The 57671-nt window shown below is 44.4% G+C and carries 38 protein-coding genes (2 of these 38 only partly in view); 17 read left to right on the top strand and 21 right to left on the bottom strand.

The annotated features are described in order from the left end of the window. A protein-coding gene (locus BLR32_RS21300) for a helix-turn-helix domain-containing protein (protein ID WP_089834874.1) crosses the window boundary here: on the bottom strand, nucleotides 1–540 show its 5' portion. 303 nt of this gene lie to the left of the window's left edge; 540 of the gene's 843 nt are visible here — the first part of the coding sequence; the start codon lies at nucleotides 538–540; its stop codon lies beyond the left edge, outside the window. Nucleotides 541–916: 376 nt separating this feature from the next. Between BLR32_RS21300 and BLR32_RS21295 the strand changes: the two genes are divergently transcribed. The 4 genes from BLR32_RS21295 (at nucleotide 917) to BLR32_RS21280 (ending at nucleotide 5429) form a co-directional block, all read left to right on the top strand. Beyond that, entirely contained in the window at nucleotides 917–1939 is a 1023-nt protein-coding gene (locus BLR32_RS21295) for an LLM class flavin-dependent oxidoreductase (RefSeq protein ID WP_089834873.1), read from the top strand. A 40-nt stretch (nucleotides 1940–1979) separates the two neighbouring features. Beyond that, nucleotides 1980–2798, top strand: coding sequence for a helix-turn-helix domain-containing protein (locus BLR32_RS21290; protein WP_089834872.1), 819 nt, complete (start codon nucleotides 1980–1982; stop codon nucleotides 2796–2798). Nucleotides 2799–2843: 45 nt separating this feature from the next. Further along, nucleotides 2844–3965 (top strand): FAD-dependent monooxygenase, encoded by a 1122-nt coding sequence (locus BLR32_RS21285; RefSeq protein WP_089834871.1) that lies wholly within the window; start codon nucleotides 2844–2846, stop codon nucleotides 3963–3965. 363 nt (nucleotides 3966–4328) lie between these two features. Beyond that, a complete protein-coding gene (locus BLR32_RS21280; protein ID WP_176842374.1) occupies nucleotides 4329–5429 on the top strand; it encodes a S41 family peptidase in 1101 nt (366 codons plus the stop codon). Nucleotides 5430–5474: 45 nt separating this feature from the next. On the opposite strand, the gene BLR32_RS21275 is transcribed toward BLR32_RS21280, so the two are convergent. Then, nucleotides 5475–8642: an RICIN domain-containing protein gene (locus BLR32_RS21275; RefSeq protein WP_089834869.1), complete on the bottom strand. Its 3168-nt coding sequence runs from the start codon at nucleotides 8640–8642 to the stop codon at nucleotides 5475–5477. Between the two features lie 356 nt (nucleotides 8643–8998). On the opposite strand from BLR32_RS21275, the gene BLR32_RS21270 reads away from it, so the two are divergent. After that, nucleotides 8999–11290, top strand: a complete 2292-nt coding sequence (locus BLR32_RS21270; RefSeq protein ID WP_089834868.1) for a tetratricopeptide repeat-containing sensor histidine kinase — start codon at nucleotides 8999–9001, stop codon at nucleotides 11288–11290. Nucleotides 11291–11345: 55 nt separating this feature from the next. Here BLR32_RS21270 and BLR32_RS21265 read toward each other — a convergent pair whose 3' ends face one another. From BLR32_RS21265 to BLR32_RS21255, 3 genes are all read right to left on the bottom strand, one after another. Then, nucleotides 11346–12182: a HipA domain-containing protein gene (locus BLR32_RS21265; protein ID WP_245705488.1), complete on the bottom strand. Its 837-nt coding sequence runs from the start codon at nucleotides 12180–12182 to the stop codon at nucleotides 11346–11348. 88 nt (nucleotides 12183–12270) lie between these two features. Continuing rightward, a complete protein-coding gene (locus BLR32_RS21260) occupies nucleotides 12271–12600 on the bottom strand; it encodes a HipA N-terminal domain-containing protein (protein ID WP_089834867.1) in 330 nt (109 codons plus the stop codon). Then, on the bottom strand, nucleotides 12593–12802 hold the full coding sequence (locus tag BLR32_RS21255) for a helix-turn-helix transcriptional regulator (RefSeq protein ID WP_089835081.1): 210 nt from the start codon (nucleotides 12800–12802) through the stop codon (nucleotides 12593–12595). Before BLR32_RS21255 ends, BLR32_RS21260 begins: the two co-directional genes overlap by 8 nt. A 274-nt stretch (nucleotides 12803–13076) precedes the next feature. Between BLR32_RS21255 and BLR32_RS21250 the strand changes: the two genes are divergently transcribed. The 3 genes from BLR32_RS21250 to BLR32_RS21240 all read left to right on the top strand — a co-directional run bounded on the left by BLR32_RS21250 (nucleotide 13077) and on the right by BLR32_RS21240 (nucleotide 16004). Continuing rightward, on the top strand, nucleotides 13077–14168 hold the full coding sequence (locus BLR32_RS21250; protein WP_089834866.1) for a hypothetical protein: 1092 nt from the start codon (nucleotides 13077–13079) through the stop codon (nucleotides 14166–14168). Between the two features lie 112 nt (nucleotides 14169–14280). Continuing rightward, entirely contained in the window at nucleotides 14281–15093 is an 813-nt protein-coding gene (locus tag BLR32_RS21245) for an oxidoreductase (RefSeq protein WP_089834865.1), read from the top strand. A gap of 2 nt (nucleotides 15094–15095) precedes the next feature. Next, the gene (locus BLR32_RS21240) at nucleotides 15096–16004 is read left to right on the top strand and encodes a helix-turn-helix domain-containing protein (RefSeq protein WP_089834864.1); all 909 of its coding nucleotides are present in this window, start codon (nucleotides 15096–15098) and stop codon (nucleotides 16002–16004) included. Between the two features lie 73 nt (nucleotides 16005–16077). Here the strand turns inward: BLR32_RS21240 and BLR32_RS21235 are convergent, their stop codons facing one another. The 6 genes from BLR32_RS21235 to BLR32_RS21205 all read right to left on the bottom strand — a co-directional run bounded on the left by BLR32_RS21235 (nucleotide 16078) and on the right by BLR32_RS21205 (nucleotide 25138). Then, a complete protein-coding gene (locus BLR32_RS21235; protein ID WP_089834863.1) occupies nucleotides 16078–19029 on the bottom strand; it encodes a glycoside hydrolase family 9 protein in 2952 nt (983 codons plus the stop codon). A 380-nt stretch (nucleotides 19030–19409) separates the two neighbouring features. Continuing rightward, complete coding sequence (locus tag BLR32_RS21230; RefSeq protein ID WP_143011537.1) at nucleotides 19410–20441, bottom strand: hypothetical protein; 1032 nt, start codon at nucleotides 20439–20441, stop codon at nucleotides 19410–19412. Nucleotides 20442–20586: 145 nt separating this feature from the next. After that, nucleotides 20587–20904 carry a hypothetical protein gene (locus BLR32_RS21225; protein WP_089834861.1) on the bottom strand — a complete coding sequence of 106 codons (318 nt, stop codon included), beginning with the start codon at nucleotides 20902–20904 and terminating at the stop codon, nucleotides 20587–20589. A gap of 95 nt (nucleotides 20905–20999) precedes the next feature. Then, on the bottom strand, nucleotides 21000–21449 hold the full coding sequence (locus tag BLR32_RS21220) for a MauE/DoxX family redox-associated membrane protein (RefSeq protein WP_089834860.1): 450 nt from the start codon (nucleotides 21447–21449) through the stop codon (nucleotides 21000–21002). A 344-nt stretch (nucleotides 21450–21793) separates the two neighbouring features. After that, nucleotides 21794–23935 carry an outer membrane beta-barrel family protein gene (locus tag BLR32_RS21210; protein ID WP_089834858.1) on the bottom strand — a complete coding sequence of 714 codons (2142 nt, stop codon included), beginning with the start codon at nucleotides 23933–23935 and terminating at the stop codon, nucleotides 21794–21796. Nucleotides 23936–24064: 129 nt separating this feature from the next. After that, a complete protein-coding gene (locus BLR32_RS21205; RefSeq protein WP_089834857.1) occupies nucleotides 24065–25138 on the bottom strand; it encodes a helix-turn-helix domain-containing protein in 1074 nt (357 codons plus the stop codon). 176 nt (nucleotides 25139–25314) lie between these two features. Between BLR32_RS21205 and BLR32_RS21200 the strand changes: the two genes are divergently transcribed. The 5 genes from BLR32_RS21200 to BLR32_RS21180 all read left to right on the top strand — a co-directional run bounded on the left by BLR32_RS21200 (nucleotide 25315) and on the right by BLR32_RS21180 (nucleotide 34550). Further along, nucleotides 25315–27741, top strand: a complete 2427-nt coding sequence (locus BLR32_RS21200) for a TonB-dependent receptor (protein ID WP_089834856.1) — start codon at nucleotides 25315–25317, stop codon at nucleotides 27739–27741. 303 nt (nucleotides 27742–28044) lie between these two features. Next, nucleotides 28045–31041 (top strand): SusC/RagA family TonB-linked outer membrane protein, encoded by a 2997-nt coding sequence (locus BLR32_RS21195; RefSeq protein WP_218124233.1) that lies wholly within the window; start codon nucleotides 28045–28047, stop codon nucleotides 31039–31041. 48 nt (nucleotides 31042–31089) lie between these two features. Beyond that, complete coding sequence (locus BLR32_RS21190; RefSeq protein ID WP_089834854.1) at nucleotides 31090–32688, top strand: RagB/SusD family nutrient uptake outer membrane protein; 1599 nt, start codon at nucleotides 31090–31092, stop codon at nucleotides 32686–32688. Nucleotides 32689–32798: 110 nt separating this feature from the next. Then, entirely contained in the window at nucleotides 32799–33881 is a 1083-nt protein-coding gene (locus BLR32_RS21185) for a phosphatidylinositol-specific phospholipase C1-like protein (protein ID WP_245705487.1), read from the top strand. Between the two features lie 243 nt (nucleotides 33882–34124). After that, entirely contained in the window at nucleotides 34125–34550 is a 426-nt protein-coding gene (locus BLR32_RS21180) for an SRPBCC family protein (RefSeq protein ID WP_089834853.1), read from the top strand. Nucleotides 34551–34661: 111 nt separating this feature from the next. Here BLR32_RS21180 and BLR32_RS21175 read toward each other — a convergent pair whose 3' ends face one another. The 8 genes from BLR32_RS21175 to BLR32_RS21140 form a co-directional block, all read right to left on the bottom strand. Beyond that, on the bottom strand, nucleotides 34662–35435 hold the full coding sequence (locus BLR32_RS21175) for a hypothetical protein (protein WP_089834852.1): 774 nt from the start codon (nucleotides 35433–35435) through the stop codon (nucleotides 34662–34664). Nucleotides 35436–35602: 167 nt separating this feature from the next. Continuing rightward, complete coding sequence (locus BLR32_RS21170; RefSeq protein WP_089834851.1) at nucleotides 35603–36184, bottom strand: HPP family protein; 582 nt, start codon at nucleotides 36182–36184, stop codon at nucleotides 35603–35605. A gap of 260 nt (nucleotides 36185–36444) precedes the next feature. Continuing rightward, nucleotides 36445–37023 (bottom strand): GDP-mannose pyrophosphatase NudK, encoded by a 579-nt coding sequence (gene nudK, locus BLR32_RS21165; RefSeq protein ID WP_089834850.1) that lies wholly within the window; start codon nucleotides 37021–37023, stop codon nucleotides 36445–36447. A gap of 46 nt (nucleotides 37024–37069) precedes the next feature. Beyond that, nucleotides 37070–38401 (bottom strand): vanadium-dependent haloperoxidase, encoded by a 1332-nt coding sequence (locus BLR32_RS21160; RefSeq protein WP_089834849.1) that lies wholly within the window; start codon nucleotides 38399–38401, stop codon nucleotides 37070–37072. 3 nt (nucleotides 38402–38404) lie between these two features. Beyond that, nucleotides 38405–41695, bottom strand: a complete 3291-nt coding sequence (locus tag BLR32_RS21155; protein WP_089835079.1) for a VCBS repeat-containing protein — start codon at nucleotides 41693–41695, stop codon at nucleotides 38405–38407. A gap of 131 nt (nucleotides 41696–41826) precedes the next feature. Then, nucleotides 41827–43419, bottom strand: a complete 1593-nt coding sequence (locus BLR32_RS21150; protein ID WP_089835078.1) for a SusD/RagB family nutrient-binding outer membrane lipoprotein — start codon at nucleotides 43417–43419, stop codon at nucleotides 41827–41829. A 5-nt stretch (nucleotides 43420–43424) separates the two neighbouring features. After that, nucleotides 43425–46535 (bottom strand): SusC/RagA family TonB-linked outer membrane protein, encoded by a 3111-nt coding sequence (locus BLR32_RS21145; RefSeq protein ID WP_089834848.1) that lies wholly within the window; start codon nucleotides 46533–46535, stop codon nucleotides 43425–43427. Nucleotides 46536–47426: 891 nt separating this feature from the next. Next, a complete protein-coding gene (locus tag BLR32_RS21140) occupies nucleotides 47427–48398 on the bottom strand; it encodes a glycoside hydrolase family 43 protein (protein WP_089834847.1) in 972 nt (323 codons plus the stop codon). A gap of 117 nt (nucleotides 48399–48515) precedes the next feature. Here BLR32_RS21140 and BLR32_RS21135 point away from each other — a divergent pair, with 117 nt between their 5' ends. From BLR32_RS21135 to BLR32_RS21120, 4 genes are all read left to right on the top strand, one after another. Next, nucleotides 48516–49073 carry an RNA polymerase sigma factor gene (locus BLR32_RS21135; protein WP_176842373.1) on the top strand — a complete coding sequence of 186 codons (558 nt, stop codon included), beginning with the start codon at nucleotides 48516–48518 and terminating at the stop codon, nucleotides 49071–49073. 132 nt (nucleotides 49074–49205) lie between these two features. After that, nucleotides 49206–50390: a FecR family protein gene (locus tag BLR32_RS21130; protein ID WP_089834845.1), complete on the top strand. Its 1185-nt coding sequence runs from the start codon at nucleotides 49206–49208 to the stop codon at nucleotides 50388–50390. Between the two features lie 260 nt (nucleotides 50391–50650). After that, a complete protein-coding gene (locus tag BLR32_RS21125; RefSeq protein WP_089834844.1) occupies nucleotides 50651–53941 on the top strand; it encodes a SusC/RagA family TonB-linked outer membrane protein in 3291 nt (1096 codons plus the stop codon). 26 nt (nucleotides 53942–53967) lie between these two features. After that, the gene (locus BLR32_RS21120; RefSeq protein WP_089834843.1) at nucleotides 53968–55599 is read left to right on the top strand and encodes a RagB/SusD family nutrient uptake outer membrane protein; all 1632 of its coding nucleotides are present in this window, start codon (nucleotides 53968–53970) and stop codon (nucleotides 55597–55599) included. Nucleotides 55600–55802: 203 nt separating this feature from the next. Here BLR32_RS21120 and BLR32_RS21115 read toward each other — a convergent pair whose 3' ends face one another. Further along, nucleotides 55803–57260, bottom strand: a complete 1458-nt coding sequence (locus tag BLR32_RS21115) for a glycoside hydrolase family 30 protein (RefSeq protein ID WP_089834842.1) — start codon at nucleotides 57258–57260, stop codon at nucleotides 55803–55805. Between the two features lie 21 nt (nucleotides 57261–57281). Beyond that, nucleotides 57282–57671 carry the final stretch of a glycoside hydrolase family 30 protein gene (locus BLR32_RS21110; RefSeq protein ID WP_089834841.1) on the bottom strand. It continues 1068 nt past the right edge of the window, so 390 of the gene's 1458 nt are visible here — the last part of the coding sequence; the start codon falls outside the window, past its right edge; the stop codon is at nucleotides 57282–57284.

Raw genomic sequence — 57671 nt, 5'->3', positions numbered from 1 at the left:
TTTCTGTACCAGCCAGTCTATGGGTTTGTCAATGTTTTTATCAATAAATTTTGCCAGAGAATCTTTAAAACGCTGGTCGCCGAGGTATTGCAGGAAATAGCTTTCGATCAATCCGAATAGTTGACGGACATCATTTGTATTGATGAGTTTTTGATATAAATGCTTAAAGGAATTGCCTAAAAGCAATTCGGCCTCGACACAAACCGGCTGTATTGCCGTTATAGGTATCTTTGTCAATGCATAGAAGCCTCCGACTGTAAAGCGTATACTAATAATAGTTGATGCTGTTTGATTCTGATATAAGATAGCCTGTTTTTGGGTTCCTGATATCCACGCATTTTTCATGATCATCTTTTCCTTCCGGTCAGTATCGAGAAATGCAATATTGATAGTTTTTTCCTGTAGCTCAATGACAAGATTTACACCCTTATCCGGCAGTTCCTTAATATATGGGATGTTTGCTGTTGAACCACTAACATACACGATATGTTGAATGTAGTCAGACAAAGGAAGGCATGGTATATGTTTATGGAATAGCATAGCAACTATGGATGATCTCTGCCAATTAAATACCTGGTTGCCTAAATATAGCTGATTTATCCCTTAAGACAAGGTTTGATAATAGCTTGATAACAATATCAAAAAAATATTGTTAATGTCCAGCCACTGGTTACATCACCATTTGCATCGGTTACAGCGAAATTTCGCAGGTTAATTACATAACCGCAATTTTTGAGTTTATAGTTTTCGTTCTCAAGATTAAAATACTTCAGATCAATTTTTTACTGTTTTTGTTTTTACAATTTTCATAAAGATGGCTCCTGAGGCGCCGGAAAGAGTAAGGAAGAAAATTGATACTTGACAACATTATGATATCTACCTTTGTAAGGGTATTTTACAATTGAAAAAGGGACTTATGAAGAAAATAGGATTTTTATCGTTCGGACATTGGTCCAATCATCCAGCCTACAAAACCCGTACGGCGAGTGATACATTGCTTCAGTCCATTGATCTAGCCGTTGCCGCCGAAGAAATCGGTTTAGATGGCGCATATTTCCGGGTACATCATTTTGCTGCTCAGTTAGCATCTCCGTTTCCTTTGCTTTCGGCTATAGGCGCCAAAACAAGCATGATCGAGATTGGAACAGGCGTGATTGACATGCGTTATGAAAATCCCCTCTATATGGTGGAAGATGCGGGTGCCGCTGATTTAATTTCGGGTGGGCGATTGCAGTTGGGAATCAGCAGAGGTTCGCCGGAACAGGTAATCGATGGGTGGCGTTATTTTGGATATGAACCTGCTGCCGGAGAAACAGACGCAGATATGGGGCGCAATAAAGCGCTGCAATTTTTGGAAAAGCTCAAAGGAGTCGGGTTTGCCCAGCCTAATCCATTCCCGATGTTTCCTAATCCACCAGGTTTATTACGACTGGAACCTCACTCTGAGGGATTACGGGAACGCATCTGGTGGGGCGCTTCTTCTAATGCGACAGCCATCTGGGCAGCAGAAAATGGAATGCACCTGCAGAGCTCTACTTTGAAACTGGACGAAAGCGGTAAGCCTTTTCACATCCAACAAGCGGAACAGATCAGGTTGTACAAAGAAGCATGGAAAAAAGCCGGGCATCAACGCGAGCCAAGGGTTTCGGTGAGCCGGTCTATTTTTGCGCTGATGAATGATCAGGACAGATATTACTTCGGGCAGGAAAGCAATAGAGTCGATAAAGTCGGTAATATTGAAAAAGACCAACGCGCCATTTTTGGCAGAAGCTATGCCGGTGAACCAGATCAGCTTATCAGGGAGTTGGCGCAGGACGAAGCTATCAGGGAGGCAGACACGCTGCTGCTGACGATACCCAATACATTAGGAGTCGAGTACAATGTACACGTACTATCTTCTATCCTGAAACATGTTGCACCCGGATTGGGTTGGCGTTAATTTTTTAAACTATCCGAAGCTAATTATTGAAGTATCAGGAATGCAACATCAAGACAAAGAACCAGCCGAAGAGCTACGTGAGGTCATAAAAGGCTTTTGGTATGGCAGCATTGACTTCACCGCACTACCATCAGGCTTTGAGATACTGCCTGACGGCTATACTGAGATAATTTTCTGTTTCGGAAGTGCCTTCAGTCTTTCAACCAGAGAAGGTTTGCAATTATTGCCATCACCTTTTCTGGTTGGGCTGCTTGGCCAGCCTATTCTTTTACATGCAGCAAACCGGTTAGAAGTCATTGGTATAAAGTGTTTCCCCTGGACCGTATTTGATCTTCTCGGACTACCGTCAAATAAAGACGGTGTCCGCATATTCGAACATCCTATTGCCGGCCTTCAACCTAAACTGGAAAACTTGATTGAGGCTGGCAACATAGAAAAAGCGTTGGCAGAGGTAGAGCAGTATTTCCTCAATGTACGTGCCCAACTTGCTACCAATAGTATGCTATTCAAAGCGGGAGACGTCATGAGGGAGGCAGGTGGCAACATTCCGGTAAGCCAGATAGCTGCAGTAGCTCACGCCACGGTCCGTACCCTGGAAAGAAATTTTAAGCAGGCCAGCGGGCATACCGTCAAAGACGTTTCCGCGCTGATCCGCTTTGAGCAGGCCCGGGATAAGTTATGGTGCTATCCGGATACCAACCTTGCCGATCTGGCTGAAGAACTGGGCTATACAGATCGCCCTCATCTCAACCGGGAATTCAAACGCTATAGTAACACTACACCTGCAGCATTTGCCCGGGAAATTAAAAAAAAGAAACAGACTATCACCAGCGATTTTGTCGCGTTTATACAAAAGTAGTTCCAGTGGCATTCCGGAATTTTGTGCATCAAAATCGCATAAAAAATGGAATCATTAAGAGTACTTGTTTCAGGTGCAAGTATAGCCGGGCTTTCAACTGCCTATTGGATGAACAGATTAGGTTACAAAGTAACTGTTGTTGAAATGGCCAACCAACTACGAACCGGGGGCGTAGCTGTTGATGTCCGTGATAAAGCCGTGGACGTCGCTAAGCGTATGGGAATTTTTGAGCAGTTGAAAGAAAACAGACTGACTACGGAAGTCTGGGAATTTAAGAATGCCGACGATATAACAGAAGGATCGATGATGCTCAGTGGTCAGGATACGCAACCTCCCGACGATGAAGACGGCGTCGAAATTGATCGCGAAAAACTAGTGAACATTCTATTCGATACGATTAAACATGATGTTGAATTTATCTTCAATGATAGTATCGCAGAGTTAAAGGAAACAGAAACTGAGATAATAGCTATTTCTAAGAATGGATTGCAACGTTCATTTGACCTGGTATTTGGGTGCGATGGCTTACATTCCGGCGTAAGAAAAATCTGGTTTGGCGATGAAGCTGAATACTCCCGCTTTCTACAAATATACTTCTCCGTTTCGACCGTAAACAAACTGCTAACTAAACCCAACACCAGTCAAATGTATAATGTGCCGGATAAGGCGATTATGCTTAACACTTACAGCGACAAGACGGCTATCGTTTTTTCTTTCTTTTCAGAAAATGAAATCCCTTATAATTATCGCGACGAAGAACAACAAAGAAAAATTATCCGGGAGCAATTCGCCGGACAAAGCTGGAGAACGACAGAATTACTGGAAGAAATAAACAATGAAGAATCTTTTTACTTCGACAAGATCTGTCAGATCATCATGCCTTCATGGACGAAAGGTAGAGTAGCCCTCGTTGGCGATGCAGCCTATTGCGCTTCACCGGCTTCAGGATCCGGTGCATCACTGGCAATGATTGGAGCTGCGACATTGGCTGATACTATAGAAAAGCACAATGGAAACTTTGAGTTGGCGTTCCAGGAATACAACAACATTCTACGGCCCTATATTGAAGAGATTCAAACCACCGCCCGGATAAATATAGTAGAGTCTTTCGTACCCCGAACAGAAGAGGCTATCCGGAAGAGAAATGCGCAAACTACTCCTTTCTAACATTTAATGAGTAGAGGACGATCCTCTTCTCTTCGCTAAAGGGGCGGATCATCATAAAGATGTTTTGTCCCTTTTCCATTTCATCCATATTACTTAACTTTCCCATATTACCATTTTTCAAGTATGCCACGACTTTACCTCATTTGCCATTTGCTTTTGTTACTGTTGTCTGTTCCCATCTCTGGTTTTGGACAAATACAATCATCCGGCATAAATCGGATATACAATGAGAATGAATTAAAAACCGATCTACGGTTTCTGAGAGCAAAAATGGAGAAACTACATCCTAACCTTTATCGTTATACACCTAAACCAGCATTGGACGCCTTTTTCGACAGTCTTTACAATTCCATTGACAAGCCTATGCGTGAGCAGGAATTCTTAAGTCTGATTACCTTGCTGCACTCTAAAATTGACGATGGACACACTATGTTTCTGCCTAGTGAGGCGACTACTGATGCCAATAACAGCACAGGCAGATTTCTTCCGTTCTCATTGACATATACAGATGGAAGGCTTTATATCATTGAAAACTGCTCATCCGACACCAGTATTGGAACAGGAGAAGAAATTATAAGTATCAACGGAGAAGATATAGCTGCTGTCATGTCACGGCTCATGGCAAGACAAATCAGGGACGGGTACAATCAAACTTATCCGGTCTGGATACTGAATCATTATTTTGCAGCGTACTATAGTTTCGCCTACGGCCACCCTCCTCAATTCAACCTGGAGCTAAAGGACAATAAAGACAGGCGTTATAAAAAGCAGATAGAAGCCCTGACAAAAGACAGCATACAATTCTTCCGCCAAATCCGGTATCCCACTGTTGAAAACAGAGGAATTACCCTGGAGGAAAATAAGGACAATGCAACTGCCATCCTGACTATCAGCAGCTTTGATGCGGACTTGCTTGGAGCCATTTACAAACAAGGCTATAAATACGCGATAGACAGCATTTTTGCCAGGTTAAAACGTGATCGGATCTCAAATCTTATTCTCGATCTACGTGATAACCAGGGAGGGGATTTTGAGCCCGGTCGCTACCTTCTGTCTTATTTACTGGCCCACCAAAGCCGTTACTTATTGCAAGGGGAAGAAGCGAGATTGCTTCAACCCAAAAACAATCATTTTACAGGAAAGTTATTTGTGCTCATTAATGGCGGTAGCTTTTCCAACACTGCAATTGTCAGCGCCTGCCTTGAACAGGCCCAAAGAGCTATTTTTATAGGGGAAGAAACTGGTGGCAACAGGTCTGTCATCAGTGGGAACCCAACAGAAATATCATTGCCTAAAACGCAGATAAGAGGTTTTATTTCCACTACTACGTTTCAGATTACAACTGGTATTGGTGATGGCCACGGCGTCTTACCTACCTACCAGGTTCTTCCTACTATAACGGAAATCTTAACAGGAAAAGATATGGCAAAGGCACTTGCACTAAAGCTCATATCAAAGCAATAAGATTATAGCGACTTCCTGCATCCAGGTCCTGCATATTCAACAATACTATTGTTTGATGAATTTCAGCACCTTATCTGTTCCCTTTGATTTCAGATGTACGAAATACACACCAGCCTTCAGTCTGTCAACTGCGACAGATGTTCCAAAGGATGACACCAGCAATTGACCTGAGCTACTATATATTTTAATACCTATAGGATGTGTAATCCCTCCTATATAAAGTGTGGTCACAGCCGGGTTAGGATACACTGAAATATCCTTTATATTGTCTTTCCTCATGGAGCTATCCGTCGTGGCCAACATCGTTGCCCCTGGACGAACTAATTTCCACTGTCCACTGATTTGATTGGCATCCGTCCATTGCTGAACATTCCCTCCATTACTGGTACTGAAATTGGAAACCTCCACCAGTTTACCACTATGTTTTGCTACTATCTTATAATAATCGTTATCGACAGGCACCATAAAAAATTGTTGATTTGCTCCGCCAACATAGCCCCATTGTTGTACATTGGCGCCGTCTGCAGTGCTAACTTCGGATACATCAACCGACTTTCCGGATTTGACACAAATAATCTTATAGACATCATTGCCTAAATGAGTAAAGGTAAATTGCTGATTAGTTGTACCCATAAAGGCCCATTGCTGGATATTACAACCATCCTGCGTAATCTGATTATCATCAACATCCATATACAAATTACTGAAACGGTTCTGGAGGTAATATGTACCTGATATAAGATTTACTTTCCTCACCTTATTTGTGCTCTGTGCCAGGTTTACGATAGGATCTGCACTGAATACATTAGCACCATCAAGCGGTGAATAAATTTCGAGGCTCGATTTCAGCAAATTACCATCCACCATTGCGTTTATTTCTTCAGCAGCCATACCGGAACGATGGAAGAGTAAGGTGCTGTAATTTGCCGCCGGGGCATTTGATCCATTCAGGTCGAAAGAAGTCGTAACAATTTTTTCAGCTATCGATCCTTGTAATACCTTATCGACATAAAGCAAGGTTTTACCCATGGCATAATAGTGTGTCAGCGTTACTTTATGCCATTGGTTGTCGTTAAGCACAGTAAGTCCCGGAATACCGGCCGATGAAGCCGAAGAATAATCCATTTTACCCGAAGCATTGATCACTAACTTATTCTGGCCTGCAACTGTACTCATCTCTACCACCTGACCTGTTGATGAAGTTTGTATGTTATAAGAAAGGGTAAACGAATGAAGAATTTCTTCCGGCTTAATCTGCAGCTTATAACCGCTGGCCGGACTCAAACCCAGCGACGTACCATCTATCATATAGGGCTGGGATTTCCCTGCTTTTAAGGCATCGAACAAGGAAGGTACAATTGCGTATTCGAACTCAAGATGCCCGGCATCGTTGGGATGTAAATCGTCACTTTTGTAACCCGTAGCCCATCTACCTGCTCCATTGTCCAGCGCTCCTAACAAATTTACACTGGCCACATTCCAGGAATGAATCAGTAGATTCATTCTCTTAATATAATTGTATTCTGTAGCGGTGTAATCTTCACGGCTGTAACAATTGGTTATAATGGGTTCGATACCTTGTTGCCTTGCTTTATTGATAAGCAACTTCAAATTATCCCTGAATTGATCGAATGTTGCCTGTCCGCCTGTCGTAATGCCTTCATTCCCCAAGGAAAGTGCATAAATAACATATTTGCTGCAGAGGGGTATTAAATCTTTATCCCAACGGTTTATAACATTAATGGTATTGTTGCCGGGGACTGAAATATTCGACACATTCCATGGTTGCCCTACCCCACTATTGGCCCGGGCAGTCAGCAACTGGGCATATAGCTGGGCGTATCCCTGATTGTTAGTGGCGCCGGTTCCTGAGGGGACAGAAGATCCCATAATGGCCACGCGGGTAATATCTTTTGCAGGACAACCGGGCTCAAATACAACCGGATCGACCTGATTCATTTTCATAAGGCCTAAATAGCCAAACGATCCTTCAGCTCTGGTTACTGTAAGGTTTATGTGCCCATTATCATCAGGCATTATTATGTCTGTGGTCAGGACAGTTTTTGTATTCCCATTGTAACCTGCTCCTCCTAAATCGGTCCCTGAAGTCTGCAGATTTCCGTTGTAGAATGTAGCACCCGTCAGTGAATATGTGGTGACTCTTTTTTCAGGATCATTCCGGCTTCCAAACAAATTAAAAACGTAACCTTTTGTTTTATCCAAGCCCCTGATAGAAAGACTGGAAGATGCTGTTGTGTGAAAATAATCCTGCGTAGCTGTAGGAATAGCAAAATCACCTAATAAACCGGCATCTGGTGATAATAAACCTCCGTTTTGAATGCCATTGGAAGAAAATCCGGAAGTAATTTTTATATATGCCCCGATGGGTACACTTGCTTTATCTGCCAGATTTACCTGAGCAGCTGTGGTATTGGTGTTGGTTACGTTGTTCCAGTAATTGCCATTGATATCCGGACTGGTGGTGATGTTGCCATTAGTAACATCATTCGGTCCGAAATCGACATACACTGTTTTCAACGCCGTAACGGGTAGTCTGACTTCTTCCATTTTCAACGCACCGATATAGCCGAAACTACCAAGTTCTCTTTTTACCGTAATGGCTATCTGGCCTTTTGCATCGGGGGCAATAGTACCGGTAGCTACAATGGTGCTATTGTTACCATTGTATCCTGTTCCACCTAAATTCGGTCCGGAGGTTTGCAGTGTAGCGGTATAGGTCGTTTTACCAGTAAGTGTATAGTTTGACTTGCGCACCTCGGGATCATTCCGGGTAGCAAAAAAATAAAACACATACCCTTTGCTAACGTCCAAGCCCTTAATTATAAAAGCCGCGGTATTATCCGTATGAAAATAATCCTGCGTAGCAGTATTAATCGCAAAGTCCTTTAATAGTGCCGCATTAGGCGCTAATAAACCGCCATTATTAATACCATTCGAACTAAATCCGGAGGTAATGTTTATAAACGCACCGGATGAGGCGTTCCTGCTTGTTAGCAGATATACCGAAGGGGCTGTCGTACTGGTATTGGTTACATTGTTCCAGTAATTGCCATTGACGTCAGGACTAATGGTAATGTTACCATTAGTAACATCATTGGGTCCGAAATCAATATAAAAGGTTCTGAGAGTCTGGGCATACGTATTAATCGTGCCAAGACAAAGCATCAATAAATAAAAGAATAGTTTTTTCATAGAGGATTCTGATTTTGAGGGAGTCTTAATATAAGAATTATTTCATTTCATGGTTTGGGATATCAGGGAAATTATTAAAGCTGATACAAAGTGGAAGCCTGTATGGGAACTAATTGGACGGATGTCGTTGGCTTCCAGATAAGTGTCATAATGAGCCCTTCTGGTATAGAAAGCGGCTAATATAGAACCAGATTGCTTGATCATGAAAAATGTTGTACTTTTCTCTCCTTATCCTTCAGGTAACCAGCCTAAAAGTTCCCATGCTAACCAATTACCACAATACGTCGGGAGAAGTACTTAAATAAATAACACAAAACCAGTCGGACTGGAGAATGCATATATAAAATAACTAAGTTATGAACAGGCTATTGTTGCTTTCCTGTTGTATGATCGGGTGTTTACTGCAATGCCTGGCACAAAAGCAGCTGCCCTCATCTGTGGTCTTACAACAGTTGATAAAAAAAGAGCGTCCTGATACCGCCGAAATGCGTGTGTTGCTGGACGCGGGATACATATATGTTATGAGGCCGGGTACAGCCCCTGCTGATATGGACAGCGCTGCCTTATACGCGGAAAAGGTGCTGACATCTTCCATAAAAGAAGGAGACAAAATATGGGAAGGCCAGGGCTGTTTGCTCTATTCAAATATCCTGCGTGAACAGCACATTACCGGGAAAGGGAAAGAGTATGCCCTGAAAGCGAAAGATATCTTCGAAAAATATCAGCAAAAGGATTATCTGGCAGATACATATATTGAACTGGCAAACTACTACGGAGTGGAAGCCCGTGGAGATATTGATATAAGGATCAGTTATTATAAGGAGGCCATCAAACTTTACAAAGAGGCAGGCCAAAAGGAAAAACAGGCGCATACCCTTTATATGCAGGGCGACCTCTATAATGTTATAGATGACTTTAAATCATTGACAGAGACATTGGCTCAATCAGTAGCCCTTTATGATGAAATTAAAGTAGAACCCGGCGCAGATGTATACTCACTGCTGGGAACAGGCTATAACCGCTTGGGGGATTTTGGTAATGCACTGAAGTACAACCTGCTTGCTGTAAAAGTGATCGAGTCCCTGAAAGATACTATTGATACACACGCTACTGTTTACAACAGGCTTGGACTTCTTTATTACTATATAGGAGAATATAAGGAAGCATTAAAGTATTATCAGAAAGCCTGGCCAATAGCGCTTAAATTCAAAGATACGCCTACATTGCGCACCCTGTCCATCAATATATCGGCCGGTTATGCAGCAATGAAGATGGCTGACAAGGCCCTGGCAGTGATGAAAGAAGCAGAACGCAGCTATCCCGCCACAGACTTTGCGGAGAAAACATGGATGTCGGTATTCATCGCCGGCTGTTACATGGATCTTAAACAACCTGACGCTGCCCTCCCTTATATACGCCTGGCACATAAAAACAGAGACCAGTTGCCTGAAATGTTACAGGCAAGTGTGGACGATATTGACGCCAGATATTATCTTGTAAATGGGGACTATACGAAGAGCCATCAACTGTCTTTAAATGTGATGACTGTCGGCCTGAAATCGAAGAGTCTGAGCCTGCAGTCAATCGCCCATATGGATCTATTCAGAGCCGATTCCGCTATGGGTGATTACAAAGAAGCTCTTGAACACTATCGCAAGTATACAATTGTTAAAGATTCTTTATTTAACATCGCTAAGACAAGACAGATAAGTACTTTACAGGTACAGTTTGAAACAAAACAAAAGCAACAAAGCATTGAACTACTCACCCGTACATCACAACTACAACGCGCTGAACTAAGCAAAGCCCTCATTATCAGGAATGCGATCATCGCAGGGGCAAGCACACTTGCCATCATGCTGATCATCATGCTGGCGCTTGTATATAATCGTTATCAGCTTAAACTGCGCAGCAACCGGCAGATGGCACAAAAACAGGATGAGATCAATGAGAAAAACGAATCTCTTCAACATCTCATCTCCTCCCAGAATAAACTGCTGGGAGAAAAAGAATGGCTGGTAAAAGAGATACATCACCGCGTAAAAAATAACCTGCAGATAGTTATGAGTCTTCTGAACACACAGGCCGCATTCCTGGACGATAAAGACGCCCTCAATGCTATCAGGGAAAGCAGGTATCGCATGCAGGCAATCTCTCTCATTCATCAGAAGTTATACCAGTCGGAGAATATAGCGATGATAGACATGAACGCCTACATCAAAGACCTTGTTGAATACCTGAAAGATGGTTTTTCTGGTGTCAATAAAATCCGGTTCGATCTTCAGGTAGCCCCGGTAAAACTGGATGTATCACAATCTGTTCCTATTGGGCTGATCCTTAATGAAGCGATCACCAATGCTATTAAATATGCATTTACGGGTAATGGAGTTATAACGATTTCTCTACAGGAGACAATCCCCGGCCAGCTGACACTTATGATAGCAGATGATGGTATCGGGCTGCCTGTCGAGAGCAATAAGCAGTCTATGGGAATGATGCTGATGAATACCCTCGCTGAGCAATTGGAAGGAACGTTGGATATACAGAGCAGGAATGGAGTGGTTATTACAGTCAATTTTAAATACCAGGAGAAACAAGGTCTTACTGAGTCCCTGGAACTTAAAGAGGAAATGGAAGATTATGTTTGAAATTGTGGTTGTATCCAGGCGGACTAAAAGGCCTGTTAATCCCTACGGAATACGTTTATTCAAATATCTGTTGCTTCTTATTCCATATCTCCCAATAAGTGTCTTTTGCTTCAGCGTTCAAAAAAGAAGCCTGAATCAACTCATACACTGCAGTATTCTGAGACTTAAACTTTTTGTAAATATTATGTCTTACTTTTTCCGGAATATTTAATACAATGCCAAGCGCTTCGAAATCTCTTAATTTGATATTCTTCTTTTTTCCATTGAGTAATAATGCCAGTTCTTCCTGATCCTTTGGAAATACGAGATTGACGTTCAACAAATCGTAGGCTGGGCTCAAAGCGATACTATTTTCAAGGTGCAGTAATGAGAAGTTTTTGAGGTGCATATCATTGTTTCCCGTCAGATAACAGAAAAGTAGCAGCTCAAAATATTTTAGCACATCAAGTCCGGAATTAGTACAATATGCCAGTATTAATTTCCCAGCTCTTTCATAAGATCCTTTGTACTTATTCTCTGTTGGAAACTCAGCCAGTTGACAGAAGTCCTCCACATGCACCTTTTTTCCATTTGCTCTGTCAAAACGCTTTGCAATATAAACAAGGGTTCCATCAGTAGCTCGCAGTAATGTGTGATTACAAACAGCAATGTTAAATATTTCTGCAAGATGCATTGTAAGATCTTCCGTTTCCGGCATAGCGGGCAATTCTTCATGCCGAGGTTTCAATATATATTCTCCCCATATCTCCACAATGATAAGCCTACCGTTGCCTGTATTTTTTTCCAGCGTAACAGATAATTTAGGCTGCACGCCAGTTACCGCTATATGTTTACTAATGGTCTTTTCTGCCAGATCTTTTAATAGCTGCTTGTCCATTTTTAATTCGGGCATAATTTCCGTATTAAAAAACCGTTTTGAACATCTGCTATGGTATTCTTCATTTCCGGCGTCCTTATAACAGAATAAACAATTGGGCATATTATTCAGTTTCATTTACAGGTACAACACTCACTGCACCGATCGTATCTTTGCAGGTAAGTAATAATAATTCAAAGCGATCATTCCCTTTAACTTTCCAGTGCTCTTTGGCAATATTTAATAACCAGCCTTCAGGAATTAACCCATCAAAAAAAGCAAACAGAGTAGTACTGTAGTAGGCTTCTTTTCTTAAAGGCATCGTCAGACTTATTGGCTTTGCCGATTTATCAGCTAAATAATCTTCATGGTAGACAAACTTATAGCCAGTATCAGATTCTATAACAAAACCAGCCAATGAACTGCCATAATATACTTTCCCTGTTTTACTCATGATCTCTTGATTTAGGTGCTGGTACGAGTTCCATCCCAAATAGGGACAACAACTGATTAACTTTGTCCATACGCATAGATGTTTTTCCCTGCTCAATTTCACGAATCAGGCGTAATCCCAGCCCTGACTTTAAGGAAAGGTCTTCCTGGGTTAAACCATTTTCTTTTCGTTTCGCCTTAATAACTTTTGATAAGGTCTCCATTTTATACCCTTTAGGGTATAAAAATAGCATTTCTTTTTATAATTATACCCTTTAGGGTATAAAATAAGAACAGGTGGTTAAACTATACCCTAAAGGGTATAGTTTAGATAGAATAGCCTACACTGGAAACGTCAATCCATTGGGAAAATTGAACGATTCCTTCTAGCTTTATGGCAAAAAAAAGTTCAATACCTGGCCCTCCAACTCGCCAACTTTAAAGCCTCTAAGTCGAAAAACCCGGAGGCTTCCCTAATGGAGAACAACTTATAAAACTATGGAACAGGATTTCCCCATATCTTCCTTTCTGGAGATAAAAAAACACCTCGGCACAGAACGAAAGAATTTTGAAAAAGACAAAGCCATCTGGACAACCGTCAGAGCCTCCCTTACTGATGCTGAAGCCAACCAGCTGGACGAACAGTTTAAGACCATCTTTGAAACCACCACAGACCCGCAGCTCTTAGAGCAGCTAGTGCAAAAAGGCGCCTCTGCCAGATTGCTGGAAAACTATGAACTGGGTTCATACAACCTGGCTATGGTTGTCCAGGAGCTTGCCGATGCCAAAAACAACGAAGAGCTGGAAATTGCCGCCGGCATTATCAGAACAACGATTATTGCAGGCGCAGACATCAACAGGCAAAAAGCATATTGGGGAAATGGAGGCAGGATTGCTATCGACTGGCTCTCTATATATCTGGCACGTGCCTCAGACCGATATGGCTTTCTTAGCACTATGGATCAATACCATTATTGCTACAGGATCTTTACATGGATAGCAGTAAATACCGCGATCACTGAAGATATGCATGGTGACATCCATCCACTTTATGGATTCCTGATTTGCCTGAAAAACGCTCCTGAAGTAGAAGATCTTCAGGAGAAATTAATATTGCAGATGATGGCGCTTGATTGGCACATCTTTGCTATGTCGCATGAAGACCTGACCACCTCCTTTTTCAGCCGCATTGTTAACTTCAATCCCAGATTCCTGACGCTGATCGTTCCATATGAACATGAACAGCTTAAATCCTACCTGGACATTGTACAGAAAAACATCGGTCCTATGGTCATTAAGAACTTCTTAAATGGCTTTACCAGCAATAATAAGGCAAGAAAATATTTCAGGGCATTCTTTTCTCTCAGACCTCACTGGTTGTTAAAACTGATCCTCTCCGGCGCGCCGGAAACGGTCTTCAACCTTGTCAAAAGGAATGAACAGGACCTGCTGATCCCATTCCTGAAACATTATAAGCGGGAGATAGCTGAACTAAAGGATGAAAACAACCATACCTTATTACAACATGCTATGACATCCAGAAAGGTGGTGGAGAATACTATTCAGCTTTTACGTCAGTATGGCCAATAGGCGTAAGCAGCTCCTTTAACCAATAAAGTGAATTTGTATACAACTATCCTGAATTAGTATACTTCGCCGCGGATAATCCGGAGGACCTTTGCCTAAGATTTAAAAGAATAAAATGCAAAAGGTAATCTTAATTATAGGCGCAAGCGCAGGAATGGGCAAAGAATCTGCTAAAAAACTCATTCAGCAAGGTCATACAGTTTATGCTGTTTCAAGGAGATTGGAACTGATGCAGGACCTGAAAGCCTTGGGCGGTATTCCCATACAAATGGACGTAACTAACGAAGCGGATATCGATAAAGTAGTTGCTACCATTATTAAAAAAGAAGGGAAGATAGATGTGCTCTGGAACAACGCCGGATATGGTCTCTATGGTGCTGTTGAAGATATCCCGATTGATGAGGCAAGGCAACAGTTTGAAGTGAATATGTTCGGGCTATCATCCGTGACACAAAAAGTAATACCCTATATGCGGCATGCAAAATCAGGCACTATCATTAACACTTCTTCCATGGGAGGTAAAATGTATACGCCAATGGGCGCCTGGTACCATGCATCTAAACATGCGCTTGAGGGCTGGAGCGATTGTTTGCGCCTGGAATTGAAGTCCTTCGGAATTAATGTGGTAATTTTGGAACCGGGAGCAATCATTACAGAATGGGCCGGCATTATGGCAGACAATGTGAAAAAGTTCTCGGGCAATGGTGCTTACAAAGGACCTGTTAACAACCTGATGGCTGCCTTAAAAAAGAATGAGGGTACAGGCTCCGCACCAGCTGTCATTGCAGATGCCATCCACAAAATAGTGAACGCCAGGCGCCCAAAAACACGCTACAGAGTGGGAAAATGGGCTAAACCAATGGTTTGGATGCGTATTTATCTAGGAGACAGGCTATTTGATAAAATCGTAATGAACATGGTGAAATAATTATGAGCAATGTCATTCACTTAGAAACAATAGCCGACCTGAACAAGGTGCTTCAGCAGTCTAAAGGAAGACACCCTTTGGTATCGGTCGTTGATCTTACTAAAGTTGAAGAGTCATTTGAACCTGGTGTAAAAGTAAGCACTGGGTTTTATGCTGTCATGTTTAAAAACTATTGTATCAACAAAATAAGGTACGGTAGAAATTATTATGATTTCCAGGAAGGAAGCCTGGTCTGTATACCACCCAAACGGGTGCTTACTTTAGATGAAGGAACGGAAAAAAAGGATGATGCTGTTGGCTGGGGTATATTCTTTCATCCTGATCTGATCAGCGGAACCTCCCTTGGCAGGAAGATAAAAGAGTACACATTCTTCTCCTATGAAACCAGCGAAGCCCTGCACTTATCTGAGAAAGAAAAAAAGGTCCTCGTTGACTGTGTACAGAAGTTAGATGCCGAATTATCCGAAAACATCGACAAACACAGCCAGACTTTAATTGTCTCCAATATTGAATTGTTGCTTAACTATTGCGACAGGTATTACGACAGGCAATTCATCACTAGGAAGAATGTAAACAAGGATATATTGAGTGAAGTTGAAAGAATACTTGGTTCCTATTTTCAGTCGCCGGGCCAGACCGGACAAGGCCTGCCGACGGTTAAGTACCTGGCAGAACAGGTACATTTGTCCGCTAATTATCTGAGCGACCTGCTGAAAAAAGAAACTAATATGAACGCGCAGGATCTGATACATTACCACTTAATTGAAGAAGCGAAAGCCTTATTGCTTAGTTCTGATAAATCAGTGAGTGAGCTGGCGTATTCGCTGGGATTTGAATATCCGCAGTATTTCTCCCGGTTGTTTAAAAGCAAGACGGGTATGACACCGGGGGAATTCAGGAATAAAAACTAACTGACAAAGCGCCTTCAAATCTTACGACTTGAAGGCGCTTCACTTTCAGTTGACTGTTCTATATAAAACCCGATTATTGAATCATCAGCTTTGTACTTATCACTTTTTTCTTCTTACTGCTAACATCAACATGATAGATACCAGCTGGTATAGATGAATCGACAGTAAAAGTAGTATTCGCTTTTGCTGATTTCTTCATTACTACCTTGCCAGACATATCAGTAATTGTTACTATCAAATCCGTAACAGCGGGATCAGCTACACGGATAGCAAAACTATGCTGCGTTACAGGATTAGGATACACAGCATTAGTATATTGGGGCGCAACTGTACTGGTTGCAACTGTATTTCTTCCGGCAGATTCAGTACCGTTAGCCTCAAAATGTGACCATCCATATGGGCCAACATAATGAACATAATAATTACCATTCACTCTTGCAGGAAGGCTATTAGACCAGGTATTGGTGTAGTTAACCCCATTGATCTCCAGGAGCGTCAGATTCCATGAATTGATGTAAGAAATATTACCCGAGATAACAAAGCAATACTCTCCCGTACCATCCTGTTTGAATGGAAGCGTTACAGGAGAAGGATTACTACAATTCCCCTGGTTGGCAGTTGGAGTAAAGTTGGCAGTGATCGATACATTAGCATTTACTGTAATTATGACAGGGTTGATTGTGTCTGATACAGCACCACTCCAGTTACTGAACTTATATCCACTTGCAGGTGTGGCAGTAATGGTAACCTGGGTTCCTTCCGCATACATACCTCCTGTAGGATTCAGTGCAACAGATCCGGAACCGGTTACTGCTGTGGTGACGGTATACTGTTTGGGCACAACCACATTGGTAACAGTGATGCTGGAGCTGGAAGTGAAGCCACCATCGGTAGTAGTGGCTGTAATCGTAGCCTTGCCTGCCGCCAGGGCGGTTACAAGACCACTGCTATTTACGGTAGCAATAGCAGGCGCACTGGAAGTCCAGCTCACCGTTTTATTGGTAGCATTGGAAGGCGCTACAGTAGCCGCGAGCTGCTGTGTCTTATTGATGTCCAGAGAGGCAGTTGCAGGACTTACACTTACCCCTGTAACACGTACTACCTGTGCAGGTGTAGGCGTGCTACCATATACCAGTACATTATCCACATAAAGAGGAATGCTGGAAACTTCCTTCAGCGTACCGTCAAGATCCTTTGACGACCAGTCGTTTCCGGGATTCCAGGCCGTAGCATTCGCTTCATAAGGCAGTCGTATACGTATCTGTGACTCTTTCCTTGACTCTCCCTGTCCGCCGGGCCAGATCTTAATACTGGTATTGAATGTTACTTCAGTATAGTAGATGTGCTGAATAGAATCCCAGGGCTTCAACTGGGTAAAGGTAACGTCTGCATTGTTGGATGAAACAACATAGCTTGCCGGCGTGTAACCGGCTGTCAGGCCTTCTGAAATATCAATAAACAAACGGAAGGCATGTTTGGAAGCAATACGTGAAGGCCAGGCGGTATGATTGTTTACCCATACGGACCATTCGGTATAAGTATTACCGCTGCCATTCAGTCTTGCTTCGATCAGGAATTCTCCGGAGGGTGTTTCAGCAACCGGGAAATTTGCCAGCGGGGTTCCGCCATAATCTTCGACAAGCTTTGAAAGCAAGCCTGAGAAGCCGGCGTTATAATCACAGGCAACTTCATTGTTTACATAGTTGGAGCGAACATCTGTGTAGGCATCGTCATTTCCCGGACCGCCTACCAATGCACCATACAAGGTATGTCTTGTTGCTGTAGGAGGACCATTCAGGTTATTTGACCAGCATCCATGAGCTGTGCGATGATGTGGCTTAGTAGGCGGATTATTACCGAAGCCACATACAAAGCTGCGATTACCCGGATTGCTACCCAATGCATAGTTCATTTGCCGCAGGGCGAAATTATAGTACTTTGTTCCCTTTGCTGTTGTTGTAGCAACATCCTTGTAATAGGTTGCCAGAAAACTGGTATTGATAGCATATCTCAAAGCACCCCATACATCCAGAAAGGCCAGGCCACCGGGTGTATAGGTGATACGTTGTCCGTTATAACCATCCGTCCAGTAGTCGAGGTGCCGTTCTATATCTTCTTTGTATTGCGCTTTACCTGTGAGCTTTGCCAGCAGAGCATAACAGCCGTATGACTTATCATCCCAGGCGAGGCCCCATTTATAAGATTTAATGGTACTCTGTGGTTCTGAAGACAGGTTAGCATAATAGCTTTCTGCCTTGGCCAACCATGCAGCATCACCGGTAGCACGATATAGCCATATAGCGCCCCATACCAGCTCGTCATTATAACCGCTGAAAGACTGATAATATCCGGCAGCATCGGTAATAGAACTGGAATATTTCCCACGGTAGTTGTCCGCGAAATTATATAACTGTATGGCATGGCTAAGCAATGTGGCACTGTAGGTCGGATCGTCTGTTTTGAATACAATGCTGGCGGCCGCCATTGCTGCAGCTGTTTCGCCGGCAAGGTCTGAACCAGGATGCGTCTGATCAATCTTGTATGCCGGACGGGACATGGCCATTACTTCTGCCGATCCCCACCAGGCATGATCAGTACCACCATTACCTACCTGTCCGTACAACTCATTGGGAGCAGTATGACAGCGTATAAAATAATCATTTACAAAACGAAGGTTGCTCTTCAGGTATTTCATTTGTCCTGAGGCATTATATCCTCCCGCAAAATCTATTGCTCCCCATGCCAGCATAGTTGCAGAGAAGGCCATCGGGAAATTGAATTTAACATGATCTCCTGCATCATACCAGCCGCCTGTTAAATCATGGCCTACATCACTGCCGTCAGTCAATGCTGAATTGGCACGCCAGGTTACGCGGTTGTCTGCAGGAAGCTGGCCGGAGCGCTGACATTCATAGAAGAACATCGACTTCTGCAAGGCTTCTGCGTAGTTAAAACTCTGTGCATAGGTTAGTTTGAGGGACACCATTAGTAGAATGGCAGCAATCAGACTACATCTTTTTTTCATGGTCTTTTAATTTTGAAGGTACTTGTTGGATCAACTGAAAATAAAAATGTAATGCTTCCGCCGCAGGATGCAGCAGATCTGGAGAGGGAACGGTCTGTAAACAGATACTATGCGGACACTATGTACCAATGCCTACTACATTGGATCCTATCTGATGCCAGCAGGTGTTGTCAGTTGAATAGTTGTTATTAATCCGATATGGTTTGTAATTATAGGTTAAAAGGGTTTTAATATTTATACCAACGAACAAAAAGAAAGCAGCATCTTTTTCCCATTGGTAAGGTGAACAAATATGATTGCACAAGTTTACGGGAATTATATGCGATAAACAAGCACTTATTAAAAAAAATGTACATTAGACACTTATATATAGTTTAATATTAAAGAAGGGCTATCGCATATAGTATTAGCTCGCCTTTGAGAAGAACATACAATTTTTCACCATTGACATAATAGGACAACACCTTTCGTTTATCTGCCGGAAGATAAAAACTACCAGCATAGCTGCCGTCTTCAAGATGATAAGTATCAATTACAGGATGCTGCCTGAATGCATCTTCTGTTTCATTATCAGCCCGCAGATCAGATTCGATGAACAGTAAGCGGTCATTCGCAAAGGCGCGCTTATTGACCTTCACACGGGGCGCAGATGCATACAGCTTCTGCATTTCACCGGCGCCTCTGCCTGTAACCTGGATCCCGCTATTTAAAACGGTGTCAATAGTATGTTGTTTATAACGTAATTGCATATCACTATCCATACAATAAATACCATTTTCAAAATAAGGTATATAAAACAAGCGGTCCTTTTTGGCATTACTACATAAGATTCCGTCAGTAGAGAAACCTGCATCTGCCTTTTCAGATAAAAGAGCAGAGCTATATTGCTCACCATTGTGAATATTAATACGCATAAACATGGGCTGAGAACTGCCTGCTGAAAACCCTCTGATCACTACCAATGAATCAGATAACTGTAATGACTTTACAAATGGGCCGGCCGATAATTTTACAGAGTAGAACTGCGCTGCCTGCAAGTCCTGACTGAATAACTTTCCGCTGTTATACTCATGCACATAAATGTGCCCGGCATCAGCAAAGAAACTCACCGGAGGTTTGAATTGCTTATTCACGTTAAGGTATACCGTGTCTCTGATACGTAGGTTATCATCAAGACGATACACCTGCCGATGCAAAGGTTCGGATAAATAAAGACTATCGCCCCAGCCAAACAACCGCTCCACCGTAAGTGGCAATTGATATGAAAGTTGCTGACGAACATTCATTTTAAGCCATTGCCTGTCAAAACCATTCTTCTTATCATTCGGCATACCTGATACAGCGACCAGCACAAACAAACAAGCCAGTGCCGCCATCATCGTACAAGTGATGAATATTAAAGTTCGTTTCATAATTGTAAAGCAAAGAGGGAACAGAGACTACCCCGGAAGTAGTCTCTGTTGAGTGAATATGGGACCAGGCAGCTCATCGCTACCCGGCATCGTTGCGTCGCATTTCCTTCAACGACACTGCTACTATGAGCAGATCACCGAAGGCTTACAGATCTGTCAGGAATACTTCCCAAACGTAGGTCTTCCCTTGCGACTGAAATGTAGTGGCACAACAGAAATATGAATCGCCACTACAGTTGGCAGCACTGTTAGGATCTGCAACACTCTTTACAGAATTGCCGAATGACAGGATGAGGTTACCACCATAAGTGGCAGTACGATCTGAGGGAAGTCCCGGAATAGTAACTGTGCGGTAGCAGGCATCCTGTGTCTTTTTAACGATAATACCGGCGTTAGTAGAAACGGTTAGTCCAACGGCAGCAACAGCTACCAATGCAGCAAAACTGATTTTAAGCTTTTTCATGTGTTCTCGTTTATGATTAGGAAATAATAACAGCCAAAACGGCTGCCTCCGCTTATGCAGGAGAAGAGGGTCCTGTTTTATTGATCAATAAAGAGTTAAGACAATAAAATATGTTGCCTGCGGAGCACCGTTAGCCGGTTTTGCAGCAATATGGCGATTGCTGTAAGCAGGGTAAGAATCAGGTTCACCAGCAGGTGCTGCTCCCAGGTTAACAATTCAATGATACCACCACAGCTACAGGGCAGATCATAAGCGTAATGCAACATGACATACACATAACCGGTAAACAGTGTCATCAGAAATAACGACGCGTACAGGCCTGCTACACGCGTTCGTTTAAAGATGAGCAGTGCAGCAATTACCAGCTCCACCGCAGGTACCATGGCGGCTACCCAGGGAGCTACATGTTGCAGAAAAGGAGAACGGCCTGCTTCAAATCTGAATTTATCATATTGAATCAGCTTACTGAGGCCAGTGTAAATCCAAAGTAAAAGCAATACGGCAGTAATTGCTTCAATGGCTAAATTGAGCGCTCTGGTTTTCATATGGAAATGTTCAATGCAGAATGAAAGAAAGCTGGCGGGGCTTAGTGTTTCATTGGATTTTGTAATGGAATTATCTTTTTGGTCAACAGGTCAACTTCACGTGGTTGTCTACTTGATAAAAATAGTAAAAGCAGATGAGAATTACAATACTTTTTCGGTTAACTGGTATGTAAGTGTAAAGAGGAAGACTCAAAAGTAAAATCGGGCATTGAGAGTTGTCTAAATGACTATCTGGCCCCATCAGGTATACGAATGAAAACAGGGTGTATCATACTTTTGATACGCCCTGTTTGAAAATAAGGAAAAATAGAACTTTCACAGATGTTTTAAATGGTTATGTTCTCTTATAATCCTGCCCTGTTCTCCTCTTCATTTTTATTCACCTGCTTCGCTTTGTAAGTGGATTTTCCAAAACTATAGTTCAGCGATAGCACTAGCCGCTGCTGGCCATACCAATGAGATAGCTGGTTATTGATGATCTGTTTTTGGCGGAAAACAATTGTAAAAGTAGTGCTGTTGAACATGTCATAATAATTGATACGCGTATTCAGCTTCCCTTTCAGCCAGGTACGCTGCAACCCCATATCAACATTCCACAAAGGCTTCGCGATATAGAGGCTGATACCGCTGAGTGAGCGATACGCATAAGACACATCAAACGTGAATTGCTTAGGTAAAGTAAATACCTGGCTTCCCCTGATGGAGTAGTCTGTTACTCCCACGGCATAGGTAACTCCATGGTAGGGAATCTGTTCTTTTCTGTAATCGCTGCCAATATTATGTTGCATCCGCCACCATTTTGTAACAGTAAGGGGAAAACTAACCGTTATGTTGGCAAAATCTTTATGGGGCATGTTTTTTCCCAGATATTCCAGCACATTGGTAACGGTATCATACTCAGGGTACCTGAGCATGGCATCTGTTTCCCGCCCTGCATTCAAAGTAAACGTAAACGACCTGATAGTGTAAGTTAAGGCCAGCGTATTGGTTTTGGATGGCAGGAGGTATGGATTGCCCACTACATAGTTCAGGGGGCTGTTGTAGAACCGGAATGGATTCAGCTGGGGAAAAGTAGGGCGGGTAATACGGCGGGCAAAAGAGAGGCTTATTTGTTGATTTTCATTAATCGTATAGGTGCCGCTTATACTGGGCAACCAGGTAAGGTAGTTCCGTCTGGTGACCTGGCGCTGTGTAATTGAATTGGCTACGCTATGAGTGTACTCAGTGCGCAGGCCCGCTGCGAGATCTAATTTACCCAGCTTCCTTTCGTAGGAGAGGTAACCAGCGGAAATGTATTCATCGTAGTGAAAGTTATTAGACCGCCCGCTGTCCGGTACGAAAAGATGTTCCGTATTCAGCGTATCATAATGAATGGCATTCCGGGTGGAGGTGTATACAAACTTGCCTCCGAGGCGGAAGATACCGTAGCCGGTTTCCCGCGAAAGATCTGCCTGCATGGTACGGATACGGATGTCCTGCTGTAAGGCTGTTTTCCAATAATCCTCCAACGCTTTACTGATGATATCACTCGTCTGAATATCCTCCCGCTGCCGGGTATTAGCCTGTACGAATGAACCTAATAACTGCAACTGGGTCTTCCCCCATTGGCCGGAATAATTCAGGTTAACAAGATAATTACGCTGGGTGGGATCATACCGGTTCTCGCTTTGGGTGTTAAAAACCAGGTGTTGTTCCGTTGCATCTGTTGTATGAAGCGTATTGTATGCAAAGGCGTCCCGGTTTATCAGGAAGCCGCGGAACTGCAGTTCAATATGCTGGTTCTTCTTAAAATTGTAATCTGCTCCCAGCTGGTAGCTAAAGTTATTATTACTCGTAGGCACCTTATTATTGGTAGCCATAATATCGGAACTCGCCAGGTGCTGCAGGGCCGAATACCGGTAGATGGTGGTCCCTTTCGTATAACCCAGGCGGGCCGTATAGGTAAGTTTAGGAGTTTTGTAGCTGAGTTGCAACTGATTATCATTATAAGTATAGGCATTCCGCTGTAAACTGGCGTTTATATTTCCACGCCAGCCCAGGGTCATATCCTGCTTCAGTCGGATGTCAATGATTGCTTTGTACTCCGCGTCGTATTGGGAGGAAGGGTTATTGATCAGCGCGACAGACGCGATCATATCGGATGAAAGACCCGCCAGGTAAGTTTGTAATGCCTCGGGGGTCATCAACACCGGCTTCCCGTCAATAAAAACCGCCGGTGTGATCCTGCCGTACAGTAAAAGGGCACCATCCCCTCCTACTTCCAGACCTGGCACCTTTTTCAAAACGTCAAAACCATTGGCCGCTGTTCTGAACAAACGGTTACCGGCTACGGTCATTACCAGCTTATCGGCTTGTTGCCGAACGGCCGGAGGGGCTGCATTCACTTCTATCGCCTGTAATTGCCGGGTGCTCATTGTTGAATCCTGCGCCCTGACATACAGGCTAATCATCACAAGAAAAGAGAAAAAGAAAAGGACTTTCGTCATCGATTATAGGTTTCCTCAAACGTAATAAGGGTTCCAACATCGATGGTCTGGCTTTGCAAATCAGGAGTCCGGAATTATAAATCCGGACCGAAGTAAAATCGTAGCAGTTAGATTTTCAATGAGTTATTACTAATTCGTTTTCATAGCGGTCTCCTTAAAAAGTGCCGGAGTGGTATCCGTTACCTTCTTAAAGGCAGCATAAAAAGTAGACTTGGAATTGTACCCTACCTCGTATCCAATGGCCTCAAAGGTAAGATGTTCCATGGTCATGATTAGTTTACAGGCTTCGTTGATGCGATATTCATTGATATAGGTGGAAAAGCTTTTACCCAGATTATCGTTCAGCAGCTGGGACAACTGGTGAGCCGGGATATTGATGGCGCGGGCCAGGTCGCTGAGTTTAAGATTGGGATCTTTATACAGCGCCTTATTCATGATCACCTGGCCAAGTTTTTCAGCCCAGGCCTGGGCATCGTTATCGGCTATCTTCTTCTTTTCAGGTTTGTTAGAAGATGCTGCCTCAGGGGCAGTGAGCAGTTGATCCATCCTGGAGCCTTGCACAAAGTAGAAAATAGTAAGATACAGGATGGAAGTGAACGTAATCCCCCCAGCTATATATATGCCATATATCACCCGCAACAAGGCCAGCAGGTAAACCAGGAAAAGCAGGCAATTGGAACCATATACCCATAACCAGAACTTTTCCGAAGCATTCAAACCGGAAGGGGTCACAAAAAAGCGCTTTAAAGTATGCCGGAGCAAAAAGCCTGTAGCGACTATGTAAATGCTCCATACCACATAAATGGACTGGGCTACAAAATGATTCCATAAGTCAGGATAAGCCTGATAAGGGAAAATAGCACCTCCCAGCACTATTGCTCCCAACAAAACACCCCATTCCCGTTTCCAGTTGGCCGGTATAACGGTCACCTTTCCCATTGCAGCCCTGAAAAAATAATACAGGGAAGGGCCAATCAGGAAACATGCAGAAAGGCCTATCTGCAAATACCCCTTGGGTAACTGAGGATTGAAATAGATCAGTACTGATTTGGCTACACGGACGCTAATCACCAGCAACAGGATACCTAAAAGAAGAAATGGAATAGTTCTTCCCTTTTTACCCAGGATATAAAGTCCAAGTACGAGGCCGTTGAAAGCTCCCAGGGCACTCAGGAAAAACAATATTTGCTGGCCGATATTCATGTGGATGGGTGTTAATGGGCGTAAGACAAATATATATAAATAAAGAAGACCTGCTCCATCTTGAATATTTCCGCATTGCGAAAACCATTTTCCCAATTTGATAAATCATCCGCTGTTTCCTCCTTTAGATTTGCGCCGCGTTACAATATTCTATTCATCAGCTAATCAGCCTATATATGCATACTAAATTTAACCAACTGTTTAAACTTCTGTGCCTGCTATGTACCGTACTCACAAGCACACCAGCCTTTTCTATTGACGAACCTCTTTCTGCCATTAAAGGAACGGTAGTGACCGGAGATGGTAGCCCGGCCGTTTTTGTACCGGTACAGATCAAGGAAAAGAACAGAGGTACCATGACAAATGAAAAAGGAGAATTCTTATTTAAAAGAATGCACGCCGGACATTACACGCTGCAGGTAATGCTGATCGGTTATAAAGTAGTGACAAAAGAAGTAGATGTTGCACAGGATGAAATCGTGAATGTTACTATCCAGCTGGAAGCTACTAATCAGCAACTACAGGAAGTGATCATCAACAGTGCGAGGAATAAATATAAAGTGGATGCTGTATCTGGCTCCCTGCGCCTTAAAACACCATTGCTGGAAATACCACAGAATATCCAGGTGATCTCTGCCAGCCTGCTGGCCGACCAGCAGACCTTCGATATTGTGGATGGCATCACCCGCAACGTGAGCGGTGTTACCCGTGTAGGACATTGGGATAACCAGTATGCACAGATCCGCATGAGAGGCTCCAAGATCCCTGCTTTCCGTAATGGTATGAATATCGAAGCCAGCTGGGGACCTACCGCAGAAGATGCGGCCATGATAGAACGTATTGAATTCGTAAAAGGCCCTGCAGGTTTTATGCTGGCTAATGGCGAACCCGGAGGATTCTATAATGTAGTGACCAAGAAGCCTACCGGCGTCACTAAAGGATCTGCCAATATCAGTATGGGGAGCTTCAGTACTTACCGTGCAGCGCTCGACTTTGATGGTAAACTGAGTAAAGATGGTAAACTGTTGTATAGATTAAATGTTGCTGGTCAGCAGAAAGATTTTTATACCAAATACAACTACAGCAACCGTTATCTTTTTGCTCCGGTGCTGAAATATATAGTAGACGACAGAACATCCATCACAGTTGAATATACCTTCCAGGGTTCCAAATATCTCGGCAATGGCAACTATCAGTTCTCCAAAAAGAAGCTGCTGGATGAAGGTATCTCCAATGATTTCTTCTATGGTGATCCATCCCTGGAACCTGGTAAACTAAGAGATCATAGCGCTTATGTTTACCTGGATCATCAGCTGAATGATAAATGGCAGGCGCATGCACAGGTAGCTTATTTTAATTTCAGCATGGTGGCCAACAGTGTATGGGCAACCAGCGTAGCTGAAAATGGTAACATGGTGCGTTATTTTAGTATCGGTGACGAAGCTGGTGAAAACAGGTTTGCACAGATGTCCCTCTCCGGAGAAGAATACACAGGCAGTATTCGCCACAGGATACTGGCAGGTGTAGATATGGGTAATAAGAAATTCTGGGGCGATTTCCGTACACTGACGCCATCTCTGAACCTGGCAGGTGGAAAAGTGTTTAACGTATACAATCCGGAGTACGGTATTCCATTCGACTCCATTCCAACCATAGATCGTTCAAAGAGTGTAAGAACCAGGGCAGGACAAAGCAATTATATTTCATCAGTGAATTATACCTCTGTATATGCGCAGGATGAACTGGGATTCTTTGATAACAAGCTCCGTCTTTCCCTCGCACTGCGGTTCACACATGCTGAAACAACAGGTAAGACAAAAACGGCAGATATGAAAGATGATATCGTTACGCCCCGCGTAGGTCTCAGCTACTCCATTGATAAATCAACTGCCGTATACGCACTATATGACCAGTCTTTTGTACCGCAGTCAGGACTGGATTCAAACCTGGTACCGTTCAAACCTGTTAAGGGTAATGACATTGAAGCAGGTATCAAGAAAGACTGGTTTAATGGCCGCTGGTCTGCAGCAGTGAGCGCTTACCGCATTGCACGTCAGAACTCCAAAGTAGCATTGGGTATTAAAGACAGTCGTGGCGCTGATGTATCTATTGCATTGGGAGAAACTGTTACAAAAGGTATTGAAGTAGATGTCAATGGTGAAATCGTACCAGGTCTGAATGTGAACGTCAACTATGCTTATACCAATTCCAAGATCACAAAGGAAGCACCTAATACAGAAGCCAGCAAAACAACAGTAGGTAACATCACACCAAACACTGCTGCACATGTTACTAATGGCTGGCTTTCTTATCGTATTAATCATGGAGCATTCACAGGGTTTGGAGCTTCCGGCGGTATCCAATGGCAGGCAGAACGCGCCGTAGGTACTACCAAAGTGTCCAATATTCCAAACTACTTCCGCACAGATGCAGGCCTGAACTACGCCAGAGGGAAATATACCGTTTCCTTCCTGGTGAATAATCTGCTGGACGACCGCAAACTGCTTACAGCCGCATCACTGCCTGCAAATGCATCCGGCTATTATAGTTACATTGTGGAAGCACGTCGTAATTTCCGAATGACGATAGGTTACCGTTTCTAAAAAGATAGCTACTATGTAATAAAATAGTGCCCGCATCTAAAAACGCGATTGTTGTTTAAGCAACACTCGCGTTTTTTTTATAACATACTAACTCAAGTACTCCGCCCCTTCATTTCATACAACATATTGACCACTCATCCCAGCTTTCAATGGTCAATTTAAAGGAATTGTTATCCTATTGTAAAGTGCTTTGATCGATGGATTCCTTGTGAATACTTTTGCATCTCCATAGCTATGGTTCTTTGACATATCAGCATCTCTACTCCTCCAGCAATCCTTAACAAATTAAACTACATGAAGCGAATGTATTTACTAAAATTAAGGTCATTCTGTAGTGTTGCAGGTAAGGCATTTTCTGCTTTACTCATCGCAATGCTGCTGAGTTTTTCTGTCTTTGCTCAGACGAATGGCACTATTAAAGGTATAGTAACAGACGAGAACAATGCACCACTTCCCGGAGTGACTGTGTCTGTAAAAGGAACCACTACCGGAACTATTACAAATGCAAACGGAGCCTACACAATTGTCAGTAAAGGACCAGCAGATGTGATCCTCTTTACACTAATGGGATCCCTTCCAAAGGAAGTTACTGCAGGAGACAAAAAAGTGATCAACGTAACACTGGTTACGGATACAAAACAATTGAAAGATGTAGTCGTAATCGGTTATGGTACAGTTAGTAAAAAAGATGTAACAGGTTCAATTACTACTATCAAATCGGAAGAATTTAATCAGGGTGTACTGACTACTCCCGCTGAATTATTACAGGGTAAAGTTGCAGGTCTGAACGTAACTAAAAGTGGTGACCCTAACGCAGCTCCTGCAGTGGTATTAAGGGGACCTTCCACCATCCGTACTACCGGTGGTGCGATGGAGCCATTCTATGTAATTGATGGTGTGCCAGGTGCGTCTATCGACCTGCTGGCGCCGGCAGATATTGAAAGCATTGACGTATTAAAAGATGCTGCTGCTACTGCTATTTATGGTGCGCGTGCTGCCAATGGTGTAATCATCGTTACTACGAAAAGAGCAAAAACAGGGCAGACAAGACTTTCCTACAACGCGTATGTTGCGATGGAAGAAGTGTCTAAACAACTGGACATGCTGACTGGTGATGAGCTGCGTGCCTATCTCAAAAAGAATGGTCAGACCTTAATTCCAGACCTGAACGATGACGGTTCCAATACAAACTGGCAGAAACTGGTGGAAAGAAAAGGTTATTCTCATAATCATAACGTTTCTTTTGGTGGTTCCAATGCTACTACCGACTATGGTGGCAGCTTCAACTACCTGAAGAATGATGGTATCCTGCGGAATACTTCCCTGGAACGCACAACTGTAAGAGGTTACGTTACTCAGCGCTTCTTTGACAATCGGTTGCGTTTAGGTCTGACGGTGACTAATGCTCACACTAAGAGCAATGATATTGTTCAGGCACAGGTACTGTCTAATATGTTATTCTACTTACCAACTGTAAGTCCTTACAATCCCGATGGTACTTATAAAGAATATTATGCAAGAACTGGTAGTGGTACACTGAACCCGCTGTCACTGATCAATAATAACTTCATCAAAACTGATGACAGCAAAACGTTGATTACAGGTCTGGTACAGGCAGATATTTTCAAAGGACTAAAATACACTTTGTCTCTGTCTTCCCAGAGAAATCAGAACAACTATAACAGCTACTACAACCATGCTTCAGGCCTGGCTGTTAATCTGAATGGTGTGGCTACAAGAAAGGCTTATCAGAATACAAGTACTGTAGTGGAATCTTATTTCAATTACGACAAAACATTTGGGGCACATAGCCTCAAATTGCTGGCTGGTTATACTTATCAGCAGGACCGTACCAACGATGGTTTCGGCATCACCACACAGAACTTCTCCAATGATGCTTTGACTTATAACAACTTATTCCTGTCCAATCCGGCGAATACATCACAGATAGCGTTCGACAATAATCCGATCTCTACCCTCAGACTGATCTCCTACTATGGTCGTGTACAATATTCTTATGCAGACAAATACCTGTTCATGGCCTCTTTGAGGAATGATGGTTCATCAGCATTTGGTATCAACAACCGTTGGGGATACTTCCCTGCAGTTTCTGCGGGCTGGAATATCAGCAGTGAGCCTTTCATGAAGAATGTTGATCTGATCAGCGTACTGAAACTGAGAGCAGGTTATGGTGTATCCGGTAACAGTGCAGGCTTTAACGCATTCTCTTCCCTGTTGATCTATGGTACGCCTGCAGGCAACTCCAAGTTCCTGTACAATGGTAACGTGACCAACGCTATCGGTCCTGTGCGTAACGACAACCCTGATCTGAAATGGGAAGCTACCGCTACTACCAACATCGGTCTGGACTTCGGTATCCTGAAAGACAGGATCAGCGGTTCCGTTGACTACTATATCAAGAAGACTTCTGACCTGATCTACGATCAGTATCCGGTATCTACTACACAGTATTTCGTACCCACTTATACGGCCAACGTAGGTAGTATCAGGAACAGTGGTATTGAGCTGGCATTGAGCGCTACAGTGGTGAAATCTCATGGCTTTACCTGGAGAACAAACCTCAACCTGGCGCACAACAAGAACGAGATCACCAATCTGTCTAACGAGAAATTCGCCATCAACTATATCCAGACCGCACAGCTGGGTGGTAAGGGACAATCCGGTAACTACAGCCAGATCATCCTGCCTGGTTATGCTTTAGGTACATTCAACCTGTGGCATTACATGGGTAAGAACGACAATGGTGTGAGTACATACCAGAAAGCTGATGGTACTATTACTGCTACGCAGCCGCTTACCACAGATGCGAAACTGGCAGGTAATGCACAGCCTAAGCTGATGTACGGATGGAGCAACAATTTCTACTATAAGAGCTTCGACCTGAATTTCCTGGTGCGTGGTGTGTTAGGCAATAAGATCCTGAATGCGACACTCGCAGGTCTGAATAACCCAGTGGATTCAAAAATTCAGAACATCCCTCATTTCACTACGAATGAGTCTTACAATGACATCAACGGCTACCTGATCTCTGACCGTTTCTTAGAAAGCGGCTCTTATCTGCGCCTGGATAACCTCTCACTCGGTTATACCCTCAAACCACATACACAGGCAGTAAAGAGCATCCGTTTCTATGCTACCGCCAATAACCTTTTTGTGATCACCAAGTATCGTGGTATAGATCCTGAAATCAATATCGGTGGTGTTACGCCTGGTATTGACAACAACAACTTCTATCCTAAAACACGTACTTATATCGTTGGTCTGAGTGCTTCATTTTAATTAAGGAAATGAGTGTTCCATAGGGAACAACAAAAAAATATTAAACGGATGAAAAAGAGAAATATATTCATCACTGCGCTTGCAGCACTTGTTACGGTTAGTGCCTGCAGGAAATTAGATGTGGATGTTGAATCACAATATGTAAACGGCAACTTCCCGTCCACCTCACAGGACTATGCCGCTTTGCTTGGTACTATGTACACCAACCTGGCTTCCAACTATGCTATTGCCTACTGGCGCATGCAGGAGCTGTCAACAGACGAAGCGATCATCCCTGCGCGTGATGGTAACTTCGACGATGGTGGTCAGTACAGACAATTACACTACCATACCTGGACATACGATCATCCCAACGTGACAGGTATCTGGCAGTGGGGTTTCGGCGGAATCAACAACTGTAACCGTCTGATCAACCTGACTGTTGCTTCCAACGTGGATACTACCACAAAGGCTGCAAACATTGCAGAAGTAAGAGCTGTACGTGCGTTGTATTACTTCTTCATGATGGATACTTATGGCAACGTGCCGCTGATCACTGACTTCCCGGTAGCTACTTTACCAGCTACACAGGATAGAGCGAAGATCTTTGCATTCATCGAGTCAGAACTGAAAGCTATTGCACAACAGCTGCCATCTAAATCAACCAATGCTGCTACCAATGTATTGCAGTATGGCCGTCCTACAAAAGCAATGGCATTCGCCCTGCTGGCAAAGATGTACCTGAATGCGTCTGTTTATTTAGGTACAGACCGTAACCAGGATGCTGTTGCTATGGCAGACAGTGTACAGAACAACACCAATTACTTCCTGGACGGCAGGTTCCGTGATATCTTCTTACCGAATAACGGTCCGCAGGTAAACGAAACCATCTTCGCTATTCCTTACGATCAGCAGATTCCTGGCAACCAGTTCACACGTTTTGGTTTCTATTATTACCTGGCGCAGGCATACGGATTTAACGTTGGTTTAAGTATCGCGATGAGCACTACTCCTGAGTTCTACAACCGTTTTAACCTGAAAGGCGATGTAAGGAACAATACCTGGCTGGTAGGTCCGCAGTTTTACCCCGATGGTAACGGCGGCTTCACTAATCAGCCTGTATATTATCCAAACAGCACTACCCAGATCGTCATCACGCCAGACCTGATACTGGTTCCACCGAAACCAATGGATGTTGGTAACACCATTGCCAGCCAGGCAGAAGGTGTCCGTTCGATCAAGTACTATCCTGATCCTACCATCATCCAGGCTACCCGTTTGAATGGTAATGACGTACCGGTATTCCGTCTCGCAGACGTTTACCTGATGAAAGCAGAGGCTATTTTACGCGGAGCAACTGCCACTACCGTGAATGGCGTATTGCAAACACCTGACTATTTGGTTAACTTGCTGCGCACCCGTGCAGGTGCACCTCCCGTTGCCGGCATTGACCTGCCAGGAATACTGGATGAACGTGCCCGTGAACTATCCTGGGAAGGATGGCGTCGTAATGACCTGATCCGCTTTGGCCAGTTTGAAAAAGAATATCCTTTGCCAAACGATAATCTGAGCATGAATAAGGATACCAGAAGAAGGCTCTATCCTATTCCTATCACAGAGATCAGGCTGAATGGTAATCTGAAACAGAATCCAGGTTACGATCAGTAAGCGAATATCCACCGAACAGTTGCCTGAAACGTTGCAGGTGCTGTACAAACGACAGATCATACAAACCCAGCAGCCGGCTTTTTAAGACCGGCTGTTTTTAACAAACATATATGATGAAGGCACTTTCAGCATTGGTATTGGTAGCAGCTATGGTCCTGCTGCACAACGAAGTACCGGACAACGTGAAGATCAACAGGATGCAGGTGATCGGTTCACACAACAGTTATAAGAAGGCGATCGATCCGGCATTATTCAAAATGTTCCAGAAGCGGGATTCGGTATCTGCCAGTAAGATTGATTATGAGCACATTTCCATTGCAGAACAGCTGGATATGGGGTTATTAAACCTGGAGGTAGATGTTTATGCTGATGCAAAAGGTGGTAAATATGCGCATCCTAAAGGACTGGATTGGGCAAAAGGACAGGCGCCTTACGATGAGAAAAGTGTGATGAACGAGCCAGGATTCAAAGTACTGCACATCCCTGATCTGGATTTCCGCAATGACTATCTGACGCTGAAGAATCTTTTGGCGGAATTAAAATCATGGTCAGAGAAGCACCCTCACCATTACCCGGTCTTTATTACACTGGAGCCCAAGGACGGCGCTTCAAAAAGCAAAGAAATTACTGAACCGGAGCCATTTACTACTGCAGTATTTGATCAGCTGGATCAGGCATTAATAGATGGATTGGGTAAGGAACATCTCATCACGCCTGATATGGTGAGAGGGAAATACAAGACCGTGGAAGAAGCGGTACTCCACGACAACTGGCCTACCGTAAAAGCTGCAGAAGGTAAATTCGCTTTCATCCTTGACGCCAAAGACGCGAAGAGAGATCTTTATATTGCCGGTCACCCGGGACTGAAGGGCCGCGTTGTATTCTCCAACTCTGAGCCAGGTACTCCGGAAGCAGCGATGATGATCAAGAATGATCCTACCGATCCGGAAATCAAAGACCTGGTGGCGAAGGGATATATCATCCGTACGAGGGCCGATTCGGATACCAAACAGGCACGCGAGAACGATAAATCTCATTTTGTTGCAGCCTGCAATTCGGGTGCACAGATCATTACAACTGATTATTACCTGAAGAGCACTCATTTCAAGTCTGATTATGAGGTCAGCTTTGAAGGAAAGAAATATTGCAGATTGAATCCTTTGTTTAATAACACAGCTGCGGTGAGAAAGTAATTGCTCCTGGGCTATCTATTCGGAAGGCGTCTTGTGGAACGATGACACGTTTTGCAAGGCGCTTTTAGTTTTACAGGTATCTAATATAAGCGAAAGAGAAATACTCACAATATTCCACACCCTTTACTCACGAGGTCGTAAATCGCCTCTTCTTTGTCTTTTTCACCCCTCCTGCTTGTAGCGGGACCGCCGTAAGTTTGTATCGTTCACAACAACAAATAAGTCAAATAAAAACTCTCTGATATGACAACAACAACTAAAACCGCAATTACCGTAGAAACCACCATTCAGGCCCCAGTAGCGAAAGTATGGGAATACTGGAACCAGCCTGAACATATTAAGCAGTGGGCCTTTGCTTCAGATGACTGGCATGTACCTGCTTCCGAAAACGACTTGCGTACAGGTGGTAAATTCAGCACTACTATGGCAGCTAAAGATGGTAGTTTCAGCTTTGATTTTGGCGGCGTGTATACACAGGTGAAAGAGCACAAACTGATAGAATATACCCTGGGTGATGAAAGAAAGGTGAGCATCCTTTTCAGCAGCATTGGTGATGCTACCAAAATAGTGGAGACTTTCGAGGCGGAGGACACTCATTCCGTTGAAATGCAGCAGAGTGGCTGGCAGGCTATCCTGGATAACTTTAAAAAGTATACAGAAGCCAATTAATAAGACCTTATTCAGTATCACTATCTTGATACTAAATACCATAAAAAGGGGAGTTGCCTCAAAATTAATTGAGACAACTCCCTTGTCTTTGCTATACGAATTGACTGACCACTAATTTTGAAAAAAGCCTGCAGCGGTAGTGGTGTTTTCCACCCAGCAGCCTGAATTGGCTTTCAGTACATACTCACTCAAACCCACTCTATTCGCTCCCGGCGCCCAGTCGTAGGTATACCCCAGCCTTGTCCACGGATAATAGTAATCTGTGGCAGCATTCAGCGGGCGGTAGTAAGAGTAAATGATATTGTTATTAAACCATGCCCGGTAGTCATCGGAAACCGTGCTTACCAACGTGGAACCTGTTGTTGTAGTGTTAATGGACGGGTCTCCCGCCGGACGGAATAAACGTTCCGCATGCACCCATATCTGGGCGATATGTGTATTGCTCTTGCTATTGACAGGGGGCAATCCCAGCAGCTGGCTGATACGTTGAATGGTATCTGAAGTCGGAGTAAAACCCGGCCCCAGTTTGCCTAACATCTGAGACGGGATAAAAAACCAGCTATCTCCCCAGGTGGTAGTAATAGAATCTCCAACAGGATAACTTTCAGGATACCGCATAAAGGTAGCCATCAGTACGTAGTTTTGTCCGTTGATAGTTTTCCACTGCAGATTAGGATTGCCTGCAGTAATGGGCCAGAGAGAATCTATCGCTTCAGAACCGTTATCCACCATAGCGTCTTTAATGGATTGCGCATATAATGCACTTATATCCGGAGTAGGCGTTATGTTGTCGTCATCTTTTGAGCAACTTACTACAGTGAAGCCAAGCAGAACAATAATGAAGATGTACAAGCTGTTGTGGAAACGGAAGAAGGCGTTTTTCATTGGATTTTTGTATGGTCATTGAGAATGAGATAAAATTAACAGCTATTTCCATTCATTCCAAGGTCATTCCTTGTCATTATTACGGAGTCTGTTCATTTTGTTCATTTTCCCGATCATACTAAGCCGCTTCCATAAACTATGTAGCCAGCGTTCATCGACCTCTCATCTTAATGCGCCCTCCTTCTGCGTGTAGTATGCCAGATCCGGTGATGCGGATATTTTCTGTGTGAGGTGATGTTATTGAAGATAAGCGCTACCAACAGGAGGATCAGTACGCCAGACAGAACAGGGCTCAATACGTACATGTATCCCATAGCTTTGATCTTCTCAGATCCGATGTTGGCGATGAGGGCTGTAGCGCCACCGGGAGGATGCAGCGTTTTGGTGATCTGCATCAATACAATGCATAGGGCAACGGAGAGTGCTGCGGCCAGCCATAATTGATCAGGTATCAATTTATGAACGGTGACACCCACCAGTGCACAGATCACATGCCCGCCCACCAGGTTCCTTGGCTGGGCCAAAGGGCTGTTTATAATCCCATAAATGAGTACGGAAGATGCTCCGAATGAGCCAATGAGGAATAAATTATCTGTGGGAGACAAAAAGTTACTTTGCAGCAGGCCGATCAGCCCAATACCGGTAAATGCGCCCAGGAAGGTCCACAAATGCTCCCTGAAGTCAAGCAATGTTTCCTTGTACAAGACATACCTCACCCTGCGGAGATGCCGCTTTGTCTTTTTTCCCATTATTTCCCTTTATTCCCTTTTTTGAGCCGCAAAGCTAAGGCAAGGAAATGGCATCATCAATACCAGAAATGTGCCTTTTGCCCGAAGCTGACATGAAGCTACCATGCCTTTGAGGTGGAGCTAAGGTGGACTTGAGGTGGACTTGATACTCACAACTAGCTTATTATCAATAAATTAGAATACACGAAAAACACCCTCAGAATAGGTGAATGAGTAGTAACACAAAAATACAACAATTTGATTTACAAATATTTAAATCATTAGAGTATTCCTTTCAGTCGCAGGTGCTGCAGCAGCATAATGGTCTTGGCATCCCTGATCTCACCATCATCTATCATGGCAAGCGCCTTTTCAAAAGGAAGCTCCAGTACCTCGATCTCCTCCTGCTCATGCTCCACTCCTCCCCCTTCATGTACTTTCATATTGGCGGCATATTCAGCGATAAAGAAGTAGAGTATCTCGGTAACTGAACCGGGCGACATATAAGCCTCGAAGATCTTGCGGACATGAGACACCTTATACCCTGTTTCTTCTTCTACCTCTCTGCGGATACAGTCCTCAGGACTATCCTTATCCAGCAAACCGGCACAGGCTTCGATCAGCATACCTGAAGGGTTGCCGTTTACGAAAGAGGGCAGACGGAACTGACGGGTCAGGATAACCGACTTTTGTTCCAGGTTATACAGCAGGATCGTCGCCCCATTTCCACGGTCATAAGCTTCCCGGCTCTGGGTTTGCCAGCTGCCGTTCTTCAGTTTGAAATCATAAGTGAATTTGCGGAGTATATACCAGTTGTCTGACAGGATCTCTTCCTTCTGAATTTTTATTTCGGGCAACATAACTGTTTATTGATAACGGTTAGCCCCAAATATACCTCAAAAGACTTTACATACCGTTACCATATACAGGTTTAACACCGGCAGCTTTAATCTTTTCCAGTACCTTCTCCCCTATTTTATACCCCTGCGTTACGCCATTATCAATGGCATCACGGTAGTGGATACCACCGTACAAACGGGAAATGGCAGCTTCCTGTGAGGCGGCCAGGAAAGAAGTGAATTTACGGGCAGGGATCTCAAACATTTCCTCAGAGTTATCCTCATAGGTAAAATGATCGCCCAGCATATAAGTCAGTACAGTAGCCACTGCTGAAGACACTACACTATGTCCGCTGGTATACTCAGGGAATGGAGGCGTTTGTAATAAAGGCTTCCATTTTACATCCATGTAACGGTTGATATAAGTCTCCGGACGGATACGGTTGCTCAGATATTTAGCGTCCCAGCAGCTGATAAAGGCATCCATCATCGTAACGGCTGCCACTGCATGCACCTGGACGGTTTTATCAAAGTCCAGCTGTGCTTTCCTGGAAGCAATGCCGGCAATGTTCATCCAGTGACCACCCGGCGTGATCTTCTTAAAGCCAATGGCCATATGTCCGTAAGTACTTACAGCAAACGGATTACAATCCCAGAATGAGGCAATGACGCGCTGTTCCATATTGAGATTTACACCGGCATTATACACTTCCTTATTCAATGCATAAAAAGCACTTGTAGTATCCTTGCTGAAAGGAACAGGAGCCAGTGGCACAAACTGGTTGCAGGAATCTATGATCATAGGCCGGATGGTTTTCCAATGCGGCTCTACTGCTTCTATATAAGCCGGTGGCGTAGGATACCAGTATCCTTCTCCCTTTACCGGTGTGTAACGTACCCGTGTACTGAGTTTTCCATAACCATCCGGACGTGACCACTGCACGGTTTGTTTGGCAATGTCCTCCGCAACAGCAACAGAATTACGTATGATGCTGTCAGGTACTTTATCTTTCTTAAATAACAATAATAGTTTCTCTTCGTCCTTCTCCAGCATAAATCCTGAGGGCAACATCAGTTTGCCTGTTTCCAGTATGCTATATACTGCGGCGATGCGATAATCATACATATGTCCCCCATCATGCACAACAATACCGGGGTATGATCTGATGAACGTCGCAGCGTCGGGAATCTGCCCGTTATGTGCAGTTACAATACTATAAGCAGACATCATGGCATAGGCATAAAACCTGCATGCGGCAGGAGGATTCACCACATCGTGCATCATCACCATCGATAGTGAAAATACCGATGGCTGTATATAATCTGTAAAACTTGTTTTATGTTGTTGTGTATATCCTAACTGGCATACAAAGAGCAGGATAATCGTCAATCGTTTCATACGTTAGTTTACTTTAAACAGGGTGATCCCTTTGTTATTTACACCTACCATGACATATGGCTTGTTGCCAATATTCATGACAGCAGCTGATTTCACATCCCCTTTCACACAAAGGCCCGAAGCAGGTTGCGATATATAACTGAAATTTCCTTTTCCATCACCTTTTAAGAGGCAACCGTAACCGGCATCAAAACTGCCTAGTTTAAGGCGGTTATCACATTGGTTACCCAGCAGCAGCAGATCCAGCTTTCCATCCTTGTCATAATCCGCAGGCAGGATCTTTGACACAACCGAGAACTGCGCTTCTATGGGCAGCGGCGACGGTACAAATTTTCCGTTACGGTACAGGAAGCAGCTTGTTTTGGTTTCCACAGCCGTAAGTTTACCCGCCTGACTCAATTCCTCCGGTGAAAAAATATCCTTCATTGTTGCACTGGAATAATTGCGGTAGGAAGAGAACTTACGGCGCATGGGATAGATCTGCTCATTGAGTTCATCACGGCTTACGAAGGGATAACTTACTCCTTCGATGTAGAAGTTAAGGAAGGGATCAATAGAACCATTTTTATCAAAGTCAGCATAGTAAAGTTCTGCAGGTTGTTTTACAGATGTATGTATCTGGGTATTCTCTCCCAGGTTGCCTGCAATAATATCTTCGTGACCATCGCCATCTACGTCAGCCATTGCCAGTCCAAACCAAAAGCCTGTTTCCGGCTGATCAAAGTATTGCGTTGTCACTTCTTTGAAACCATCCAGCTTATTGGCATAGATCATAACTGGCATGAACTCACCGCAAATCACCAGGTCTTTCCTGCCATCCTTGTCGATGTCTGTCCACCGGGCGTCGGTCACCATTCCTGCTGCCGCAAAAGGCACCGTCGCAACGCTGAATTGCCCCTTACCGTCATTGATCAGCAGATAAGAGGCAGGTGCCATGGGATATTTGCCAGGAATAACACGGCCTCCCACAAACACATCGATATCTCCATCATTGTCAAAATCACAGGGTCGTACACAGGATTTACTACTCGCACTTACATCGGGTAAAGCGCCCTTTAAAAGAGAAAAATTCCCTTTTCCGTTATTGAGATACAGTTCATCCTGTAAAGCGGCTGTATTGGGCTCAAAAAGGCCATATCCTCCCTTCGCCACATAGAGATCAGGAGCACCGTCGCCATTAGCATCAAAGAAAGCGGCGGCCGCTACCTGTGAAGGCATATCACTACCGGGGATCACTTTGGTACCCATTATAAAGCCGCCACCCGGTTTCTGGAAATAGATCCTTGCCGGCTGTTCTCCATCCCCTCCCATGAACAGGTCTTCCAATCCGTCCTTATTCACGTCGGCCTTTTCAAACACAGGACCGGTCCTGGAATACATGAACATCATCAGTAGCTGGCGCTTGAAATCATTACCCGAACCATCAGCATGCTTGTAGGTAAAGAGGCTGTCGGCATTACTGAAGTAGGTGGCAGTTGGCGCTTGTGGTGTATTAGCTGCAGGCATTCCATCAGGTGCATAGGAAACCGTCAGCAGTTGATTGGTGGTAACGTCTTTCAGGCGTTGTGTTTTACCATCGGGCCAGATGATACAAACAGAGTCTGCCCGCGTATCATCACCCAGGCCAAACAGCAGCTGAGTGGATACGGCGGACAGATAACCTCTGTTTGGATTGACCTCCAGATATTGTTCTAAACCCTTGCTATAGACGTACACCTTCGCGCCTATAGCGCCGGTATTTTTATCTTTTCCTTTTAATTTAACAGCCAGATAGGACCGCTTGTTTTGTTCGCGGCTCATATTCTGGTATATCGCGGCTGCTTCGTTGATCTTATTCACCACCAGGTCGAGATCACCATCATTATCAAGATCTGCATATACAGCACCACTGGAAATACCGCCGGCTTCCAGTCCCCATGCGTCCCGCATGTTGGAGAATGTAAGGTCCATATTATTCCTGAAGATGTAGTTCTGTAAGGATGTTGAGGGCATGGCAGAGATAAGGTCCATCAGCAGCACAGGTTCACGGTCGATGGCTTTTTTCACTTTATAATCTCCCCAGTAACGCAGGAAGTCTTTATTGGTATAATCCCGGAGGTAACCATTGGTAACAAAAATATCTTTATAGCCATCATTGTCCAGGTCAGCAATGAGCGGGCACCAGCTCCAGTCGGTATTGGATACGCCAGCCAGCTGTCCGATCTCGCTGAAGGTACCGTCACCATTGTTCAGTTGCAGCATGTTGCGCATGTACTGCTTGTAGAGATCCTGTGAGATCATCAGTTCAAAAGATTCATAGTTCTCCTGTAACTGCAGCAGCTTCTGGCGCTGATTGTCTTCCGGCAGCATGTCTAAGGTCATAACATCCGGCAGACCGTCGTTATTAAAATCGGCAATGTCAACTCCCATTGAAAACTGGGAAAGGTGACCAAAACAGTTGGTGGCATCTTCTGCAAAGGTGCCATCATGTTTATTTATGTAGAGATAATCACGTTCATTGTAATCGTTGGTGACATAGATATCCTGCCAGCCATCTTTGTTGATATCCGCTATTGCAACCCCGAGTCCGAAGGTCAGCGGATTCTGAATAATACCAGCCTGCTTTGATATTTCGGTAAAATGATTGCCGTCATTCCTGTACAGTTTATCACCAGCCAGTGAATCCGTTTCATTGCGGAACCTGGTAAATTCCATGTTATCTATCTTGATAACATTGTGGTTCAGGAGGAACATATCCAGGTCGCCATCATTGTCCATATCAAAGAAAGCAGCAGTGGTACTATATCCGGGATCATCCAGGCCATATTCTTTTGCTTTCTCCACAAATTTTGCATTGCCCTGGTTGATAAATAACTGGTTTCTTCTCTGTTCATCACTTTTCTTGCCCGAGTAGCAGATATAAATATCGAGCAAGCCGTCTCCGTTCACATCGGCCATGGTAACGCCGGTTTTCCAGCCATCAGGTTTTCCATCCAGACCTTTTCCGGCTTCTTTTGTAATATCGGCAAACCGCATGTTGCCTTTATTGAGATAAAGTTTATTGGGGGTCATATTTGCGGTAAAGAAAAGGTCCTGCAGACCGTCATTGTCAATATCCCCTACTGCTACACCACCACCGTTATAGAAATATTCGTAGGCCAGTACATTCAGCTTTTCGGTTTCGTTCAATGCATTACTGAATTTAATACCGGTCGTTTTGGGGGCTAACAGCTGGAATAAAGGCTGTTGGGCTACTGTACGGGAAACTCCAATAGTTAACAACAGGAAAAAAGCAGGGATACTAATTTTCTTCATCAGGTAATGTTTGCGTAGGTGTCCTGCTGTGGATTGGCTGATCATCGAATACTTTTTTACAGAGGAACTTTCGTGGAATAAAAGCTAATGCGACCACTAAGGGTCGCATTAGCATAAGTTCAATAGTTATATTATTGTGCTACATCCCACCATACTCTGGAAGTGTAAGTATCACCTTTATCCAGGCGACTTACAGCAGACTGATAGTTAGTAGGATTAGTAGATGCTTCTGTTGAATGGTAAGCAATTCTCCTTGGTATGGTACCACCGGTGAAATTACCTATGTAGTTAACAGGAGTCAGCACAGGGTAACCTGATCTTCTCCAGTTAATCCACGCTTCGATGAAGTTAAACAGCATACCATCTGTAGCCCAGTACTGTTCATTGATCATCTTCAGTGATGCAGTCATACTACTTTCATCCAGCGGATGTGCAGCAGCATAGGCATCAGCGGTAGCAGCACTGATAGTAGCAGCAGAGCCGAAGGTAGCCAGTGACTGTAAAGCTGCAGATACAGCGTTCCTGTAGTGACCAGCAGCAGTTCCGGGAACAGTCCAGCCACGTACAGATGCTTCTGCCAGTAACAGTTCTGTTTCAGCATAGGTCAGCACAAATTCCGGAGCACTACGGCCGAGATAAACGGCAGTAGTAGGACGGGAATATTTACCTAAAGGATATACATCGCCGGCGGCGCCTGTACTTCCAGGATAATCTGACCTCTTGGTGATATCAGTAGAGCCTCCTGCCAGGTCATAGCCATTAGGCATACCAATCTGTGCGCTCGGGGTTCTATCGCCCGCCAGGGAACTGTTAGTACCATTCTTCAGGCCTGCTGGTGGTACTTCAGCCACTACGCCGAGGCGGGGATCGTTATTAGCTTTCAGATAATCGATCAATGGTTTTGACCATTTTACTTCCCTATAGTCTTCGGTAACCAGCAAGGCACTGCTTGTACCGTTACCATTACCGGTAGAGTTATCAGTAGGGCTGAAAGCATTGTCTGCAATGCTCTGGAAAGTGCCACCTGCGGCAGCTTTTTCAGTATATTGACGTGCCAGCGTAGGATTCACCTTTACAAGACGCATAGCTGCACGCAGCATTATTGAGTAACCGAACCTTTTCCATTTAGCGATGTCGCCACCATAGAAAAGATCTGAGGTCAGATCATCTTTGGAGTCGTCCAGCGCATTAATAGCAGTTTCCAGTTCTGACAGCATGGAAGTATAAATTGATTCCTGCGTATCATATGCCGGTGTAAATACATTTGTCTTGCCTTTCAGTGCCTCGGAATAAGGTATATCACCATAACAATCAGTGAGATGCTGCAGAATCAGCACTTTCATGATAGTACCTGCACTGGCCAGATTCGTCAATTGCTTTTCGTTAGCAAGCGATATCATTTCGAAAACAAGGCTGGCGCTCCTGTAGTCGTTGATCCATAGCTGGTTCTGATAACCTATGATCCCTGATGAAGCTACATATTTATCACCATTACTATAGTAGTTGTAGGTGGAAGCCAGTAATTGCGGCCACATACTTTCGAACAGTAATTGTGCATATCCTGTATTTGCGTATGAATATTGCGCTTTGGAAAGCAACAGATTGGCATTGTACCTGCTTGCATCTACCGCAACCGGATTGGTGTTAATTTCATCATAATCGTGGGTACAACCTGTTGAGAACAGTGTCAGACCCAGTGTTATATATAGCAAACCTTTTTTCATGTCCATTATTTTTTAAATTTAACATTCACGTTCACACCGTAGGTGCGGGTACTAGGTAAGCTTGTACCTTCGATACCTGCATAGTTGATGAGTGAAGAAAATCCTGCTTCTGGGTCTACGTTATCAGATTTACGCATGAGGGTAAGCAGATTACGTGCTACAAGGGAAATACCGATAGACTCGAATGGCAGTTTACCCATCACCTTTCTTCCCAGTGTATAACCAAATGTCACCTGGCGCAGTTTAATGAAGTCAGCATCCAGTACGCTATTTTTGGAGATCTTATTTGCATATGCCTGATAATAGGTTTGCGCATCTACATTCGTCGTATTTTTCAATCCGGTGCTTTCGATGATACCATCTACAACTATACCTGATTCCCTACCAGCCAGCGTCGATTTATCCAGACCGCGGTATACTGCATAGTCTTTTGTTGCAGACAACAGTTTTGCTCCAAATTTGCCATCTATCAGGAAAGAGAGATTGAAACCTTTGTAAGCAAAGTCGTTATTGATACCGCCGAAGAATTTAGGCAGTACACTACCCATTGGCCTCAGCACACCATCATTCTGTGGTAGCCCGGAAGCATCCAGCAGCAGCTCACCTTTGTCATTACGTTTGAAATCGTAAGCCAGGATCTGCGGACCAGACATGCCTTTCACCAGAGCGGTATTGGCATTCAGCGGACGGTAAGTACCCAGTGTCAGCACAGTACTGCTACTGTTTGCGCCATAGATATCAAGGATCTTATTTTTGATATAGGTACCGTTCACAGAAGCATTCCAGGTAAAGTTGGATGTAGATACGATAGTACCGTTGATAGCTGCTTCAAAACCTGTGTTCTGAGTAGAACCAGTTCCGAAGTAGGCCTTTTCATACCCTGTGGCTGAGGAGATAGTACCCTGGATAATTTCACTCTTCGTTTTACGATGGAAATAAGCCAGGTCAACGCCTAATCTGTTATTGAAGAATTTCGTTTCCAGACCTACCTCTACTTCTTTCAATGTAAATGGTTTCAGGAACAGGTTTGGCAGAGTAGAGGAGAAATCACCAGTGCTGACACCACCAATTGTACTTCCTACGTTATAGTAAGATTGGGTGATATATGCGTCTGTAGGTTCACCACTCGCGTTGGCCCATGAAGCGCGTAACTTACCGTAGTTCAGCTTTGGAATGTGTACCAGTTCAGAGAAGATAAAGCTACCTGATACAGATGGTACGAAGATGCTCCTGTTGCCGGCAGGCAAAGTAGAGTACACATCATAACGGCCGGTTGTTCCAATGGTCAGGAAGCTTTTGTATGAGAAGTCGGCGGTATAGTACCCTGACTGTGATTCTCTTGCCTGATAATCGTAGTTCCTACCAAAGTTGGTTACGTTGCTATATGAATAAACGTAAGGTATGATAAACTGGTTACCAGATACGCCTACCATCTCAAAGGTTCTCTTACGCAGGTTACCACCCACAGCCAGATCTAACTGCAGGTCTTCCACGATGTTCTTCTTGAAGCCGATCAAACCATCCGCGTTCATTTCAGTGGATTGTTCGTTACGCAGATCCAGGTCACCACTCACGGTTGTACCGTTTGCCAGCGTGCTGGTAGAGTAAGCAGTACCCCATGGTGTTACCTTAAATTTCCTGTCGTTGATGTTATCATAACCGATACGTGCCTGTGCATATAAAAAGTCGAAAAGATCATAACGAACAGTCAATGCGGAGATCCAGCGTCTTCTATCGATGTTATTGATGTACTGGTTTACAACAAACCATGGGTTTGTTACGAAGTTATCATCTGTCCACACTACCTCACGGCCATTGTTGTCGGGATTGTAGCCAGGCTTCATGATATCTTCATTAATGTTTGTAGCCAGGAAGATACCATTGTTTGCGTTCAGCGGACCATCACTCAATTGAGGACGGTTCTGGGAACGATCATCAATATAGTTTACCAGTGCGCTTACTTTCAGTTTGGTAGTCAGATTCTGTTCCAGGTTCAGGTTGAAAGTTTTACGTTTCAGACCACTGTTCCTTAAAATAGAATGATTGTCCATGCTGGAAGCAGATACGCGGAAAACACCTCTGTCGCCACCACCAGATACTGACAACGTATTAGTAAAGGTTGGCCCTGTTCTGTAGAAACGGCTGATGTTATCATCTACAGGAGAATAAGCGTATGACTTACCATCAAACTGCGGCGTCATTGATCCGTCCAGTTTTGAACCCCAGCTTAAACGTGTGCTGGATAATGCATCGGCAGCGTTGGCAGGTTTCACACCATGTTGTCCCTGGCCGTATGTATACTGGTATTCGGTATAGTCGATCGCTTTATCTACTGTGTAGTTGGTATTGTATTCTACCTGCATGGTTCCTCTCTTACCACTCTTAGTAGTAATCAGGATCACACCGTTGGTAGCACGGGTACCGTACAATGCAGAAGCGGAAGCTCCTTTCAGTACAGTCATGCTTTCAATATCGTCAGGGTTGATGTTGGAGATACCGTCACCATTATCGGCACCACCCCACTCACCGGCAGCGCCTCTCTGGGAGTTATCCATCGGAACACCGTTAATAACGTATAATGGGCTGCTGGCGCCAAAGCTGGCCATACCTCTTAACAGCACACGTGCAGAAGAACCAGGACCACCATTGGTACCACTTACACTCAAACCGGCCACACGGCCACCAAGAGAATAAGCAACGTTGGTTTCACGTGCCTGTGTCAGTGATGCACCATCCACTTTTGTAACAGAGTATCCCAGCTTTTTGGATTCTTTGGATATACCCAATGCTGTTACTGTTACTTCACCTAACTGAGAAGAAGACTCCTCCATGGTGAAGTCAATAGATGTCTGACCAGGGGCGAGTTTAATGCCCTTGGATGTATAACCTATCAGTGATGTTTCGAGTGTTACTTCTCCTTCAGGTACACTTTTCAGGGTAAATGCACCATCAGCACCTGTGATAGCAAAGATGTTCTTTCCTTGCACTTTAATACTTACAGAACCCAGAGGGGCTCCACTTTTTGAATCTTTAACAGTTCCCTGTACCTGCCTTGTTTGAGCAAATGCTACTGTGGAGAGTAGCATCGCAACAACCAGCAAACGTAGATGTCTCATTATCGATTTAGTTTTTGGTTAGAGAATAGACAAGTGAATGACACTTGAAGGCATAGAAGGTCTGGTCGCCGTGCGACAATGTTTCGTTTCATTGCTCGATACTGTTATATTTGGTTGTTGTTAGAAAATACTTTCCCCCTTATGCTATTTGCATAGCATTGTTTATGATTCCATTAATTTTTTGTTTTGATTTTAGTTGATACTTTTCCCACCGACTATTCACTGTGATGTAACAGGGACTTGTTCCCCGTTACAAACACGCATGCAAACACGATCCAGCAAATAGCCGGTAAAGACTCAATAACGATTTGAAGTGATAAAATAATTGTTCATTGTTCTACTTTCCACTTTAGCAATCTGATTGACTTTAGTAGTAGTTATAATTTTGGTTCGAAAGAATTGTTCAATAGTAACTGTTCAAAGTAATAGCTGTTCAATAGTAATTTCCAAATTTGTCTTACTCTTACGAGTAATACAATCCACTGTTCATGTTTGTTTCAAAAATTCTATAAATGACAAGTTTTCTTACATGGACGGCAAGCCTTTTTGCCAGATTTCATAACTGATTTGCTATCATTGTCCTTCTTTCACGCTCTCTCGTTTACGGCTTTCAACATTGAATGTACTCAAATTTAACATTTCGTACAATAACATTTGCGTTATACATAATTATAACCAAATGATCGCTAAAACAAATACTTTTTTAACAACTACTGATCTTATGTAAACCGTTTTAGCATATTTATAACACTCAATTTCCCTATTATGTTCGTCTGATAGTATTTTATCTTAACCAGTGTGTGATTTTGCCTTCAGAATTAATGAGTTAGTAATAGTAAAAAAAGGGACTGCCTGCCGCAGTCCCTTTTCAATATTCGTTTCCGTATGATTCTATTTTAGCTTATCTTTTTTCACCCCCTCTTTGGTAATTTTTACAGGAACGATCAGCCCATTTTCATCAAAATGCATTTCATCTATACATACTACCCTGTTGTTGGCTGCTGTTTCTGTGAGCGGACGCCTATGGTAAACGATATACCACCTGTCGGTACCCGGTACATTGATGACTGAATGGTGCCCCGCCCCGGTTGCAACCGCTGTATCCTGCTGAAGGATCTTGTCTATACGCTTGAAAGGACCTGCAGGAGAGTCAGCAATAGCATACGCTACAGAGTAATGTGGGCCGCCCCATCCTCCTTCTGACCACATAAAGTAATATTTACCATTGCGGATAAACATCAATGGTCCTTCCACGTAACCGGAGGGCGTAATTTCCTTAAAGGTACTGCCATCTTCAAAGGGGGTAAATCCTTTGAAATCAGGGGTCAGTTTCGCAATATTGCAATGACGCCATCCACCATATATAATATAGTATTGTCCGTCCTTGTCCCGAAAAACGAACTGGTCTATTGGCTGCGCCTTGTTATGGAACTTATCGATCAGCGGTTTACCCAGGTAATCTTTATAAGGACCTTCCGGCTTATCTGCCACGGCAACGCCTATGCCTCCCTCTTCATTATCGCTCTGGATGTCGTTGGCTGCGAAGAAAAAGTAGTATTTGCCGTCTTTCTGCACGATAGCAGGCGCCCACATTGCTTTTTTAGCCCATTTCACGGCTGCAGTATCCAGGATATGAGGATGTTTAGTCCACTTTATCAGATCCGGGGAGGAAAAAGCATCAAAAAACACCTGTTTCTCATACTTGTCTGAGTAAGTTGGATATACCCAGTATTCTTTACCCCATATGGCGGCTTCAGGATCGGCGTACCACCCCTGCACGATAGGATTACCCGCCCGTTTCTGTGCTGTTGAAGGCAAAGACAGGGCTGTTCCCAGTAATAAAAACGTTAAGACCTTTCTCATAATGTAATTTCCGGTTTGAGCCACAATATAATAATTGAGTAGTACAGATCTATGGACGGCAAGTCCCATTTCATTTTTTGTTCCTACTTTTACGCCAGCATTCAAACGATAGGTAAATTGTCAAATTCATCCTTACCGGAGGAGCGGAAACTATTACGGCAGATAGCCAGGGGTGACGAGTCTGCATATACACTTGTATTTAACCACTACAGTAAGCAGGTGTTTAACGTGGCCATGCTTTATCTGAAAGACACAACAACAGCACGGGAAGTCGTGCAGGAAGTTTTTCTGAAAATATGGCTGAAAAGAGAAACTATGCCCGCTGTGGAAGACCTCACCGCCTATCTTTTTATCCTGACCCGCAATCATATATATGACAGTTTCAAAAAACAGGCAAACCTGGTAAAAGCCCTGGACCATTTCAGCCAGCATCAGCCCAGCGCTGTCGATAATGCCGATTACCGCCTCCAGGAGCGCCAATACGACCATCTACTTGATAAAGTAGTATCCAACCTTCCCCCTGAACGTAAAAAAGTCTATATCGCCCGGAAAGAAGGCATGAGCAATGAGGAGATCTCTGTCCGGATGAATATCTCCATCCATACCGTCAAGAAACAAATGCAGCTGGCCATGCAGACTGTCAGGAGCTTTGTGAAAGAGCAACTCCATATATAATTAGCCCCCCTAAAGTGAAACCCCTTCTAACCAGCTGAATATCATCTCTAAAAAAATTTCTCCCGCCAATACTCCTTTCTTTTTCCCCGGTCGTCTTTATTCCTGTATCAACCAGTGCCAAACTAATCGTCTATGACAATACCTGAAATAAAGCGATTGCTTGATAAGTATAAGCGTAATGAGATCAGCGAGGAAGAATATCTTCAGCTGATGCAGGAAGTCGCTGACGACGCTCACACATCTGCTATCAAGGCCGATATAATGGAGACATTATACGGGAAAGTACCTGATATGGGATTAGGTGAGGAAGAAGCATCTGCCATGCTGACCGGTATTTTTCGGGCCGGAGCTGCTGATGCCCGCCGCTTACGGGTAGTGAAGCGCAGAAGGCTGGTATACGGTTCCCTGGCAGCTGCTGTAGTTGCAGGTATGATCGCCACTGGTATTTATATGTTCCAGCCTGGCAAACAGGCAGCCCCGGTTGCAGCTACACGTCAAAAGCCCTTGCTGCCCGGTTCTGACAAAGCGATGCTTACCCTTGCGGATGGCACGGTAATACCGCTGGATAGCGCCAATAACGGCGCGCTGGCACAACAGGGTAGTACGCAGATCACGAACAGGAATGGCGCCCTTAGCTATAATAACGCAGGGAACCAGACCGGTGAAGTGATGTACAATACGGTAAAGACGCCTCATGGTGGCCAATACCAACTAACCCTGGCAGATGGCAGCCGTGTATGGCTGAACGCTGCCAGCAGCATCCGTTTCCCCACGGCGTTTACCGGAAGGGAACGGGTGGTAGAGATCACCGGGGAAGCCTATTTCGAGGTGGCACAACAGGCTGAAATGCCTTTCCGGGTGAAAGTCAATGATGTGCAGGTGAACGTTTTGGGCACCAGCTTCAACATCATGGCCTACTCCGACGAACAGGCCATAAAAACCACCCTGGTGGATGGCGCCGTGCAGCTGACACATGGCAACAGCACCAGTGTATTAAAACCGGGATTGCAAGCCACCCTGTCGGCCAAAGACGATCATTTTGTGATCGCTGCGGCGGACATGGAACAAACGCTTGCCTGGAAAGAGGGCAAATTCCGTTTCAGGAACACGAATATCCGGACCATAATGCGACAGTTGTCGCGCTGGTATGACATCGACGTGAGCTACCAGGGAGATGTGTCCGATATAGACCTGACAGGTGTTATATCCCGGAGGGAAGAGGCCGGCAAGCTGTTAAAAGCGCTGGAGGCTACCCAAAGGGTACAATTCGAGGTGAACGGGAACAATGTAACCGTAAGACCCTGGAAACAGCAGTAAAATCCCTTGCGACCAAGGGGGGACAACGATTATGTAAAACTAAATTTTTCCAGTTATGACCACGTAGAAAGATCACGTACTGTCAACTTTAGGTAGAAAACCGGATTCCGACTGCCATCGGAACCCGGCATAGATGGCTACCAATTTCCTTAACGTTTGAAAATCGATTATTAAGCCAAGAACACAAAAGTATGGAACTACGCGAGACATGCAAGGCCTATCCCAGGGATGGCTTCTTGCACAGTAAATTATTGTTGGTTATGAAATTAACTGCCATTTTAACACTGGTGTTCTCCCTTCATCTGAGCGCCAGGTCTTATTCCCAAACAGTCACGATCACAGGTAAGCACCTCGCCCTGTACGACATCTTCAACAGCATCAGCAAGCAGACGGGTTATGAGTTTGTATATGATGAGAAGTTGCTGCAGGGTACAGGTGCCATAGATATCAATTTAAAATCAGCCCCGCTGTCTGAAGTACTGGACAGATGTCTGAAAGATAAACCGCTCTCTTATGCTATCATGGACAAGATCATCGTGATCCGTCCGAAGGCGGTGAAAAAAGAGACGCCCGCTGCCATCCAGCTGGCAGCTGCCATTGAAGGTACTGTGGTGGATGCTGCTGGTCAGCCCCTGCCCAACGTGGCTATCCAGATAAAGGGTACTACCCGTGGCGCCATCACCGATGAGAAAGGACATTTCTCCCTCCAGGCAGAAAGTACTGATGTACTGGTGTTCAACTACGTTGGTTACGAGAAAAAAGAGATTCCTGTAGGCAGCCAGACCAACATCCAGGTAACACTGACTGAATCCAACAAACAGCTGAACACCGTTGTGGTAACAGCGCTGGGTATTAAAAGATCAGAGAAATCCATTACCTACGCTACCCAGCAGGTAAGCGGCGTGGAACTGACCAAAGCCAAAGATCCGAACCTGATCAATACCCTGAACGGTAAGGTAGCAGGTCTGAACATCTCTCCCAGTTCTTCCGGCGTGGGTGGTTCCGCAAAGGTGATCCTGCGTGGCGCCAAATCCGGTCTGGGAAGCAACCAGGCGCTATATGTGATTGACGGGGTGCCTATGAACAACTCCCTGACTTCACAGCCAAACAGCTCTTATGGTGGCAGCGGCGCTTATGACGGCGGCGACCCCATCTCCAACCTGAACCCGGATGATATTGAAAGCATTTCGGTACTGAAAGGTGCTTCCGCTGCTGCGCTTTATGGTAGCCAGGGTGCTAATGGTGTGATCCTGATCACTACCAAGAGCGGTAAAGCCGGTCGTACAGTGATCAATTTCACTTCCGGTCTGACCCTCACAAACGCGGCGTACAAGCCTGAGTTCCAGAACAGCTATGGTCAGACGAATGCCACCAACACACAAAGCTGGGGCAGTAAAATATCCGGCGGCAAGGATAATCTGTCTTCTTTCTTCCAGACTGGCCAGAACCTGACCAACTCTATCAGCCTGGCTGGTGGTACTGATAAAATGCAGACTTACTTCTCGTATGCGAATACCACTGCAAAAGGTATCGAGCCTACGAACAAGTTGTCCCGCAACAACATCACCTTCAAGGAAACAGGACATTTCCTGAACGATAAACTGACTGCTGAAGCTGATGTGAACTACATTAACCAGAGCATTGACAATACGCCTTTAAGTGGCTTCTATTTCAATCCGCTGACTGGCCTGTACCTCTTCCCTCGCGGAAAGGACATGCAGCCTTACAAAGACAACTTCGAAGTATTTGATCCTTCAAGACGTCTGATGGTACAGAACTGGCCTTTCAATGAAGACGTTCAGCAAAACCCATGGTGGATCATCAATCGCAATCCTAATTCCCTGGATCGTAACCGTTTGCTGATGAATGCCAGTCTGAAATACGATGTGAACAAATGGCTGAACATCACTGCCCGCGGAAGCCTAGATAGGATAAATGATGTATACGAGCAGAAGATATATGCGGGTACTAACCAGACCCTCTCCCCTGCCAATGGTGTATACGTTTACAGCAATACCACTACTAATCAGCAGTATGGTGATGTGCTGGCTAACTTCAACATTCCTGTAGGCGATAAGATCCGCATTACCGGTGTACTGGGTGGAAGCCTCAGGGACGTAGTAACCAAAGGTGAGAAATTCAATTCCGGACAGGATGGTCTGAACATTCCAAACCTGTTTGTCATTCAGAACTTCAAAACCTTCAATCCGCTGAACTCCGGTACCCTGCAGGAAAACCACAGCCAGGTACAGTCCGTTTTCGGTAGTGCCAACATCTCCTATAAAGATTGGGCATACCTGGATCTGACTGCACGTAATGACTGGGCATCCAACCTGGCCTTTACGCCTTCCGGTTCTTACTTCTATCCTTCCGTAGGTCTGAACGTGATCCTGAGCCAGGTAGCGAAACTGCCTGCATTCATCAGCTTCGCTAAAGTACGAGGTTCCTTTGCGCAGGTGGGTAACTCTCCGCTGGCTTATCAATCCAATCCGGCAATATATAACTTCAGCGCTGGCGGTGGCTTCAGTCCAAACACCACTGCTCCTTTCACTGATCTGAAACCAGAGAAGACCAACTCGCTGGAGTTTGGTACAGAGTGGCATTTCTTTGAGAACAGACTGAGTGCAGATGTGACCTATTATAAGACTAACACCAAGAACCAGACTTTACAGATCAGGGCTCCGCAGGGATCTTTCTACGATAACTTCTTCATCAATGCCGGTAATATCCAGAACCAGGGTGTGGAAGCCATTGTGCGATATGATGTGTTGCGCGATACCAAACTGAAATGGAACACTGGCCTTAACTTCTCAACCAACAAGAATAAGATCATAGAGTTATCTCCTAACGCGCCTGAGTTTACACTGAGTGGTGCATCTGGTTCTAACTATGTATCTAAATTCAAGGTAGGCGGTTCCTTTGGTGACATTTATGGTACTGTACTGCAGCGTGATGCACAGGGCCGTATCATGATCGATGCCAACGGCAATCCTATCAAACAGGGTGGTGATTTTGTATACCTGGGTAACTCTAATACCAGATGGCAGTTGGGATGGAACAACAATCTGCAGTATAAGGATTTCAACCTGTCATTCCTGATCGATGGCAAATTCGGTGGTAAAGTAATGTCCATCACACAGTCCATGATGGACCAGTACGGTGTATCCAAAGTGAGCGGTGACGCACGTGATGCAGGTGGTGTAGCCGTGAATGGCGTTGATCCAAACGGTAATGCGGTATCTAAGGTAGATGCACAGAAATGGTATTCTACTGTTGGTGGCCGTGAAGCAGCTTCCGGAGAATATATGTACAGCGCTACTACCGTACGCTTACGCGAGGTGGCACTAGGTTACACCATTCCTGTGAAGAACACCAACTTCGTGAAAGCACTGAAATTATCACTGACAGGACGTAACCTGGTGTATTTCTCCAAGAAGGCGCCATTCGATCCTGAGCTGACTATGTCAACTGCTAACGGCCTGTCAGGCGTGGATATCTTCATGCCTCCCGCTACCCGCAGCTATGGTCTGTCACTGAATGCTACTTTCTAATCATTGTTGCCATTAAACTGAAGAAAATGAAACGTTACTATATAAAAAGCATGTGGGCTATTGTGGCAGCAGTATTGCTGGGAGCCAGTGCCTGTACAAAGAACTTTGACGTATATAACCAAGACAATACCGGCATTACCCCGGATGACCTGAAAGGAGATTTTAACGATATCGGCGCTTTCCTCACAAGAGCACAGCGTTCTATCATCAATTTTTCTGATGGTGGAGATCCTAACTCTTACCAGTTACAACAAAATCTGAATGCTGACTGCTATTCAGGCTATTTTATGTCCCCCAATCCATTTAACGGCGGACAAAACAACCTGTCTTACTCTCTTATCAGCGGCTGGAATGGCGAACCTTTCAAGGTAGGTTACCTGAACATCATGGCTTCTGTAAACAGGTTGCGTAGAAATGGGGTAGATACCGCTTATCCTGCGGTGTGGGCAGTAGCTCAGATACTGCAGGTAACCGGTATGAGCCGTGTTACAGACATCTACGGACCTATCCCCTACAGCCAGGTGGGTACCAGCAAAAGCGCGATTCCGTATGATAGCCAGGAAGACGTGTACAAACGTTTCTTCCTGGAACTGGACAGTGCAACCAATAACCTGCGTGCCCAGATCAACGGTAGCTTAAAGCCATTACCTTTCTCCTTTGCTAAGTTCGACCTGGTATATGACGGTGATTCCACTAAATGGCTGCAATTCGCAAACAGCCTCCGCTTACGCCTGGCTATGCACATTGTGAAGGTTGCGCCGGCACTGGCACAACAACAGGCTGAAAAAGCCCTGGACCCTGCCAATGGCGGTGTGATCACCAGCAATACAGGTAACATGAAGGTAAAAGTACTGGGCGCCGGTTTCAGTAACCCACTGGTGTTTATCGCACAGAACTGGCTGGATATCCGTATCGGTGCTTCCATTCAATCTTATATGAGCGGGTACAACGATCCGCGTATCGGTAAATACTTTGACAAGTCTACTGATACCACTTTCACATCCCGTTATCAGGGTATCCGCATAGGCTCTATCAATGGTAATGTGTCCAAAAGCGACTATACCGGATATTCCTCTCTGAACCTGACAAACGGTACACCTTCTTTCTCTATCACTACTCCTGTACAGATCATGACTGCAGCAGAAGTATACTTCCTGAGAGCAGAGGCAGCACTGCGTAACTGGGCAAATGCAGGTGGTGATGCTGAGACGCTGTACAACCAGGGTATCACTACCTCTATGGAACAATGGGGAGCAACTCCCGGCGCTTATCTCACTGACAACACCAGCACTCCGGCCGGTTTTACAGATCCAAAGAACGCCGCGAACAATGCGCCTTCTCCATCTGCCATCACTATCAAATGGGATAACGCAGCTACTCCCGAAGCAAAAATGGAACGCCTTATTACACAGAAATGGATCGCTATGTTTCCTGAAGGACAGGAAGCGTGGACAGAATTCCGCCGTACCGGTTATCCTAAACTCTTCCCTGTAGTGAACAACTTCAGCGGTGGTGTGATCAAAAGCGATGTTCAGATCAGGCGCTTACCTTTCCCTCAGAATGAGTATAACACCAACAGTGCGGAAGTAACCAAGGCTATCTCCCTGCTGAAAGGTCCTGACAACGGAGCTACCAGATTATGGTGGGATGTACAATAATGCTGGTTGTTAAGAATGTCAATCTTGTGAATGTATCAGTTATAAATGGAAACCAACAGTTGAGTATTAAGAATTACTGACTGGGCTTAAGAGTGAAGAATAGCAGCCGTCTCAATTCATTTGAGGCGGCTGTTTTTTTGTATAGGTACGCAAATGAAAAAGCCCCCTTTTCAGGAGGCCTTTTTCATATATAAATGGTTAACCTAGTCTATTATCAGCGTTGCGATAGAATGCGGTAAACTGCTTACAGTAGCGGCTTCACCTTTGATCCACAATTTGTATGGAATCTCTTTACCAGACATATTCAATACCACCACAGCGAGCTTACCATCTTTATTAACGAAGGCTGTTGTTTGCAGATCTGTTCTGTTGGAAGAAGCGATCACACGTTTTGCACCCGGGCGTATGAATTTAGAGAAATGCCCCAGGTAATAATAAGCATTGGTGTAGATCAGTTCTCCTGTCTTTGTATCGGCATGCACTGGTGCAAAGCAAAAGTTACCAACGTGATTTGGACCACCATTTTCATCCAGCAGGATGTTCCAGTCTGTCCAGGCAACAGTGCCATTATTAAAGTCATTCACCATAGAGTGTCCATAACGTTCACCGATGAACCATTCATTGATACGCTCGCGTTTAAAAGATTCGATACATCCTTCTGTAAAGATCAGGTTCTTGTCAGGAAAAGTTTCTGCTACCCGGCGTACGTTGTCGAACATCATGGTGCTGCCGGTCCAGGTTTCATACCAGTGGTAGCCAATGCCCCAGACATACTTTGCTGCAGCAGGATCTTCCAGGATGGTGCTGGCGCGCTGATATACCTGGTCGCGGTTATGATCCCAGGCAATCAGTTTCTTCGAAGCCAGTCCCTGTTTCTGCAAGGTCGGGCCGAGATAACGTTTGATAAAATCCCTTTCCTCTTCAGCAGTGTAGTTGCAGGATTCCCATTTCTGTTTTGCCATAGGTTCATTCTGTACAGAAAGGCCCCAAACAGGAATACCCAGTGACTCGTAAGTCCTGATAAACTTCACGAAGAAGTTAGCCCATGACTGGTAATACTGTGGTAACAGTTTTCCGCCATGCAGCATATCGTTGTTGTCCTTCATCCAGGCCGGAGGGCTCCAGGGACTTACATACAATGGCAACTTGCCACCCGCAGCGGTGATAGCAGCTTTGATGAACGGGATGCGGTATTGCATATCATGTTCAACGTTGAATGTTCTCAACAGACTGTCGTTCTCCTTTACGTAGCTATAGGTGTCACTGGAGAAATCACAGCTCTGTATATTGGTCCTGGCCAGTGTGTAGCCGATACCATTCACAGGATCATAATAGGCTTTTACCAGTTCTGCTCTCTTCTGATTGGGAAGTTTAGCCCATGTTTCAGCCGCAGCATCCGTCAATGCGCCACCTATTCCCATTAATGTCTGGAAACGCTTTGTGGGATCTACAAAGATGCACACTTCTGTTTCCAGCGGCTGCTTCATGGGAGCAAAAGACAAGGTGCCTGTTTCCGTCAAACGCAGTTTGGTATTCTCTGCAGTGGTATACACAGTAATACCTTTCCGCGTGGTGGAATCTTTTCTGTTTGTCAGGGCTTCGCTCTTCGCGTAGCCGGTGTAAATCACCAGCAACAGCCCTATCAATGCGAACTTTTTCATTTATAAATACGATGTTAGCGTTTACCAGATATATGTAGCTACTGCACCATTGGTCAGGGTACTGGTCACTAGTTTTCCTTTGTACTGGATATTGAATGTCTGTGGCGTGGCACCACTGTTTACGACGATCAGCACTTTCTTGCCATCAGGGGTTTTGAACGCCACATTGTCCAATCCGTTCGTGATGTTGGAAGCAATTCTCACTGAGCCCGGGCGCACAAATTTTGAGGCATGGCCGATGATATAATATGCAACGTTACGAATTACTCCGGAACCAATTGTTAATGCTCCGAGGCAGGTAGTACAACCACCGTCTGTATGCGGACCATAGTTTGGATCGGCAGCCAGGTTCCATTCCAGCACATTACGGCACCAGTTGCGTGTAGCACCAATGATCAGCGTGCTCACATG

The organism is Chitinophaga filiformis, assembly GCF_900102545.1.
In the GTDB taxonomy this organism is placed as follows: domain Bacteria; phylum Bacteroidota; class Bacteroidia; order Chitinophagales; family Chitinophagaceae; genus Chitinophaga; species Chitinophaga filiformis.
Note: the sequence above shows the minus strand (reverse complement) of the source record. Positions and strands in the feature narration are given on the sequence as shown.

Coding starts and splice junctions, on each gene's coding strand:
- BLR32_RS21160 (WP_089834849.1), bottom strand. CDS start 38,401: ATGAAACGATTGACGATTATCCTGCTCTTTGTATGCCAGTTAGGATAT.
- BLR32_RS21210 (WP_089834858.1), bottom strand. CDS start 23,935: ATGACGAAAGTCCTTTTCTTTTTCTCTTTTCTTGTGATGATTAGCCTG.
- BLR32_RS21170 (WP_089834851.1), bottom strand. CDS start 36,184: ATGGGAAAAAAGACAAAGCGGCATCTCCGCAGGGTGAGGTATGTCTTG.
- BLR32_RS21195 (WP_218124233.1), top strand. CDS start 28,045: ATGTATTTACTAAAATTAAGGTCATTCTGTAGTGTTGCAGGTAAGGCA.
- BLR32_RS21260 (WP_089834867.1), bottom strand. CDS start 12,600: ATGAGTAAAACAGGGAAAGTATATTATGGCAGTTCATTGGCTGGTTTT.
- BLR32_RS21190 (WP_089834854.1), top strand. CDS start 31,090: ATGAAAAAGAGAAATATATTCATCACTGCGCTTGCAGCACTTGTTACG.
- BLR32_RS21285 (WP_089834871.1), top strand. CDS start 2,844: ATGGAATCATTAAGAGTACTTGTTTCAGGTGCAAGTATAGCCGGGCTT.
- BLR32_RS21130 (WP_089834845.1), top strand. CDS start 49,206: ATGACAATACCTGAAATAAAGCGATTGCTTGATAAGTATAAGCGTAAT.
- BLR32_RS21270 (WP_089834868.1), top strand. CDS start 8,999: ATGAACAGGCTATTGTTGCTTTCCTGTTGTATGATCGGGTGTTTACTG.
- BLR32_RS21255 (WP_089835081.1), bottom strand. CDS start 12,802: ATGGAGACCTTATCAAAAGTTATTAAGGCGAAACGAAAAGAAAATGGT.
- BLR32_RS21205 (WP_089834857.1), bottom strand. CDS start 25,138: ATGAATATCGGCCAGCAAATATTGTTTTTCCTGAGTGCCCTGGGAGCT.
- BLR32_RS21295 (WP_089834873.1), top strand. CDS start 917: ATGAAGAAAATAGGATTTTTATCGTTCGGACATTGGTCCAATCATCCA.
- BLR32_RS21235 (WP_089834863.1), bottom strand. CDS start 19,029: ATGAAAAAAAGATGTAGTCTGATTGCTGCCATTCTACTAATGGTGTCC.
- BLR32_RS21145 (WP_089834848.1), bottom strand. CDS start 46,535: ATGAGACATCTACGTTTGCTGGTTGTTGCGATGCTACTCTCCACAGTA.
- BLR32_RS21150 (WP_089835078.1), bottom strand. CDS start 43,419: ATGAAAAAAGGTTTGCTATATATAACACTGGGTCTGACACTGTTCTCA.
- nudK (WP_089834850.1), bottom strand. CDS start 37,023: ATGTTGCCCGAAATAAAAATTCAGAAGGAAGAGATCCTGTCAGACAAC.
- BLR32_RS21240 (WP_089834864.1), top strand. CDS start 15,096: ATGAGCAATGTCATTCACTTAGAAACAATAGCCGACCTGAACAAGGTG.
- BLR32_RS21115 (WP_089834842.1), bottom strand. CDS start 57,260: ATGAAAAAGTTCGCATTGATAGGGCTGTTGCTGGTGATTTACACCGGC.
- BLR32_RS21290 (WP_089834872.1), top strand. CDS start 1,980: ATGCAACATCAAGACAAAGAACCAGCCGAAGAGCTACGTGAGGTCATA.
- BLR32_RS21140 (WP_089834847.1), bottom strand. CDS start 48,398: ATGAGAAAGGTCTTAACGTTTTTATTACTGGGAACAGCCCTGTCTTTG.
- BLR32_RS21275 (WP_089834869.1), bottom strand. CDS start 8,642: ATGAAAAAACTATTCTTTTATTTATTGATGCTTTGTCTTGGCACGATT.
- BLR32_RS21175 (WP_089834852.1), bottom strand. CDS start 35,435: ATGAAAAACGCCTTCTTCCGTTTCCACAACAGCTTGTACATCTTCATT.
- BLR32_RS21250 (WP_089834866.1), top strand. CDS start 13,077: ATGGAACAGGATTTCCCCATATCTTCCTTTCTGGAGATAAAAAAACAC.
- BLR32_RS21185 (WP_245705487.1), top strand. CDS start 32,799: ATGATGAAGGCACTTTCAGCATTGGTATTGGTAGCAGCTATGGTCCTG.
- BLR32_RS21200 (WP_089834856.1), top strand. CDS start 25,315: ATGCATACTAAATTTAACCAACTGTTTAAACTTCTGTGCCTGCTATGT.
- BLR32_RS21220 (WP_089834860.1), bottom strand. CDS start 21,449: ATGAAAACCAGAGCGCTCAATTTAGCCATTGAAGCAATTACTGCCGTA.
- BLR32_RS21180 (WP_089834853.1), top strand. CDS start 34,125: ATGACAACAACAACTAAAACCGCAATTACCGTAGAAACCACCATTCAG.
- BLR32_RS21120 (WP_089834843.1), top strand. CDS start 53,968: ATGAAACGTTACTATATAAAAAGCATGTGGGCTATTGTGGCAGCAGTA.
- BLR32_RS21155 (WP_089835079.1), bottom strand. CDS start 41,695: ATGAAGAAAATTAGTATCCCTGCTTTTTTCCTGTTGTTAACTATTGGA.
- BLR32_RS21265 (WP_245705488.1), bottom strand. CDS start 12,182: ATGCCCGAATTAAAAATGGACAAGCAGCTATTAAAAGATCTGGCAGAA.
- BLR32_RS21225 (WP_089834861.1), bottom strand. CDS start 20,904: ATGAAAAAGCTTAAAATCAGTTTTGCTGCATTGGTAGCTGTTGCTGCC.
- BLR32_RS21125 (WP_089834844.1), top strand. CDS start 50,651: ATGAAATTAACTGCCATTTTAACACTGGTGTTCTCCCTTCATCTGAGC.
- BLR32_RS21230 (WP_143011537.1), bottom strand. CDS start 20,441: ATGAAACGAACTTTAATATTCATCACTTGTACGATGATGGCGGCACTG.
- BLR32_RS21245 (WP_089834865.1), top strand. CDS start 14,281: ATGCAAAAGGTAATCTTAATTATAGGCGCAAGCGCAGGAATGGGCAAA.
- BLR32_RS21280 (WP_176842374.1), top strand. CDS start 4,329: ATGCGTGAGCAGGAATTCTTAAGTCTGATTACCTTGCTGCACTCTAAA.